Here is a 57,671-nt window from a genome sequence, read left to right as displayed (position 1 = left end):
TCATTTACAATCATTTTACCGCCCTGCTTGAGGTAACCGGTCCATCTTAAAGCCTCCAGCTCTTCAAAGGCAATTACCAGGTCTGCCTCACCCTTTTCTATCAAAGGAGAATAAACCTTCTTTCCGAATTTTACATAGGTAACAACACTGCCGCCTCTCTGGGACATACCGTGAACCTCGGATACCTTTACGTCAAAATCCAATTTCAATGCAACCGTGCCAAGGATTCTGCTGGCTAACAAAGTACCTTGTCCCCCCACTCCCACTATCAAAAGATTTAATTTATCCATAATTATTCACCTGCCCTTTCTATTGCACCAAAGCTGCAAATTTTTGTACAAAGCTTACAGCCAACACACAGAGCAGGATTTATTTCCAGATGATCTCCTTTGTCAACAATGGCAGGACATCCGATTTTCATACAGACTCTGCAGGTCTTGCACTTTTCACGGGATATTTTCTGTGTGCCTTCGAACCTGACATTTTTTAACAGTGCACATGGTCTCTGGGATATGATAACCGATGGCTCGTCCGCATCAATTTCTGCCCTCACCACCTTTTCAAACTCTTTCACATCAAAGGGATCAACGATTGTGACCCTTTCAACTCCAACAGCCTTGCACAGCAATTCCAAATCCACCTGTTTGGTAGGTTCACCCTTTATTGTAAAGCCTGTGGTAGGATTATGCTGATGGCCTGTCATACCTGTTATGGAATTGTCCAGAATCAGAACCGTGGAATTTCCTTTATTATATACAACATCTATCAAGCCTGTAATACCTGAGTGAATAAAGGTGGAATCTCCTATGACGGCTACAGTCTTCTTTCTGAAATCCCTTCCCCGCGCCATTTCCAATCCATGAGCAACACCTATGCTGGCTCCCATGCAGATGCAGGTATCCATACATTCATTGGGAGGAAGTGCTCCTAAGGTATAGCAGCCTATGTCTCCGCTGACGTTCAGCTTGAGCTTCTTAAGCACATAAAACATACCCCTGTGAGGACAGCCCGGGCACATAACCGGCGGTCTTACGGGAATCGGTTGTCCGGCGGCAGGCTGCACAGCCTCGCCCTTTATGTCGAACAGCTTTTCAGAAATCAACTGGGCGCTGAGTTCTCCCATTACAGGCAGCTTTTGCTTTCCTATGACCTTTATACCCATTTTTAAAATCTGGTTTTCAAAGAAAGGTTCCAATTCCTCAACAACATAGAGGGTTTTAACCTTGAATGCAAATTCCGAAATCATTTTCTCGGGAATTGGATGCACCATGCCTATTTTCAGCACCGAAGCGCCGGGAACAGCTTCTTTTACATACTGATAGGAAATGCCGCTGGTTATTATTCCAATGTCTTCACTTCCCATCTCAATTCTATTTAAACCGCTGGTATTTGAGAAATCTCTCAGAGCCGCCATTCTCTTTTCTACTTCAACATGTCTTTTTCTGGCCATGGCAGGCATCATAACATACTTATCAGCGTCCTTTACGTAAGCCTTGAGCTTGATATCCTCTTTTTCTCCTGTCTCAACGGCACTTTGAGAATGGGATACCCTGGTGGTAAGCCTGACAATTACCGGGCAATCAAATTGCTCACTGATTTCAAAGGCATACTTGACAAAATCCTTGCATTCCTGGCTGTCGGACGGCTCCAGCATGGGAACCTTTGAGGACCTTGCATAGAATCTGCTGTCCTGTTCGTTCTGAGAACTGTGCATACCGGGATCATCAGCCACCATAACAACAAGTCCGCCGTTTACACCCGAATAGGAAACAGTAAACAGTGGATCTGCAGCAACATTCAAACCCACGTGCTTCATTGAGCATATAGCCCTTGCACCTCCGATTGATGCACCTATGGCTACCTCCAGAGCAACCTTCTCGTTTGGTGACCATTCGGAATATATTTCGTCATATTTTGCTATGTACTCAGTAATTTCAGTACTGGGTGTACCGGGATAAGCCGCTGCAACCGCACAGCCAGCCTCATATGCCCCTCTTGCTACAGCTTCATTGCCAAGCATGAGCTTCTTCATCTTAACCTCCATCCGCGTGGGTTCTCCACGCTTAATTCAAAATAAAATAATCTAAAATTCTCCATAATTACCGAAAATTTTAGAGAAATTTTAACAAATTATAGTGCTAAACCATAATTATTATTATAATGGATTTTAACATACAGGTTCAACAGGAAAATTTCCGGCTCTGTAAAAAAGTTTTCAAAATTTTAAAAAAGTCAATTACCATCAGCATGGAAAGCCGACGGTAATTGACTTCAGATATGAGGTGTACAGCTATTTCAACTAATCGTCATAGATAATTTCAAGTTTGATTTTGTCGTAAACATCCTTTGAATTTCTTGACAGCATGTAAGGTGACAAGAGAATAATTTCAATCATATTCGCCCTGTACTTCTTACTTTTTTTACCCTCTTTGGGATACAGCTCGTAATCTACCACATTCTTTAAGATAATGGGAACCATTACCCCCCTTTTATCTATAAAATTCAATTCAAGTGTTTCTATCTTTGAATCCTGGCGATTTGTCCAATAGGGTTTGTAACCTATTGCTATGAGCTTTCCCTCTATTCCGAGATCCATACTTCTCAGAGTGCTCTGATTTCTCAGCATATCTGAAAACAGGTTTTTCAGCCTGTCAATATCCATATAGTCCAAGTGCCTTCCCCCCTTAGAAAGCTATAAACGCTCTATGATATATTATGTTGTGTAAACATAATATGTTACCCTCTATTAACAATGTATACTACGTTTTTGAGCGGCGAATTTACCCTTGGGCTACGTTGAAGCCGTTTGTAAGGCACAAAACCTTCCTTCGCGACTTCGCCTTGCCGCAAGCCAAATTCTCTCTCTCAAAGATCTCCGACCTCACACCGAGATATTTTGGCAGTTTTCGAGGCGGATGGACGCAGCCTTGCTGATGCAAGGCAAGGACGACAACAAAGAAAAGTGGCAAAATAGCCGGTGTGAGGCGTGTTATACATTGTCAATAGAGGGTACAGTAGCTTATGCCCGGATACAGGGTCTTGGAAAACATAGTGACTCAAATTGATTTAAGTTAAAAAAGATTGGAGATTATATATGGTATATACAACATTTTGTGATATAATTCTATGATGATAAAATACAAAACTACAAATGAGGTCATTTAATGAACACAAGAAAGTTTACTTATATAACTACCATAATTTTGGGGATGTTTCTTTTTGTACTTGGAACGGTTTTTATGTTTTACATAAATAATGTAGCTCCCGAACCGGGCTCCAGCGCTCCCATACCACAAATCCTCAACGGTCTTACCGGCACGAAAAAGAATGATCCCATGAATTTTCTCATACTTGTAGGCGACAGGTCCAGCGGCAATACCGACTCAATGATGGTTGCAAATTACAACCCGGATTCAAAGCAGATAAGTATCGTCACCATACCAAGAGATACAAACGTAAAATTGATAAACAATATACTGCCCAAGATAAATGCCGCCTATGCAGCAGGCGGCCGCAAGCATGAGGGTGCGGTGTATGCTGCGGAAAAGGTCAGCAACCTTACGGGTATAAACATAAACTATTATGTCCACATAAATATTTCTTCCATTAAGAAAATCACTGATATGCTTGGGGGAGTCAATTTTGATGTCCCTGCCGATTTAAGGTACAGAGACCCGTCTCAGGATTTGAACATAGACCTGAAAAAGGGTTATCAGCTCCTGGACGGAGACAAGGTTGAGCAGTTGCTCAGATTCAGGAAACCCAATGAAAGATTGTATACCAAGAGTGAACTTAAGGAATTGAGACAATTTTACGATGGCAGCGATATAAAGAGAACAGAAATGCAGGTTAAGTTTATCAAGGCATTTATAAGCCAGAAACTTAATATCCAGTATCTCCCCAAGTTCAATTCGGTAATAAACTATGCATTTGAAAACATTATTACCAACCTGACCTTAAGCGATGCCCTGAAACTTGCCTCAGGCGTTATAAATATTTCGGGCAGCAGCTTCAATTCCTTCAGACTGGACGGAGAGGACAGGATTATTAATGGCGGCTGGTTCTATATCTATAACGGCAAAATGATTAATATTGACACAAAAGAATCACTGCCCTCTGAAGAAATAGTTTCTGCGTATTTCAAATCCGTTGGAGGTATAGCTACACCTACGGATTTATACGTACCCAGTGAGCAGGACGAAGACAGCAGTCCTGCCACCAACAGCAAAAACCCGGCAACAGTAAAAAATCCATCTAATGCAGAGACGGATTCCAAAGGTACGGGAAAAGACAAGCCTTAGCTATTAATTATGTCTCGGTGATTTTTTGACGGCAACGGCTGCTTTTGTTATAGATGCTATGACATCAACCTCAAACTGGTTTCTGAGAGAATTGACCTTTGAGTACAGCTCACCTTTTTCAGTTACTATGTATTTGGGCGGCAAGTCATTTAAAGCAAGAGCAGCTACATCCATTACGCAAAGTTCACACTTGCACATGTCCATATCTTCAAGAACACCTCTTAAAAGATTCAGGACCACTTCTTCCATGTAATTTTTTAAAGTAACCATTTCTGGCCCTCCTTTGGAAACTCTACTTGAATCTTAACTCTGTGAATTACCCCGCTGCATAAATTATCCAATATTTGTATTCGTTATTTTTTTTCTAAATCCTCTATTTCGACTATAAGATTTAAAATTTTTGTGGCCTGACTTCTGGCCACGGCCTTTCCCGTCCATATTTCAAAAGCTGAAATACCCTGGTTTATCAGCATCCCAAAGCCATTTCTGATTTTGCAGCCGCATTCCTCCGCCTGTTCCAGGAAGCGGGTCTTCACAGGTGTATAGATTACATCATAAACCAATTGCTGATTTTGAAAGGTAAAATTGCGGTCAAAGGGTGTTTTTGTCTCATATGTACTCATTCCTGCAGGAGTGGTATTGATGATTATGTGGCTTTCCTCAAAGCTCCTTGCGAACCCGGGAGCATCCGGAGTAATACCGTCTATGACATTTCCGTAATTGTTTCTTACCAGTTCAACGATATTCTTTGCGTTTTCAAGGGTCCTGTTTACAATTGTCAATTTCTCCGCTCCCTCGGCGGCAAGTTTTATGGCCAGCGCCCTTGCGGTTCCTCCGGCTCCCAGCAGCACTATCCTTTTGCCTTCAAAACCCGTTTCAAAAGAGTCTTTAAAGTCCCTTGAAAAACCTTCCGCATCAGTATTATACCCCTTCAGCCTGCCGTCGATGTTTTTAACGGTATTCACCGCTCCCATGAGCAGAGCATCATTTGAAACATCATCCAGGTATTTTATGATTTCCTTTTTATAGGGAACAGTAATGTTAAAGCCTGAAAAATTCTGCGCCCTCATGCCTTCCACTGCTTTTTGAAGGTCACCCTGCCCCACGTGGACAGGCACATATATAGCATTTATATTAAATTCATCAAATAGTGTGTTATGGATATAAGGAGATTTCGTATGCTCCACCGGACAGCCAATCAGTCCGAATAATGCGGTTTTGCCGTTGACAGTTTCATTTAGCCTCATGTTGGCTCCTCCTTAATAAATGCAATTACTTTTTATATCCGGTGTACCTGGCTTTTTCCATTGCCAGTCTGTTTCGTTTCCAGAGTTCCCTTCTCTTAAGCTGATGTTCCAGCTTTTTCATAAAACCGGAAAGTATTAGTTTTTCCGGCCATCTTTTCAACCTTACAAACAGAATTTCCTTTTTATCTATAGGTTTTACAAGAATTGTGAGCATATTTGCCTTGTTTCCGCCGTGTATATCGGTAAATATCTGGTCTCCCACAACTGCTATATTTTCAGGCTCAAGTCCAAGTGTCTCCGCAGCCTTCAGAAATGCTTTGCCTGAAGGCTTATACGCCCTGTGGATGGCGGTAACCGCTATGTCCTTGTTAAATCTGACCACTCTTTTTTCAGTGGCATTTGACAATATGCACACTTTAAAACCTCTGGACTTAAGCTCTGAAATCCAGCCTGAGGCATTTTCATCGGCATCCTTGCTGTGCATGGGTACCAGAGTATTATCTATGTCCAGAAGCAAACCTTTTATGCCTTTGTTCTTCAGCATATCCAGGTCTATGTGCCTGATACTGTCATAATAAAAGTCAGGGTAGTACTTTTCAATCATTTGTTATTTTCCTCCATGTCAATTAATTTATAATAACAAAAGAATTGCTGCCACACAAGCTTATATTTCTCTATTTAATATCTATTATCAGTAACTTTGTTCAAATTAATTCCGAGGTTAATGTATATCTTCAAACATAATCATACGGTTTTCAATGCATATCCTCAGGTCGAGAGTCCTTACCTGGCCGTCTTTGAATCTGACCCGTGCGGTCATACTGTTTGGCTCCATTGATACGATGCTGCCCTGCCCGAACTTCTTATGAATTACTCCCGCTCCTTCAGAAAAGCCTTTTTCAAGTTCATTATTGAATAGTCTGCACACCTCGGATATAAATACGGAGGCTTGAAGATTTTCGTGGTTTGAAGCAGAAGGATAAACCAGGTAAAGTTCCTGTCTGGCCCGTGTCATTCCCACATAGAAGAGCCTTCTCTCCTCCTCCAGCACGGACATGTCCTTCAATTCCACCGCCTTTTCCAACAGCTTGTCCCCCGGAAGTTCACTGTTTATAAGGTCTATCATGAATACACAGTCGTATTCCAGGCCCTTTGAGGAATGCAGGGTACTGAGCGTAACAGCCGCACCGCCCCCTGCGCAGGCTGCTGCATTATTCCCCTCAAACAGCCTGTCCAATTCAGCCAGCCTGTCCAGAAACCCGACAATACTGCTACAGTTATAGGCGATTTCCTGCAAGATTTCAAAAAGCCTGTAGTTATATTCACAGGAAATACCCATAAGCCCGCAGTACTCCTTGACACTTTCCAAATATTTAAAGTTGTTTTTAATGTATTCCAGCGCATTCCAGGGTCTTTTTTCTGCCAGTTGTGCAAATTCCAGCTTGACTGCCTGCAAGCCTTCCAACTGAAAGGGCTTCAACTCTATTCCATCCATAATACAGTCTATGACAGGCCGGTTTCCGCTTCCGGACAGCGCACACTCAAGCATGGCTTTTGATATATACCGGTTCATTCTGTAGTATATCTTTGAAAAGGCCTCAACATCCCGAGGGTTCAGTGCAAAGTGCAAAAAGGCGGTTATTTCCTGGACCAGCCAGTGCCTGAAAAAGTGCAGCTTGTTCTGGCGGATTTTGAACCCTATACCGTTTCTTTCAAGCAAATCCGCCACCAGTATGGAGGACAGGTTATTCCTGTATAAAACGGCTGTATGGAAAGGGATATCCCCGGAGCTATTTCCGCCCTCCTCCAGCTTGTCCAGTATGAATTTCAGTTGTTCCCTCTGGCTCCTGGTCTTGACGGTTTCAGGTTCCTTACCGGACGCATTTACCGCAGCATGGTTTTTGTCATACCTGTTCTTGTTCTGCCTGATAAAGCTGCTGCTGAGCCTTACAATATTTCCTGCGGAGCGGTAATTGCGTTCAAGCCTGTAGATGCTGCACTGTCCGAACTGTTTTTCAAAATCCAGAATATATTGGGGCTCGGCACCTCGAAAGCCGTATATGGACTGGTCGTCGTCAGCAACTATGAATACATTGCCGCTCTCTGCCGACAGAAGTCTTATCAGCTCAAACTGTATTTTTGAAAGATCTTGAGCTTCATCTACCTGGATATAGGTATATTTATTCCTGTAATAGGCCAGCAGCCGGGGATATTTGGTCAGTATACTGAAAGCATAGGTCAGCATATCGTCAAAATCAATCAGCAGATTGCTTTTTTTGTAGTCCTCATAAGCCCGGTATACCTGCGGAAACCTTTTTGTGTTGAAGCCCAGTCCTTCAAACTCCTTTATCAGGCTGTTTTTCACCAGACCTATTTCATTTATCAGGTTTTCCAGTTCATCATCATTTATTCTGGAATTGTTGATTTTCAGGTAAATATCTTTCAACAGCTTGTGTTTGCCGGTTTCCTGCTCACTGCCTTCTATCCTTTGGAGCTTTCGTCCTTTCATTCTTTCATATTCCCTGACCACCCTGTTGCAAAAACTGTGGAGCGTTGCAAAGTGAACCTTCTCAGAAATGTCAGAGCCATACAGCCTGCCAAACCTCTTTTCCATCTCCTGCTGGGCAGCTTTGTTAAAGGTCAGGGTAAGTATATTCTGAGGCCTTATTCCTGCTTCTTTTATAAGAAAAGCAGCTCTGGCGGTTATGACCGTTGTCTTTCCAGAGCCCGGCCCCGCCAGTATCAGCGCCGGACCTTCTCCATGTCTTACAGCTTCCCTTTGCTCGGAATTCAACCTAATATTATATTTCCTGTCTAATGTATTAAAAAAGTCCAAGTTAACCTTCCAGTCCTCTTTCAGTTATTTTACCCCATTGTGCACCATCCAGAATTGCTGCAGCTTTTTCTGCAGTTCACGGTTGTTTCTCACATTGCTGCCATGCTCCCAATGCTTTGGAAACAAGCTCCTATAGTTTCTTTGTGAAAAGCGCTCATCCACCAGCAGCACCACACCCCGGTCATTCTCCGAACGTATGACGCGCCCGGCAGCCTGGAGCACCTTGTTCATACCCGGAAACATATAGGCATTTTCATAGCCCATACCATTCTTTTTCTGAAAATATTCCATTATTATATCCTGTTCAATGCTTATCTGGGGAAGCCCCACACCTATGACAATGGCACCTATCAACCTGTCGCCCTTTAAATCTATTCCCTCCGAAAAAATTCCTCCCAATACTCCGAAACAGACCATGGAAGAGGCATTGGAAGGCTGAAATCTGCTAAGGAATACTTCCCTTTCTTCCTCGCTCATTGCACTTTCCTGCACGAAGGTATCCAATTCAGGATATTTTTCCGTAAATCTGCCGTATACCTCATTCATATATTTATAGGAGGGGAAGTAAACAAGGTAATTGCCCACACGAATATCAACAGCCGCCTTTATAATTTCAACAATGGAATCATAGCTGTTCTCGCGGTTTTTGTACTTTGTGGATACGGTGTCCTGCACCAGCAGGCAAAGCCTGTCTGTATCAAAGGGGGAGCAAAGGTTTATATTATAATCCTCCCCATGGCCTCCCAGAATATCCATAAAATAACCAAGGGGTGTCAAAGTCGCAGAAAAGAAGACCGCGGACTTTCCTCTCTTAACGGCTTCCCCCAGCAGATATGAGGGATCCACGCAGAAAAGCTTTACTCTTACCTCGCTGCCGCTTGTCTCAATGAAGGTTACATATCTTTGATCATAAAATTCCGATATTTTCAAAAAGGCTATTGCACTGAAATACACTTCCAACAACTGATCAAAACCTTCTATCCCCTTGTTCTGGTTCTTTACTATCCACTCCTCCGCCTCTGTCACAAAACGGTTCAAAAGCTTGTACAGGTCGCCGGGTTCCTCCCTGTTTATCATATAGCCTGTCTGCCCGCACTGTTTTCTCAGTGAAATCATGCAGGTATTTATATTGCTAAGCGACCGGGCTATTTGGGGCTGATGCTTCTTCATATTCTTTTTAGCCTCATAAAAAGCCGTCTTTGATATTTGTGCAGAAAACATCTCCCTTGCCCTGTCTACAAGATTATGAGCCTCATCTACCAAAAAGGTATAATCCCCTTCGTTGTTCAGGAAAAATCTTTTTAAATAAACTCTTGGGTCAAATACATAGTTGTAATCACATATGACACAATCCGCCCAGAGAGAGATATCCAATGCAAACTCAAAAGGGCATACCCTGTGCTTTTGAGCGTATTCTTCAACTATCTCCCTTGTGAAAACCTGGGATTTTTCCAATATGTCCGTCAAGGCTGCGTTGACCCTGTTATAATGTCCTCTGGCATATTCACAGTGGTCTGGATTGCAGTTTACCTCACTGCAGAAACAAATCTTTTCCTTGGCAGTGAGGGTAAGGGTACGAAATTTCAGTCCGACCTCCCTCATTTTTGAGAAAGCCTCTTCGGCAACCTGCCTTGTTATGGTCTTTGCAGTCAGATAAAAAATCTTTGAGATATGCTGTTCACCAAAGGCTTTTACCGCTGGGAAAAGCGTAGAAATAGTCTTTCCTATTCCTGTAGGGGCCTGCACAAAAAGCTTTCTGTCCTGCATTATTGTTTTGTATGCCGCCACGGCCAGTTCTCTCTGACCCTTGCGATATTTTTCGAAAGGAAATTGAAGAGTCTTGATGGAGCTGTCTCTCACGGAATTCCAGGCATCGGACATCCTGGCCCAAACCAGGTAACTGTCCAGAAGCTGCTTTATGAAGTCCTGCAGTTCATTTATTTCATAAGCCCTGCGGATTATCTTCTTCTCTTCCGTATCTATTTGAAAATAAGTGAGCTGAACGAAAATATCCTTGATTTCATTTTGAACACAATAAATAAAGGCATAACATTTAGCCTGGGCCCAGTGAAGCAGGCTGAATTCTTCATCTATATATTCCAGCGGCCTTGCTGTTGACTTTATTTCGTCTATGACGATTCCTTCAGGTTCTGAAATAATCCCGTCGGCACGGCCCTCAAGCTTTATGCTGAAGCCGTCTGTGAGATAGTCGTAGGATAGATATACTTCTTTTGTATACCTGTCTCCGCTTTCCTTTTGAAGCTTCTGATGAATCTTGGTACCTTCCAGCATCCGGCCGGAGGATACAAGCCTGCTGTCTATATCTCCCGATCTCAATACCAGTTCCACAAGATTTCTGATTGAAATTTTTATCTGAGCTTTTTCCATAGTTTTTCCTTAAAGTTTAATAAAAGGTTTTACGGTAATCCGGGCTGCTTTTCAGTGTTCTTCAGTGCTTTTCAAGGTAACTGCCACAAGCTCGGGAGGATTGAACATCCTGGGCACCGGCGCATTGTTTCCCAGCCCTCTGCTGACAATCATGGTCGTACCCTCGGCGTTCCACCTGCCGTCGGTAAAATCGGGAAACCACCGCTGCTTTTGCTGAGGAGAAACCAGTCCTCCAATAAAGGGAAGCTGTACCTGACCTCCGTGCATATGTCCTGAAAGCACCAATTGAAACCCTTTGCCCTTGATAAGCTCGAACATGTTTGCCCTGTGGTAAAGGAGTATATTAAAGCCCTCTCCCGGCTTGAAAGCCCCCAGCTTTTCCTTCAGGTAAGCCTCAGCCATAAGGTCATTCCAGCTATTGGGGTCCCGGATGCCAAACAGCATAATACCTGCACCGCCCCGCTGGAGAAGAAACTGCCGGTTGTCCAAAAGCTGTACTCCCAGATTCTCCAGCATTTTTTCAAAGTCCTCAAAACCATTATACCAGACATCGTGATTCCCCGACACAAAATACACCGGAGCCACTTTAACAAGTGCTGCTGCCAATTCCTTAACCGGTTGTGTGTTTATCCTGTCTTCATCAATAAGGTCGCCTGTTATGGCAATAATATCAGGCTTTTCCTTCACAGACTTCTGAATAAGTGCCTTTGTTCCTCCATGAAAAGTGCCTGTATGAAAATCAGATATCTGAAGTATTTTAAAACCGTCAAATTCGGCGGGTATGCGCCTGGATTCCAGCATGTAGTGTGAAACGCCTATAACTGTGGAAAAATAAACCAGCGCAAACACAAGGCACAGATTTGACAGCAGAATAATCAATGCAGTAATTCCGGAATTTATTTTCTTTTTGAGTTTGGGCTTTACAGCCTTTGAAAAAATAAAAACTGCGAGATTCCATATAAATGTCAGCAGAAGTAGAGTGCTGGCAGGATTTATCCCCCTCATATTTCACCTTTTTAAATAAAAATACATACTATAATATATTTTGCAGGCTCCGAAGTCATACGAAAAAACATAATAAAGTATATAAATAAAGAAAAATTTCAATAGGCAAAAGCTATACCAGACTGTCCAGTTCCTCAAGGGAAAGGGTAATATCCGCCGCCTTCAGGCAATCCTCAAGCTGTTCCATATTTGTACAGCCTATAATCGCCGACCCGCTTAGCCTGTTATCCATAACATAATTCAACGCAACTGCGGTTTTGCTGTAGCCCTTTTTCTGGCACAGCTTTTGCAGGTTGTTAAACCGGTTGATATTCTCAAGAGTCAAAAATTTCTGCAGCTTGGCGGGAATTAACTCAAGCTCCGCATCAGCTTTTGAATACAAGCCGTTTGCCTGAGAGGAATAGGCCATTACAGGAAGCCCCAGCTCCAGATACTGCCGGTACTCCTCCGGATTCATACATACCATGGTCAGGTCGTTGAAATTATGGGGAAAGCATTCTGCAAGACTCCATTGAATCTGTGAAATCACAAGCCGAGGCCTGTTGTTTTTATCAGCATATTCGTTGGCTTCCTTTATTCTTGCACATGTCCAGTTGGACACTCCCACGGCCCTGGTTTTTCCCTGCCTGACAAGCATATGCAAGGTATCCATCACCTCATCCACAGGTACATTTATATCATCTCTATGCAAAAGAAATATATCAACATAATCAGTCTGAAGGGTTCTCAGGCTTTCGTCCAAATCCCCTGCAAGCTCTTGCCGTGACAGACGTGATTCACCGGTAACTGCAGGATACCCGCCTTTTGTGGCCAGTACGATATCTTTTCTGCAGTTTCTGGATCTCAGCCATTGTCCTATTGTCCTTTCGCTGGCGGAATGGCCATTTTCAAGCCAGTCGCAGTATACCCTGGCGGTATCAAAGGTATTCCCCTCGGCTTCTGCATACTTGTCCATCATTTTAAAGGACTGCCGTTCATCAAGGATTGTGCCGAAAGGTATTCCTCCCAGGATAATTCTGGACATTTTTATTTTATTGTTTTCCACATCATTTATCTCAAAATATTTCATCCGGATAGGCCCCCTGCATATGTAAATTTTCGGTTCCTATTCTTTTTATGTTACTTTATATGTAATAAAAATTCAAGCCTGTTAAGAATTTTCCTAACAGGCTTGTAGGCTTTTTACACTTTAGACGCTTGCGACGGGAGTAAATGTTGAACAGTCGGTATCCTGTGAATTTGAGGCATTTCTTGGATGAACCTCAATCTTGTCAGCAGTGCAGTAGTCGCCTTGCATGTGATAGCTGCAGGTGTTGACAATACATTTGATTCCATGGTTCGGTTGATCCATCTTCTTAGCTTTCATTTTATATTCCTCCAGAATAAATAAATTATTTTTCATAAATATTATCTGGATAAGTGAATTTTTTATTCTTCCTAAATTAACCTGTTGGGATGATTAATTTCATATTTCTATATGCAAGCATTTATTTGAAACTCGTCCGGGAGTAGGTAGCGTCCAGGCTTTTTGCATGTTTAACCCATTCTGACTAACTCAACAGGTTAAATTATGCAAATAACAAAGCTTCTCCTACCTTCTGGCCTTCCCTGTTATGTGCTCTATGGCGATTTTCATAACCTTCGTCTTGTCCATATCCTTTTTTATATATTCAATACCCTGCTGGACAAATCCGCCTGAGTATTTTTCAACAAGAGCCAGCAGAGCTGCTTCCTTTTCTGCTCCTGAAACCTCGGTACAGTTTCCGAAAGCTATTGCACTTATATATCTGTAGCTGAATTTGTCAGGAATCGGCTCGGAATTGCCTATGACACAAAAGGAAACCTTGCTGTTAAAACCTATATTATCAATTTTTTCACCTGCCTGAGCACAGTGAAAATAAATGCCCTTGTCCAATAAAACATGGTTCAGGGGCACTCCATAAGCGTATCCATTTTCCCCGGTTGTGGAAAGCACACCGTATTGTGCTTCCTCCATAAGCTTCAGCGCTTCATCACTGCTGACCTGTCTGTCGTTTCTTCTCATTTCTCTGAACATGACTCCATCCTCCGCTGCAACAAATTTTATATTTAAATTATTTTTTTAAAATACCTTTTTCAATGGAGCTTTCAATCATTTTTCTGGCAAAATTCCAAAGTTCGGGCACATGCTGCTCCAGCAGCCTGTTTCTCTTGAGAACCTTCTCACTGGTTACTCCCGGCTTCTGCCAGGTATGCCCGGCGGTGTTAAAATTCAGCAGCAGAGGCTGAAGCCTGTCCATACATGCAGCAAATCCCGCCTCCGGAGTTTCAAGCTCCTCAAACTCCCTCCAGAACTCAAAAATTTCCTGTGCCTGCTCCTCCGGCAATATGCCAAACAGTCTCTGAGCCGCCTTTTTCTCCCTTTCGGCTTTATCCTCCAGACCCTTTTCATCATAGCAGAAGGTGTCTCCCGCATCAATTTCCACCAGGTCATGAACAAGTATCAGTTTCAGTACTTTGAGCATATCCAGGTTTTTTTCTGTTGAATATTCAGACAGCAGCATTGCCATGACAGCCATATGCCAGGAATGCTCCGCATCGTTTTCATTTTCAGTAGTCCCTATAACTACATTCTGGCGGAAAATCCGCTTCAGCCGGTCAATCTCCGTAATAAACCGCATCTGCCTTTCCAGGCGCTCCTGCCACATTATTATCTCCTTTATCATTCCGTATTATAAAGTACTGCCGCATTCATTCATAAATCTCATTATACTACAAACTATAATAAAATAAATAACCAATAGTGCGATTATGTAGCCTATTCCTATAACAGGGATTAAGGCCATCACCGGTGCCAGGAGAGTTCCCAGTTGGATGAATAAATAATGCCGCCATTGGCTGCCGGCTTTTTCAGCGATGGAACCCAGACCTTTACTGCCAGCAACCTCAATAATGCCCTGGAAAAGGAAATAGGCAAACGCTATGCTCAAGGCTATACTCACAAGAGCCAAGGGTATGGACAACAGCCCAAGGGAACCCAGATTGACCGGGCCAAAATATTCATTTGAAGGCCTTTGATACAGGTCAGATATTGAAATCACCAACAGGGGCAGGTTAAGGTAAAAAGCCTTTCTGAAATGCCCGCTTAAGGCTATTATGGCATAGGTACCGAAGGCAAAGAGAACATAGCCGGCAATATCAGGCAAAATATCAAAGCCCTGTATCCGGAAATCGATAAATAGGAATAAAAAAGCAAAACCGATCATATTAAACGCACTTTTATTCATGTCTGAACCTCACTTATAAACTAATTTGTATTACAAATTTAATATTTATCTTCTGGTTTTGTAATTTCATTGGTAGTAAAATTACATTTGTTATTATATTCTAATTGTGGTACATACTTCAACCATATTTTAAACTTGCGGAGGTAATGCTTTAAATGAAAAAATATGTTTTTACTGTAGTTGCAATAATACTTTTACTGCTTACAACGCCAGCCCGTATTTGTGATGCGGAACCTGCCTCCGAAACCTCCGGGCAGGACAGCACAGCTCCCTCAGGTCAATGGCTGATAGACAAAGATAAGTCTTCAAGCAATCTTAACAGCATAACCTTTTTTAAAAACAAATTATATATTGCCGCAGGCAGCAGAGGAACAGTCAGGACCTCCTATGACGGCATGAGCTGGGAAACCAATACCGGGCTCCTCTCCAGGTGCAGCAGCCAGCTTGCTGATGTGGCCTGTTCAGAAAATATAATAGTTATAGTTGGCGATGAGGGTACTATTCTTTACTCTGCAGATGGTTTCAAATGGACTGTCGTCAAGCCTGTTACCAATAATTCCATCAAAAAAATCATATATGGAAAGAAGCTTTTTATCGCCTTTACCGAGAAGCCGGGTGAAATTCTTTCGTCCAGGGATGGACTTAACTGGAAGGTATCTTCCACCGGAGCCAAAACCACAGTAAATGATGCTGTTTTCAACGGCAAAGTATTTGTAACAACAGGTAGTGCTGGAGAAATCTGTACTTCACTGAATGGTCTCCTCTGGCAGGTAAAAACAGTTAAAAACCACCCGTCTTTCAGCAAAATAGCCTGGAATGGACAGATGTTCATCACTATAGGCATAAACACAGTTAACACCAATGATTCCGTATATATCTCCGGAGTGTATTCGGCAACCTCAAATAACGGCTATAACTGGACTACAAAAAAGCTTTCAGAAAAAAGCATGAAAAAAGCTGAAAATTTCATTGATTTCACCTCCTGTGAGAATATTATCTGGACAGGCAGTGACTTTCTCATTTCCCTGTTGGAATATAAAGGTATTCTCGGTTTTCCCGACTGCAATCTTTCTATCTATAAAACCTCAGATGGCGAAAAAATCATCAAAACCGGCAGTTTGTCAATGGACTCCTATACACAGTCCTGCTTAATGGTACATACAGGCAGCTCATATATCCTGGTCTCCAACAGCTTTTACCGTCCGGGCTATTTTTACGGGCCGTTTATCTACTCCTCCGCCGACGGTACCGCCTGGAAAGAGATTGCTGCTGAAAGTTCCATGGATAATTGCGTAAGGGATATTATATGCAATAAACAAAACATCATCAGCATCGGTGATTGCGGAATTATAAGCAGTTCATACGACGGAGGGACAAACTGGATAAAAACCGGCGGAGCTGTGCATATGCCACAGTTTTGGGATGGAAAGAACTTTATTTCAATTGACGCAGACAACTGTGTACATACCTCAAAGGATGGTTTAAGCTGGGTAAAGCAAAACAAACTGCCGGATGAAATATGGTCATCCAATCTGAGGTGGACGGGTGAAGTATATACCACCTATAATTACAGTTCATTTTCCGTTTCTAAAGACCTTGTGGACTGGGAAACAACGAAAATTGATCCGGCAAGCCGGCTGTACATGGACATTGGAAATATTAATGCCTTCACCGTCCACAAAGACAGGTATATAGTCTCCGGACAATTGGGTACGGCAGTATCTTCAGATAAAAAGAACTGGGTAACCAAAAAGGCTCCAAATGCCTACGGAAAAATAGTGGTTGGACAAAATAACTACATAGCCTGCAATGCGTATGGAGATATTGATTTTTCAAATGACGGGCTGAACTGGAAAAGGATACATATAAACGATTACAAGGGGAAAGCCGCATATGTGCTTTATGACAAGGAGCATTATATTTTTATCGGTGCAGACGGCACAGCCTTCCAATCACCTGACGGTAAAAACTGGACTGAGTTTTCTGAAGGAGCCCTTGAAAATATCCGCTCCATAATTTGGACCGGCAACAGCTTTTTAGCCGGCACTGCCGATAATCTTTACAGCTCCGGAGACGGCGCATCCTGGCAAAAGGAAAGCCTGCCCATAGCTATCTATTATCCTGTCTTTTTTGCCGGCGGAGGCAGAGCCTTTGTATATTGCAACGGGGTTTTCCTTTACAAGGATATAAATTAACCTGTAAGCAGGATAAGTCAATTTTACGGCTGTAATGCCACCCGTGAAACTCTCATCCTGCTGTTGTAAATTACAGGCTGAAATTATCCAGGTATTCCTGCAGTCTTGTATAATACTTTCCAACATGGACACCGTCAACCAGCGCATGGTTGACCTGCACCGAAAAGGGCAGCAGGATTTTGTCATTGAGAGTAAAGTATTTCCCCCAGGACAGCCTTGGCACCGAGTCATTCCTATTCAGGTGGAAGGTATGGGATATATGTGTGAAGGACACCCAGGGAATGCAGGTAATGTACACGAAATCATCCCTGCCTGCATTTTCTTTTACGGGAAAATATTCTGTCTGTGCTCGGGCTTTTTCATCAGCCACTCTTGCAAATTCCCGTATATCCTCCCTCAACTCTGCGGTAACAAGCTTGAAAAGTTCTTCCTTATCCTTTAAATAGGTAAAGGACGGAGTCAGCTTCTCATGCAGCACAACCCTGTCCTCACGTATCCTGTAGCGGAAATTGATTATTTCGTTTGCAGTTTGAGTTGCAGCATGAATCATTGAATAATAAAACGGAAGTCCTTTTTGCTTTACCAGGCTTAAAAAACTCGTTATGTCAATATTGGCACAAATATTATATTGAGCATAATCCGATTTGTGGAAAAAATTAAAATGTTCTTTTCTCGCCCAATTGTCAATATCTATAAATTCCATGCTGGCTATCCCTCCTGAATCCCTTCTGAATTTCTTCTCAATACTTTCTGAATTTCTTCTGAATATCTTAAACATGTTTTACTATTGGTTGAACAGCCTTAAAGCTCTTTCATACAATTCATTTGCTTCCATGAATTCCACCTTCTCAGGAAAATCGCCGCCGCAGGAACAGGCCACCATTTTGAAGCCCGGCTCCACAAAATACTTTTTAAAGAAATAAGCAGCCGCCTGGTATTGTGAATCCAGCCTCACAGACTTCTCCCCTATGTTGACTGAAAAGGAGTCCAGAGGTATTGACAGACCCCTGCCTATTGCCTTGATATAGCTTTCCTTGGAAGCCCAGAGCTCATAGAAAAATTCTTCCCTGTGAGCCTCCTCCTTACTCATAAGACTTGCAAACTCCTCTTTTGAAAAGAATCTTTCCGCAATCCTCAAATCAATTGGCTTTATCTGCTCCACATCTATCCCCACCGGACTGTCAGCCAGGGCACAAACCACCCACCGGCCCGAATGGGAGGTATTATACTGGATACCGTCATAGTTCGCCAGGAATGGTTTACCGTACTCATTTGCACTGAAAAGCAGTTCCTTGTTTTTCACCTTCAGTCTGTCACACACCAGATATCTTACCAGAATATCGGAAATCAAAGTTCTGAGGGCATCCTCATATTTAAAAAACCTGCCCACCCTTTCACGCTTTTCAGCAGCTATACAGGTGAGCAGCTCATCATATTTGTTTTTTTCAAAAGTATAGTCCAGTCTCACAGCATAAATTTCCAGCATATCTACTGCTCATTTCTCTTATTAATTGACAGGACAGAATCCAGCCGCTGCTTGTCTTCTCTTATGGGAAACAGTTTCCGGACTCTGTTGCTTTCCTGTATATCCATTGTCTGAACCACTGCAGCTTCCTGAAAATTGTCCGGAACACCAGACACATTGCCCCAGGGATCAACAATACAGCTATTTCCGGCAAATCGGGTCTTGCCGTCCATTCCGCAGCGGTTTGCGGCAATGACATAGGACTGGTTTTCAATGGCCCTTGCTCTAATGAGGGTATTCCAGTGCTCCTGACGGGCAAAAGGAAAAGCCGAGGCCACCAGCAATGCGTCACAACCCTCCTGGAAATACTTCCTGCCTAATTCCGGAAATCTTATGTCATAACATATCATAACCCCAAATTTAATGCCGTCAATGCTAAAAGTTGTCGTTTCAACACCCGGTTCAAATATTTCTTTCTCCCTGCCCAGCGGAAAAAGGTTTACCTTTCTGTACCTGTCCACCATAGTTCCCTTATTGTCAAATATAAGCGCGGAGTTATGGTATTTATCGTTGAGTTTCTCCAAAACTCCGGCCACTATGTACATGTTCAAATCTTTTGAGAGCCGGGAGATTTCATCAGCAGTCTCATTATAATTGTATTCCAGGCCTTCCAGCGCATCCAAATCATAGCCTACATTAAAAAGCTCAGGCAAAACCGCCAGTTCAGCCCCTGCAGCTTTGGCTTTTTTCAATAAAACTCCGGCCTTTTCAAGATTTGCCTTTACATCACAGCACCGGCAGTCCATTTGAATTGCCGCCGCTTTCATAATATCACCCATGCGTCACCTGCCGTCTTTATAAAATAAGCGTTCCGTAATAAGTAATAGCACCGTTCCTGTAACTACCGTTCCATACCATCACTGTTCCCGCTTCCCTGTTTCCGCCATATCAGCGGTTTAATAAAATATTATTAATTGTATCAGTAACACTTTCCATATCCTCCACAATGAAAAAATGCCCGCTGTCAAAGCCATAGACCTTGCATGCCTTCATGGAAAACCTTTCAAAGCCCTGCATATCCTGTTCCGTCATATCATCCTTTTTACCGTAAAATGCAGAAATATCACAGTTCAGCTTGCTGTCCTTCTGCAAAAAGGAATGGGTTTCAATAATCCTGAAATCATTTCGTATTATAGGCAAAAAAATGTCCATCAGTTTTCTTTGCGCCAATATTTCCTCCGTCATTCCACCATATTTCTTCACTTCATGGAGAAATCCTTCATTGGGCAGCTTGTGATATGCCGTAGCCTCTTTGCAGTCATCAGGCGGTTTCCTCCCTGAAAAGAACAAGTGTATCGGAGGTGGCAGCTTATTTTCATGAATTTTATATGCCAGTTCAAAAGCTATCAGACTGCCCATGCTGTGACCAAAAACCGCATAGGATGTGTCTTCGGTTATTTTATCTTTCAACTGTTCGTAAACATCTCTCACTGCTTCTTCAATATCCCTGTACTGGTCGCTGGCGAACCTTTTTCCCCTTCCGGCCAGCTCCAGCGGTATAATTTCAATAGCCTCGTTCAAGTATGGTTTCCACTTTCCATAAACTGTTGCAGAGCCTCCTGCGTATGGGATACAAAATAATTTTATGTTTTTCATCCAATCACCTGCTAATGTTATTTAAACTAGATTGCATTTAAAAGGTACTAACGCCAAAGTTCTTTATGAAAAATTTTCCGTCTTCAGCATTATATTTCATATAATAACATTTTACCAGAAATTTGTAAAAACTGTTTGTACTTATCTTACAGGTTTCTTTTTAAATTTTATAAGCTCCTTTATGTCATTGATTTCCTCCGGTTTCAGCACCCTGTAATAGAGCCAGCCACCCTCTCCGCAGGGATAGCGTTTTTCCCATATTTCAACGGTTCTTGGCAAAAAGTCCGCCAGCTTTTCAAGCACCCTTGCCACCTCCTGCTTGCCTATCTGAAAAAACACTGTAAATGCTCCATTTTCAGGAAACATGTAGCATAAGGTTTTGCTCCTGTGCCTGTACCGTACACCCCAGCCGTAGCTGTTGCCAAAGGGAAAGCGGATTTCAGCCTCGATGTCATAGGAGCTTCTGAAAAACTCGTCAAGTATTTTCCAGTGCTTTTCTCCCTCCTTGCCAATCGTGCTGAAAATATCCTCCATGGAAGGCTGTACTTCCTTTATCAGCATTCGCTCATACAATTCTTTTCACCTCTTTTTTAAATATACGTATTCATTACCGCAATAGCGGTTAAATTTAAAAATAACAAAAAACAAAAATACAAAATATAAAGATTCAATAAATGCAAATAAAAAATTCAAATAAAAATGCATCGCAATTTATCCACCTATAATTATAGCGCACCAAATATGACAAGTGTGGTCATATATATTTACAATACAGCCATTTTGTGAAAAAATATGAATATCAGATATTGAATTAATGGCTTTATAATTAGTGGCTTTATGAAGAGAAAAGGGGGTTAAGAAGGGGCTTAAAAGGGTTTATAATGCTTTATATTGTTTGGGTTATTATAACAGCAATTTCAGCCATCTGGGGCATTGCGGAGTATTGGCCCTGCTATGGTTATTCAGATATTTCCATGCCGTTATTTACCGACTTTACCACAATAGCTGTTTTCCTGCCCTGTTATTTTATTCTGTGCTGGCTGTGCATTCATTTTATATATTGCTATTTGGGAAATTTCAGGCTGAAAGCAGCTATTGTAGCATACTTTTCAATAATAGCTTTTATTTCTTCTCTTATTTTTCTGGACATTTATTCTTTGCTGATCAGAGTTTTAGTTTCCTTTTCAGCGGCTACAGTAACCTTCATTTATTACTTTGTAACTGTTCTTTTGTATAATAACAGCCCCTTCAGGAAGCCGGGTTAATGTGAATCCGGACTATTTGGGTACTGATTATTTCCCGGTTTCAGTGGAAGTAGCCGCTTCTGCTTTTTCGTCTTTAATATTTTTGATTTCTTTTTTTATTGCATCAACAACAGAGTCTTCTGGCACGCTGTCGTTAATTATCTGAAAGTCATTGCTTTTTCTGGTTTTACCATTCACTATGAGCATACTGCCCTGCTGGGGATTTATTGGAGAGGCAGGAGTCTTATATTTATATTCATCACTATCAAAAGTTTCTAAGAATAGAAGTCTGTTCTCTCCATCCTTAAAAAATTCAATTCCTTTCTCAATACGGAGAAATCCGTTATATAAACCACCAATTTGCTTAACTTTAATAATGTCACCTTTATTTATATTACCTTTTATAACTTTTTCCACGCGGAATTCTGATACAGTATAAATGTCTTTCGTTGAGTCTCCTATTTGAAGTTCCTCGGGAGCATTTACCTTAACAACCCTTCCAATGAATATTAAATCAGCTATTGTTGCAAGCTCTTCACCATTTTTGTAATATGCATATGATGCATAGGACATTATTTTTGTTGGTTCATTATCTGTATTATTGGTGTTGTCAGTTGATGAGGCACGCGAAATATTGCCAGAGGATATGTCTGAAAAAACCTCAATAGGTCTTTGATTAAGAAATATAAAAGCAGATACAAGAATTAATGCTACAGCCAATAAAGAAAGTATTATCCTTTTTTTAATTTTCATATAATTAATTCCTTTCGCTGGCTCAATGCAATGAAGAAGGGTTGCTTTGAGCAATTATTTTGTTATAAGTTATATGGATTCGATACGCAACAAAATACAGAGCGTGAGTGCTCAATCTTTACTCTTTTTTAAACACCTCCAACTAAAATAAATTTACCATGATGGCCAGCCTCTATTTACTGCATCAACATCATACGTTTGAGGTGTAAATTATATCCTACTTATCAAAACCACCCGTCATTCCGGGTCTCATACGCACTTTTCCTCCATGACCTGATAAAAAGCCTGGGATAAAAAAGCAGGTGCAGCAGATAAAAGCGCATTTTAAACTCAAAGGAGCTCATATGCAGAGGCTTTACGGTAATATGCGCCCCATCCATCTTTTTTGAAGGCAGGTGCTTCACCTGTGCCTCATATTCTTCATATGCTGCTGTCCCCTTATAGGGGGTAAAAATTCCGAAAACCACCCATAGGAGCTTCTTCTTCCTTATGAAGCTAACCAGCTCCTTGAAATATTTGCGGTTGGACTCATGGCTGAGGACAAACAGGCCATTGCAGACTATGTTATTCTCTCTTAGTATTTCTATGGCCTCTTCATTTATATTACGGGTGGTTTCCTTGTTGTAGACGTCCAGCAGCTTGTCTGTCACGGCTTCCAGCCCGACCATTATGTCACGTACTCCCGCCCGGTACAAAAGAGGCATTATTTCTTTATTTCTTACGATGCTGTCGGCTCTGCCATAAATCATCAGCTTCTTTTGAATTTCTCCGTCTATGATTTTATTGCAGAAAGCCCTTACCCTCTCTGTATTTATAAGGAAATCGTCATCCATAATCCAAATGTTCTTATGTTCAATCTCCCGTATTTCCTCAAGCAGCTCCTCCATATCCCTCTCGGTGTACTGACCGTTGTTCATTCTGGTACAGTAGCAGAAGCTGCAATTATAGGGACAGGAGAAGGAGCCTCTGACAATTGCATAGCTGCCCTTGCACAGGATGAAGTTTTTTCTGAGCCCTTTGTAAAATTCCCTCCTGTCAGGCTTGACATGATATCTGCAGATTGCAGGAGATTTCTCTCGAAAGACCCATTTGCCCGAGCCCTCCCTGTATGCAATTCCGTTTGCATTTTTGAGAATTTCTATTTTAAAATTTTCCTTATAGCAGCGCTCAAGTGATTCCAATCCGTTGTCATAGCAGACATAGTCCACCTCCTCAATGCAGAAATCCTTGTAGTTCAGCTCCACATGGGGTCCCCCCATAAGTATTTTCAAATGGGGAAGTTTTTTCTTCAGCCTTCTGGCCGTATCCAGACAGTAATCCACAGAATTGGCATTGACATGAAAGCCTATATGTGTAAAGCCCTGGCTTGATATTTTGTGAACCAGCCTCTCAAACAGAAACAGGCTCACCATATTGAATGCGTCAAAAATCTCATAATATATATTTATCCCGTTAAGCATACCGCCTACATATTCCAGACCCAGCGGCTCAAGATTTACAAGTATGGATGAATATTTAGGCCGAACCAGCAGTACTTTCATAAGCTCTCCTTTATGTGGGCCGCCGCTTAAAATAAAGGTCGGCAGCAGACGGTGACACTGACATGTTATTTTCCCTTAGAAAATATTTGGAGGGATTTTACGCTTTATATATGAGCGGTAGTGAAGGTTGACGAAAAACGCGAAAATATAAAGCAGGGGCTTCCTGCGGAAGTTTGGATGAAACAGGGTCCTGCGGATTATGCATGCTATGCTGAAAACCTCATTGTTCAGTTTCCAGTAGGCATCCTCCAGCTCTTCCGGCTCCATATTTGCCGGCTTGTATACAGGCTTTGTGCCGTCGAAATTTGAAATATCCTCCGTCAGCAGCCTGCCCTCCTCCTTAAATTCATTAAATAAAGGAGTAGAGGGTATGGGTGTAAGTATGTAGAACCTTGGAATGGCTATGCGGGCTTTCTCCACAAAACGGGCGGTTTCCTCCAGGCTGCCTGTGGTATCGCTGTCTGTTCCGGCTATCATTTCGCTGGACACAAGAATTCCCGCCTTATGAATCTTTTCTATGAGTGTCAGATGCTCCTCCACTCTCAGCCACGGCTTACCCAGGCGGTCAATACCCTCCTGTGTTATGCTTTCCAGCCCGAAGCTAAGCATGGATACACCGGCATCGGCAGCCAGCTTCAGGAGCTTTTCGTTTTTGGCGATCTGTATTGAGCATTGGCTGCTCCACCGCATTTTCAGAGGCTTTATGGCAAGGCACAGCTCCTCGAAGAAGGCAGGATTTCCAATAATATTGTCGTCAATCATATAAAATTCCTTCATACCCATATCCCGTATGGCTGAAATATCGCGGATTATTTCGGGTATTGGGCGAACCATATACCTTTGCCGGTACAAGCAGGCTATGGAACAAAAAGAACAACTGTGGGGACAGCCGCGGCCTGCCTGAACGGGCAGCATGGAGCCGATGGGCTTTTCCATCAGCAGGTCATATCGCGGAATGGGAAGATTATTCAGATTATCCACGGGGTTTCTATAGATGGGCTTAAGCTCGCCGTTTTCAAAATCCCTCAGCACCTGTGGGAAGGAAATCTCTCCATCCCCGATGGTTATGCTGTCCACCTGCCCGGAGGCATATTCATGGGCCAGGGACACCATATAGCCCCCCATGATGACGGTTTTTCCTCTTTTCTTAAATTCACGGGCTATCTCAAGGCCGTGAAGCGCCGCATATCCCATACTTCCAATTCCTATAATATCGGCGCTGGTATTATAATCAATCTCTTCTATTACCTCGCATTGAATGCGCACCTTCCAGTGTTTCGGCGCATACGCCGCCAGAAAGGGATGGGACAGGCTGGGAAGGTACAGGCGGTCCTGCTTGCATATTTCTCCGCTTCCGGTTATCTGTGTGGGTTGGATAAACAATATCTCAGGCATGTCCCGCCTCCTTCATTTTTTGTCTGTACTGCCTGTAAACCATAGTACTGCCCAAAAGCATTTTCAGCAGCATTTTTATTGGATACGTCCTTATATATCCAAAAATTGTTCCCGGCCGGAACAGAATCCGCCGGTACAATCTTATTATCTCTCCGTAATATTCCCTTTCCGAAAGCTTTTTGGGCCTTACCGTGACATGGGCCAAATCCCACTTGTGGTAATCCTGCCGGGAGACAGTCACCTCACTGTCAGGAATTCTTATATCCGTCCCAGGCAGAGGGGTAAAGGGCTGAAGATTTACATAAGTTATACCCATATCCCTGAGCTGTCTTCCGCACTCCACGAATTCCTCCCGGCCCCAGTCCGGCGACAGTATGACGGTGGCAAAACAGTCTACGCTATTCTCCTTAAGCACCCGTATGGCTTCCCGGTTGATTTCAAGGGAGGTGTTTTTGGAGTAGGCGGCCAGCTCCTGTTCAAAAACCGACTCAATTCCCACTATCACTGTTTTCAGACCAACCTCCCGGAAGCTTTTGATGATATCAGGATTTTTTGCAATAAAATCCGCCCGGCCATAAACAAGAAAGGTCTTTCTTATTTTTCTTTCCCTGAGCGCCTCTATAAAACCCGTAAGCCTTTCCCGGCTAAAAAGAAAGTCATCGTCCACAATATAGATATGTTCCTCGGCAATGCTTTCAATTTCTGCTATTACCTGTTCCAGAGCCCTTTCGGCATACCTGCCTCCCGTTATTTTTCTGCAGAAACAGAAATTGCAGGAGTAGGGACAGCCAAAGGCTGTTTTTAAAAGAGCCACCGGGTGGTGGAAAATATAGAAATATTTATCCCTGTATTTCTCAGTAAGGTCACGCCTTGGGAACACCGGATAAGAAGCCGGGTCAACAGCCGCCAGGGGCAGGCCTGAAGTCTCCTTTATACCCAGCACTCCCTCGGGCTTGGGACCCGAACCCTGAATATGGCCAAAAAGCTTTCTAAAGCTTGTAATTGTTTCTCTGATAACCCTGAAATCCACATAGGGGCTCTCAAGGTCTTCGGGACAAACCTCACAGTGAACACCGCCGCAGATGGTAACAATTCCGGAATTAAAGACCTTTGCAAGCCTGCAGTATTCCAGCATTTCCGGAACATTTGTAATATAGCCCGTCACACACACAACCTGAGGTTTTTCCCTATGTATGATTTCTTCAATTGAGGCCTTCTCCATAATCATGTCCGCAATAACAGGGCAGCAGTTCTCAGGCAGGACCGCGGCAAGAACTTCCAGTTCCAGGGGTTCTACCTTCATAACATATTGAAGACCGATAGTTTCTGCATGGGGCCCGGGCCTTACCAGCAGAACCTTCAGCTCCCTGGCATCAGTGTTAAAAGTCATACGTCAGTTTCCTCCTTGAAAACCCGGTTCCGGGGAAATTTGCACCTGTACTCAAGAATACCTCCTGCCAGCTTGATTACTTTGCTGAAAATCGGGGAGGAATGCTGGGCCAGCATATACTTTTCCACTATGCTTCCTCCGGTTCTGAGCTTGGGAATCTCGGCGGTCTGACCCAGCTCAACATATTCCGCCCCGCTTTCTATCCCCTTCTCAATTATGTCATACAGTATATTAAAGTAGGTCTCATATTCATTGTTAAGGCTGTACTCTATGCCTCCCAGAAAAAAATACATTGTACGCCGGTAAAGAAGAGTAATGTGCCAGCCCAGCAGTTTGCCTTCCGCATAAAAGCGGGTCAGCCTGAAAGCAGGGGGAAGCTTTGAAAAAAACGCGCAGGACAGGGTCTCCAGCTTTCCCTTGCTTCTGTTCAGCACATTCAGGTACAGCCTGTGTTCAGCCTCTCCAAAAGCTCCGCAGCCGGCAACCTCTGTCTTGACATCTCTGAAGACTGACCTTGCCTTTTTATACCGGCGTCTGTATTCGTATCTCATGGCCCTTTCATACTCCTGCATTGCTTTAAAGGGAGTATGAACAACTATTGTAGGAAGCGTATGTCCGGTGGCCTGCCCCGATTCCGGCTTATGGTCCAGGTTGAGGAACAGCTTCAGTCCCCTCTCCCGCTCAAATATGGCAGGCAGCAGCTCCATTGCGCATTTTCCCAAAAGCCCGGAAGCGGAAACCGAGCATGGAATACCGCAAATCCTCATTTTTACCGGGCTTTTTATTTTCAGGTAGGTCAGCAAATCCGGAGCCAGGGTGTAAACCACAGCACCGGCCACTATGACGCCCTCCCTTTTCATAACATAATAGCTCTGTCCGCAGGGATTATATTCCTGGGCGTGTATAAGAAATTCCCTTGTCTGAAAGTACTCCAGAGCAAGCTGATCCCACTCCTGGGGAATATCTCCTGCGCTGTTGAAGATTTCAATCATACTTTTTCCTTTCACAGCAGTTGCCGTTCAAATACGGCATATTCCCTGTAGGGCTCCAGAGCTTTTCTCATGGACCTCAGTCCATACCGAAGGGAAACTGCAATACTGGAGGCATTTTCTTCAAAAATAAATCCGCCTTCCAGCATTTTATATGGGGTTTGTTGGATTATTTCCGAAAGCTTTCTTATCATCTCATCCACCACCCTGGAATTGCGGTACCGGGGATGAACGCCAAACTCGGTAAACCTGAAGGTGTCAATGGGATTAAAAAGCCTGAAGCGAAGCCATTCCAGCGTTCCTATATGCCTGCTGCCCTTTACCAACTGGTTGAAATCAGGATACCAGAGTAAAAACCCCGCAGGATTTCCATCAATCTCGGCAATCAGGAGATTCTCCTCGTCCAGCAGAGGGCCGAAGGGTTTGAAAAGCTCGTAATCCTCCTCTTCGGTTCTGTCCGACCAGTAAATATGGTTCTGGAAGCTGGCATTATTGAGGTATGTGTATATGGCTACCTCCTCCTTCAGCTTCCTTTTCCTCATGGTCCTGACTTTTATATTTTCAGAGGAGGGATGGGGTTTCCTGCGGCTGTAGTATTCAAAAAAGGGCTGGGTAGGGTAGCGGAAGGAAAACATCCTTTTACATTCATAATCCTTGAAATAATCCATATAATACTGCATTGTATAGGGCAAGCCAAAAACCGGCGCTTCATCAAAGCGGGAGCACAAAAAACCTGCTCCATAGTTCAGGTGGGCATTTAAGCCCACTACCAGCCTGCTGCAGCCGGGGAATCGTTTTTTGCTCTCAAGGAAAATCTGCTCACCCAGTCCCGGAATTCCCGGCAGGGCTTCAAAAAAAGCTATCTGAACCATGTCAGGCTGCTGTTGGTCCAATACCATGCAAAAACGTCCAAGTACTCTTTCTCCCGTATCCTCCGTAATCAATACCGGAATAAGGGCAGCATGACGAAAAAATACAGATTTCTTTTCAACCAGCATGGAAACCACATCATGCTCCGTATCCCTGTAATATGCATTGTTTTTATAGAGCTCTGAGGCAACGGAATAAAATGCTTTATACTGACTGGGAGTGGAAACATCGGTGAATATCATACAAATAGCTCCTCCGGCTTCCGGAACCCCAGAAATTCTGTGTAGGAGGAGGCACAATATGAGCCGGCATGTCCAAAAACAATTATGTCCTTTCCTTCCACCCTTCCAAGGTCAATATTTTTTGCAAGCAAATCACGGGAATAGGTTGAACAGCCATGTATCAGGCTTTTTATTTCTCCCACGTCCTTTTGCCCTCCGTTGGAGTCCAGCACAGCCACAGGATGAACGGCCGTATCCGGATAAAACAGAGGCCGCGGAAACTGAGAAACAGAAGCATTGACTCCAATCAACTGCTTTTTCTGCCTTAACTTCACATCAACCACGCTGCAGGCAAAGTATCCGGCTTTGCCCCCAAGAATACGTCCCGGTTCAAGTATTAGATTTACAGGCCGGTTTAGTACGCTGCACAACTCCTCCATATATGAGCTCACCTTTTGCCCATATGTCTTCAAATCAAATTCCTCTGAAAGATTTATATCCTCGATTCCAAAGCCGCCTCCAACATCCAGGTATTCAAGCTCCGGATACCACTTTATAAATTCACCTAATTTACGGTAACATTCTAGAAAATAATCAATTTCCATTATATCGGTGCCAACATATAAATGGAGTCCTTTTACCCGGGGATTTCCTTTGAGTGATTTCATTTCCTGTATGGAAAGACCCAAACGGCTGGTTTTGCCCAGAAAATAACCCGCCCGTGTCTTTCTGGGCTTTACCAGATTTCCTATATTGCAGCGGATACCAAAACCCCTTCCTCCGGACACCTTCTCCCAGTCTGCTATCTGCTTCAGGGAATCCAGATTGACGGAAGCTCCGCACTCCAGAACCGCTTTCATGGCTTCCTCATTCATGGCTGACGCCGTAAAAATTATTTCGCTGCCGGTATAGCCGGCCTCCAGCACCTGTTGCATATGAGGAATGGAATTTACAAACACCTGTATTCCTTCGTCACGAATAATTCTCAGAAATGTGGGGTTTATATTTGCCATGGTAGCAAAGTGAATTGCTTTCGTATGATAGGGGATTTTCATAAAGGAACGGCAATTTGAACGAATTTTCAAAGTGTCATATACATAGATTGGCGCCTGACTTGTGACAAAATGCTCATTTACAGCGTTTATTACAGATTCGGAAATATGTAGCTTCTGCATTATGGAGCTCCTTGAAATATTTTATTAAATTGCTTTTTTATATCTTTTATATATATGGTAAACTACTATAAATAGACAAAAACAAGACAGACTGGTTAAAACCACTCTGTTTTCTGCCTGTTTTATTTGTTCCGGAGCTGCTTTGGCGACTCCTATATGGCAACATTTTTCAACAAAATAAACGAAGCTTTACGGGGCAATTATACCATTTTATCCATAAAACAGTCAAGAAAAGCGGTATTCGGTTTTATTGTTGTGTCAGTGCTTTTTATACAGCCCTAGCTCCCGTAAACTTTCATCTGCTATGAAAGATGAACTTTCTATAGGCCGTTTTCTAATTGTATATTATATATTGCATTTTTGCTAAAAACAAAACCACCCGCAAAATAAGCAAGTGGTTTTGATGTATAAAAATGAGTAAGTCTATAAGCCGGGTTCTGTATTAAATGATCATCTATCTAGGCACTGCATTTCTGCAATGCTCAAGCCACCTCCCCGGGACTGACGGGCAGTCATTGCGTCCCTCCGCGGCGTTGCTCCAGGTGGGGTTTACATAGCCGGCAAGTCGCCATGCCGCTGGTGAGCTCTTACCTCACCTTTCCACCCTTACCATATGGTTTGTCAGTTGTGACAGGTTATGGTCAATATTTCTCCACATCCAGCTACATTCCATAGCCTCTCACAACTGCAAACCACAGGCGGTATATCTCTGTTGCACTTTCCTTAAAGTCACCTTCACCGGGAGTTACCCGGCACCCTTGCCCTGTGGAGCCCGGACTTTCCTCATGTACGCCTTTTCAGGCTGCACCTGCGATCATCTGGCTTACTCATTATTAAATTAAATTTATTTTCTTAAGACCTATAAAATTTATACAATATCATAAATTTTTATCCAAATGTCCTTGGACAACTTATTATAGATGCTGCCTCTTCATATGTCAAGCAAAAATAAATGGGTCGCTTTCCATTTTACTGCATACCGCCTCAACTGCTTCAAATCTCCCGGACAGCTTTTTTCTCAGCTCTTCCAGAATTACATGCTCAGATGCGAAATGCCCTACATCCAAAATACAAATACCCATTTCCCGTGCATCAGCAGCAGTATGATACTTAATATCTCCTGTTATTACCGCATCAAGACCCAGGCCTTTCAAATATTCCAGTTCCACATCAAAGCTGCCGCAAAACACCCCTACCTTCTGCACTTTTTCAGGTTGGGCACCTATTATTCTGAGGCTGCCGATATTCAGCCCCGCCTTCACTGAAGCCAGGAAACTGCTGAATTCCGTTTCGTGCTTGAGGGTTCCAACCTTGCCCAGCCCCAGGTCCACCTTCGAGCCTGACGGACTATACGGTTTAAGAGGCTCCGGATCAACAAGACCTATTGTTTCCGCCAGAGTGTCGTTTACTCCCCCTTCAGCGACATCCAGATTTGTATGTGCACTTATGACACTTATGTTTCTTGTAACCAGTGTCTGAACCTGTCTGCCCTTCATTGTGTCAAAATCCAGCCTGTTCAGCTTGCCGAAGAAAAAGGGATGATGTGATACTATAAGCTCCGCACCACAGTCAACAGCCTCCTTTATCACCTTTGAAGTCACATCCATGGAGAGGAGAATCCTGTTGACCTGACTTTGCCTGCTTCCCAGCATAAGGCCTACATTATCCCAGCTCTCGGCATATCCCCAGGGCGCCAGTTCATTAATATATTCCAGTATTTCACCGACCTTCATCTAATTTCTCCTTATAAATAATATGCCTGCCTCCAGGCTTTATCCAAACCCTGTATTTAATCGCTGCGGCTTAAGGTTTCAGCAGCCCCACAAGCCTGGTATATTCACCCTTGAGTCTCTCATGGAAGTCTCTCAGCCGTTCGTTATCCTCCATGCGGGCCAACTGTGCCAGCACCCTTTCAAGCTGTCTGATTTTCATTTCGCAGTATGGCACCAGCAGAGGGTCACGCTTCTTTATCAAGCATTCTCCCACATGCAGTTGAAAATCCTCATAGTTTTTATTCTGCCCGGTATAGCCAGCAGCCATAACACAATATATTTTATTTCCCTCAGCCGCCAGTTCCTCGTCATATATGTCAAATTTGTGGTCATAAAGCCACTTCCTGACAATGTCCAAATCGTTCATAGGCTGCAGTACAAGCACCGCCCTGCCGCCTATTTTTTCGGCGCCTGCCTCCAGCAGTCCCGCCAGGAGTGTTCCACCCATTCCCGCAATAATTATGGCATCTGCTTCACTTTCTTCCAGAGTTTCAAGACCGCTTCCCAGCCTGGTTTCAATCCTGTGCGAAAGCCTGTATTTTGAAATATTTCTATCCGCAACCCTGACAGGCCCCGGCCTTACATCCGATGCTACGGCCCTTCGGCATCTTTCCTGCTGAACCAGATAAACGGGTATATACGCGTGGTCTGTTCCAATATCTGCAACTGTTCCGCATTGGGGAACCTTATCCGAAATCAGTTTCAACCTTCCCTTAAGCTCCAAGCCCAAAATTTCCTCCAGAATTGATTTTTTCTGCTTTCGATGTATCGACAAGTAAAATTATACACATAATATTAATGGATTATCAATACAAAAGAAAGGAATGAGATAAATGTCACCCTATAAAAGGACAAACAAGGTACATGACATAGAAAAACCCATATCCAGCGGCATTTTCGGCAGAGCTGTCCTGGGAATAAACCCCGAGGTCTCTGCACTGAGCAGCACCTCAGCAGAACTGCAGGAGGAAGAATCCAGCGTGGATTTCACGGGAAAACCCGTCAGGCGGGAAAGAATATAAAGCCATCCACCTGACAGACGACGCTTTCAACCGTAATTGACTTTATGCTGCCTGGTGGCAGCTATGCTTCCGTAAACATATATTTGCTGTAATCCCATAGCAGCTCGCTGAGCTCGGTATCCTTCTCATAGAACAGATCCAGAAAGATGTTCTGAACCTTTACAATCGGCTTCAGCGGGTAAAGCGGGTTAACATGCACAAGTTCACCTATTTCACCGGTATTGAGCATTACATAATCACCTATGTAATGGCAGACTATTCTCTCTATAAACACATTCAGCATAATACGGTCCAGGATATTTGCCATTTCATTCTGCATGTACCTCAGCACTTCAAACACTGATTTCCGTTTCTTGTAAACCTTGTCCGAGGTCATGGCATCGTACACATCCGCAATGGCAAGAACCTTTGCATACTGATGAATCTGATTCTCTCTTGCTCCCAGGGGATAGCCTGTTCCGTCCATTCTCTCGTGATGCATCAGAACAGCCATCTTTATTCCCTTGCTTATGTCAAACATGTTTTCAACCATACGGTAGCCATAGGTAGTATGGTTTTTGATTTCTTCAAATTCCTCCGGCGACAGACTGTCCTTTTTGCTCAGAATAGTTGCATCAATTTTGGCCTTGCCAATATCGTGCAGAAGACCGGCTTTTGCGATTTCTTCAACCCTCTGTTCATCATAGCCCAGCCACTTGGCCAGGGTCATGGCCAGCAGGGATACATTCACACAATGTGCATATGTATATTCGTCCACTGTACGAATGGAATCAATACATTTAAGAACGTCAAAGGAGTCATGCACATTTTTCCTTATGTTAACCAATGCGTGGTCAACATTGCGGCTGTCCAGACTTTTACCGGAGTTTATGGCATCAAGCACTTCCTTTACCTCTTGTTTCACCTCTGCATAAGAGGTAGTCAGTTCAGCCGACATTTGTCTTTTATCAATATTTCTATCATAGCCCCTGATTTCTTCCACAGAAATACTGTCATCATAAATTTCCACCTGAATGGGTTTCAACCGGAACCGTTTGACCTTTTTTTCAAGGTCTTCAGTAATCAATGTACCTTTTGGAATCAGACAGGCACCGGCCTGGGTACATATATCTTCAGTCAAAAGCATACCTGCAACACAACTTTGAGCCGTAATATAAATATGCCTCATGAATAATTCCTCCGAAGTGTAATTAGAAGAACATTTACTATTGATTTTTATTATACTACAGCACGGTAAAAAATTCTATTTTTTATATATTATTATATCTCTTTTATTACAATAAACACTTCGCGTTTCTGAGCACCCTCCTTAAACCGGCGAGGAGGCTTCCCCTCTGCACACCCCAGTGGGCCTTCAGACGAAAGCGTCAGCAAAAAATGCCGGTGCGCATTCTTTGTAGCTTGAGAGTCCCTGTTGGGTTTGATTCAAACCCTATCCGAGCGGCAGCGAGGAAAGGCCCGACAAATCAGTACCCAATTTGCCTTCGCTAGGGAACCCCAGGTTCCCTTTGCACCCTCCTTAAACCGGCGAGGGGAATCCCCTCTGCACACCCTGTGGGCCTTCAGACGAAAGCGTCAGCAAAGAATGCCGGTGCGCATTCTTTGTAGCTTGAGAGTCCCTGTTGGGTTTGATTCAAACCCTATCCGAGCGGCAGCGAGGAAAGGCCCACCAATAAAAAAAGAACACTCAAAAGAGTGTTCTTTTTTATTGGTGGGCCTTCAGGGACTCGAACCCCGGACCAACCGGTTATGAGCCGGTTGCTCTAACCAACTGAGCTAAAGGCCCGTTGTGGCTCCTCAAGTAGGACTTGAACCTACGACCCTGCGGTTAACAGCCGCATGCTCTACCGACTGAGCTATTGAGGAATATATTAATTTCCGGCTGAATGCTTTTTACAAGCTTTTCTGCCGGTGCGCCGGTCTTTTTAATAGCCCTGTTGCTCTATACATTAGGGTTTCAAGGCACTGCGTCCTGAGCACAAATAATATTATACTTACGAACCGTCACCTGGTCAACATCAAAATACCTATTTTTTTACCGTTTAGAGGGTTTATCACCTGTTTTCATTGATTCTTTTAACAATGCTACGTGTTGCTAACATTTACATAATAAAAATGCAGCCTTCCTGCCTGAGAGTTCAGCCAATAAAAAACAATATCTGGACAGTACTTAAAACAAAAAGACCCGTTGTCGAGTCTCTCATTTTTCCTATACTTGTTTATGGTTTTAATTCTAATCCAGGTAATCCTTTAGTTTTTTACTCCTGCTAGGGTGTCTCAGTTTACGTAACGCCTTAGCTTCAATCTGACGGATACGCTCTCTGGTAACATTGAATTCCTTTCCGACTTCCTCAAGAGTTCTGGCACGCCCATCGTCCAAACCGAATCTCAGCCTGAGTACCTTTTCTTCACGGGCAGTCAAGGTATCCAAAACATCTATAAGCTGTTCCTTAAGCAGAGTAAAGGCGGCAGCTTCAGCAGGTGCGGGAGCATCATCATCAGGAATAAAATCTCCCAGGTGGCTGTCTTCCTCTTCACCAATAGGCGTTTCCAGGGAAACCGGCTCCTGTGATATTTTCATTATTTCTCTGACCTTGTCAACGGACATACCTATTTCCTTGGCTATTTCATCGGGCTGCGGCTCTCTTCCAAGTTCCTGCAGCAATTGTCTTGAAACTCTGATCAGTTTGTTTATGGTTTCAACCATATGAACAGGAATACGTATGGTTCTGGCCTGGTCGGCAATAGCTCTGGTTATGGCCTGTCTAATCCACCAGGTAGCATAAGTACTGAATTTGAAGCCCCTTCTGTAGTCAAACTTCTCAACAGCCTTAATCAAACCCAAATTTCCTTCCTGTATCAAATCAAGGAACTGCATACCTCTTCCCACATATCTTTTTGCAATACTTACAACCAATCTGAGATTTGCTTCGGCAAGTCTTCTTTTTGCTTCGATATCTCCATTTTCCATGCGGTGTGCAAGATCAATTTCTTCGTCTGCTGTCAAAAGGGGTACTTTACCTATTTCCTTAAGGTACATTCTTACAGGGTCATCAATACTTATTCCTTCCGGAATACTGATGTCAAGTTCTTCATCAGCCATCTGGATTTCTTCCATCTCGGCCTCTATGTCCCCGATAACATCAATGCCCATATTCTCAAGAGTTTCATAAATTTTTTCTATATGTTCCGGCTCAAGTTCTATTTCCTCGAAAGCGTCGATTATTTCCTTGTAAGTGAGCATTCCCTTAGACTTGCCTTTGTCGATCAAATCCTTAAGTATTGCCTTTCTGGTTTCCTGATTATGCTTCATAAGTTCCCCTCCCTTCATTAGTTTTTATTAATTTTTCTTCATTAAAGCTATATTCAATACAATACTGCTTAATTCCCGATTTAATAACTCAACATCTCCTTCTGTCAGATCAGATCTCTTTTTTAATTCAATAATCTCATTTTTTCTGGCTTCCAATCTCAGCAAACCTATTCTTTTGAGAATATCCAAAGCTGCTTTCCTATTGTCCTCAAATACACTCTGAGATTGAACAATATTTGCAAAACTTTCTGCAAGAGCTGGTGAAAGCTTATTTAATATTTCTCCGGTCAGAATACCGGACTTGTTTTCAACTCTTTCCACTGCAAAACTGAAGGCTTGTCTTATTTCATCGGATTTTATATTGTTAATACCTATAGAATCCTTAATAAGAAAATACACATTATTTTCCAGACAAATTGTGGACAGCAGCATCAGTTCCAGCTTGTTCAGCCGTTCTTCGATAGTTTCGACTACCCGTTCCTTTTTTACAGTGTTCTTTTTAATTATATTAGTGTCTTTTGCCTGCCTTACGTTGCTTTTGTCCTTTTGATGCTGTTTCCTGGCAAGCTCGGAATATATGGCCTGCTCACTGACTCCGTAGTCCTTGGACAACTGCTTGACGTAAAGTTCTCTTTCTACATTATTGTCAATTTTATCTAATATAACCATTGCATTATCAATAAACTTGACTTTTCCGTCATTTGTGGTAGTGTCAATCCTGTTGTCCAGGATTTCAAGCTTAAAGTCCACAAGATTCCTGGCTTTACTTACAAGCCGTTTGAACTCGTCAACACCACGGGTTTTAATAAACTCATCCGGATCTTTTCCGGAGGGTATCGTCAAAACCTTGACATTGCAGCCAATCTCATTGAGCAAATCCAGGCTTCTCATTGCTGCAGCTTGTCCTGCATTGTCAGAATCAAAGGAAAGTACAATCTCCTCAGTATACTTTTTCAGCAGCTTGCCTTGATTCTCAGTCAATGCCGTACCTAAAGGTGCAACTGCATTTATTATTCCACTTTGATGTAAGGATATAACATCCATATAGCCTTCAGCTAAAATAATCTGCTTTGCACATGCATTCTTGGCAAAATTCATAGCATATAAATGTTTACCTTTGTGGTATACTTCAGTTTCAGGAGAATTCATATATTTGGGCTGTGACGAATCCATAACTCTCCCGCCAAAGGCAATGACATTTCCCCTTATATCAAATATGGGAAACATTATCCTGCCCCTGAACCTGTCATAAACCTTTTTTGTCTCTTCCTTAAATATAACAAGGCCGCTGCTTATTATTGCCTTTTCACTGTGACCCTTGTTCCTCAAATGTTTGTAAAGTGCCTCATAACTGTCTGCCGCATAACCCAGCCCGAACTTGATGACTGTTTGCCTTTCAAGCCGTCGGTTCAGCAGATATGTCAATGGTGCCTTATCTTTACCGTTTATAAGGTTGTTGTGAAAAAAACGTGCAGCTTCTATGTTAATTTCAAGAAGTTCTTTTTTTAATCTTGCCAGTGCATCATCCTGAACACCCGAACTATTGTCAGGCAAAGATATTTTGGCTCTGTCAGCAAGCAATTTCAATGCTTCCGGGAAATCGAGGTTTTCAATTCCCATGATAAAATGTATGACATTCCCGCCCTTGCCGCACCCGAAACAGTTAAATATCTGCTTCACAGGCTCAACTGAAAAGGATGCTGTCTTTTCATTGTGAAAAGGACACCTGCCGAAATAATTCTTTCCCTTTTTATCCAACTTAACGTATTCGGAGATTACTTCAACTATATCATTATTTACTCGAATTTCCTCAATCAGATCCTCAGGAAACAAATAAGCCATTATGCACTACATTCCAATCTGGTTTGATAAATCATTTATCAAATATTATAAACATTTATACTGCTAATTATTTTGTAATTGCAAAAATACTGCCAATTACAGTCAGAGTCAGACTTTTAGGGAATTATTGATAATATCCGATAGTAATTGACTTAATAATTGTTCGACATTATTATTAATATTCCTTCTTTTTTGATAAAAAAAAGTATACACAAAGGAATAATTCTTCATTAAACCTTTGGTATACCCGTTATTTCATAATATAAATGGTTTAGAATTTGCTTGCCGTACCAGCCCGTTTCTGATTGCACCGGCTAATTTCCGGCGTAAGTCTATGCTATGCAATCATAAATAATATCTCTGGCACTTACCGGAGTAACAGAATTTTTGTACATCAGGTCGATAAGATCTATCATGCCTGATTTAGTAGGTAATACATCCTTTATAACAGCCGTTTCGGAAGTACCGCTGTCCTTGGTCATGCTTATCTGAATACCGTATGTACATGAATTATCAGACTCACAGGATACTAAATAATACTCTAAATTAATCTCTTTGCAATCGTATACTACTGATTCATTGATTTCAAGTTTTTTTGAGCAGATCAGTTCCATCACATTACCTCCCATTTATCCTTACCTGTTTACAATTACTCTACTATTTACAGTGTAATTATATTATATTGCCTGCCTTTCAATCTACACAAAAGTTTTTAGCTAATTCGACCACTTTACATAAATTTATTCCAATCCCTGTAAGTCTCATGTCGAAGAATGCAATTTTATCAATAATTTACATTGAACTTCCTCCTTATTGGTGTTAATATTTACGTGAAGTTAATCTTTTTTATACAAAATTTATAATTTCTACAGAATACGTCATTTTTTTCAGTATTCTATTTTTTAATATATAAGTTTACAATCAGGGGGGTATTCCATGGAAAGCAAGCAGAATAACAGTTCAACAAAGTTAAATGTTTTAAAGCTCCTTAATTCCGCAGTCTGTGAAATGGCAGAATTTCCGAAAAAAATGTTGAAATATGCGACTCCGGTTACTTTAACCTTGTTAGCAGTAGCAACAGCTTTGTTTGTGGCCAACAAAACCAGCAATAATTTCAGCAGTGTTTTTGAATTTACAACTACAACCCTAATAACCAACTGTATATTTGTTATGGCCGAGTTTATAATAGCCTCTCTGGCTATTGATATCTTTATAAGAAAGAGGTCACAATAAGCAGGTTCTTTTCAATTTTATGAAAAAACCCAAAAAGCACCGGGGGCGTCGAAGGCCCCCGGTGCTTTTTGGGTTTTTCTACTTTGCTATATATTATACTTTAACAGCTTTGGTTTTTTTCTGACTTTCCTTCCACATAACATACAGCGGGCTTGTTACAAATATTGATGAATAACAGCCGGCAGCCATACCGACGATAAGTGGGAAACTGAACTCTTCAATTGATACTATGCCGTTAACCTTGGCAAAGATATATACAGTTGTAATAGCTATCAAGGCAGTTACCACCGTATTTATGGATCTGTTCAAGGTCTGGATTATACTCTGGTTAACCAGTTCGGGCAATGGTATCTTTCTCAATAATCTGCTGTTTTCTCTGATACGGTCATAGATTATTATGGTATCATTCATCGAATACCCTATAACCGTAAGTATTGCAGCTATAAAAGATTCGTTCAAAGGAATCTGGAATATGGAGTAAACTGCAATCATGATTATACTGTCATGGATAACACCTACTACGGCAAAAACACCGGCAGACAAACCCGACATGGTTCTGAATCTTATCCAGACATAAACTATAATCAAAATGAAGGCAATAGTAACCGCCTTAATTCCGTTTTGCATTATTTCCTTACCTATAAAGGGTTCAACGCTTTCTTCATTTATAACAGGATCTTCTGCTGTCAGCTTGAACTCTTTTATAACTGCTTCCTCAACCTTGGTTATTTCATCATTTGTGAGGGTATTCTGACTGCCTATGCTTATTTTGATAACGTCATAGCTGGAATTATTTCCACTTATATCAAAAGCAGATGATTTTTGAACAATAGCAGGCTTGTCTATAGTCTTTGTTACAAAATCAGCAATACTTGATTGCAGCTCCTGTGTATTGGACTCCTTAAACATACCGTCGTTTGCTCTCAACTCTATAACAGTACCGCCTTCAAACTGGATATCCAGCTTAAATCCACCGTGTATAAAGTATGAAGCTATACCGACTATTATAATTATTACTGAAAGTATAAAGAAATAATATCTTTTTGAATATAAATTAACCATTTGTCTTGCCTCCCTTCAGTCTAGCACTTACACCATAAAGAACAGGGTGTTTTGCAATATCCAAGTCATGCACTGCATTGAGCATAACTCTTGTTGCTGTAACAGCGGTCAGGAAGCTTAAAATAACTCCTATACCCAATGTGTAAGCAAAACTCTGGATAGGGCCTGTACCAAACTTCAATAATACGAGGGCTGAGATAAGCGTAGTAACGTTACCGTCAAGAACTGCTGCAAATGCTCTCTTAAATCCTATATCAATAGCGGCTCTCAAAGTTTTGCCGTTTCTGATTTCTTCTTTTATTCTTTCAAAGATAATTACATTGGCATCAACGGCCATACCTATTGTCAGGATAAGACCCGCAATACCCGGCAATGTAATTGTAATGTTCATCCAGGATAACGCCAGCAGTTCCAGTACCGTATGCAGGAAAAGAGCGATACAGGCTATTAATCCCGGAAGTCTGTAATATCCAATCATAAATAAGCAAATCAGAATAAAGGCTACAACAAATGCATCCAAGCTTACAGCCAACGCATTTGAACCAAGTGTCGGGCTTATGTTGTTTACCTGCTTTGCTTCAAGCTTGAAGGGCAGAGCACCTGATTTGATAAGTCCGGCAAGTCTCTTTGCCTCTGCCTGCTGCTGATCAAGGGGAGTACCATTAAGGGAAATCCTTGCAACACCGTTAGGGATAGGCTCGTTTACAACCGGAGCACTGATCTGCTTATTATCCATGTAGATAGCTATAGGCTGATTTACAAGTCTTGCAGTAGCTTCGGCAAACTTCTTCTTACCCGCATCGGATAACTGAAGTGATATCTGGAAACCGCCGCCTTCCTGAGATGGCTCTGCAGTGGCATCCACAATATCATTACCCTGCAGGATTATTCTTTTCTTTTCGTCCTCTTTTGTGGGATCGGCAGGTACGTAAGTACCGTCTTCATTCAGCTTTGTCTTGTCGACTTCCTGGAAGGTCATTAATGCTGTTTGCCCTATTTCTTCTATAGACTTCTGCGGGTCAAAAGCTTCACCTTTTTTATGAGGAATTTGAACAAGGACGTAACCCTTCTGGTAATCAACAGTTACAACCCTGTCAAAAATATTTTTTTCATCCAATCTTCTTTCAATAGTAAATCTTGCCGCATCCAAATCCTTTTCGGACGGCAGCTTGCCTGTATCCGTTATTGCATACAGCTTTGCGTCTACTCCTCCCTGAATATCAATACCAGGCCTCATATCCTTCGCACCTTTGATATCAAAACCGGCCAAAGATCCGAAAGCTGCTATCCAGGTTAAAATTCCGGTGATAATCAATATCGAGAAAAATTTAACCGCGTTGCTTCCTCTCATTTGTAGAATTCCCCCTTATTTTTAATAATGAATCCTTAATTTTTTATGCAAACCGGGTGAGCTTTATCGACCAACCTGTCTTGCAAAGATTCATACCACATACGCCATTATATAACTAAGAAAAATGCTAGTCAATAAATATGTTGCATTCTTCACTAGAAATTTACAACTTTTTACCTTTTTGTACTAAAAATGGTTCATCTGTCAATTGAAAAAACATTAAATATAACAATTAATTTAACCTGTCGTGCCGGTTAAAAAGCTTGGATGCGCATTTCTTTAAAGTCATCCTCGCGTAACTTGCAAATTTATCTGCTAAACTTTATTGACCGGCACCACGAGTTAATCAACAATTAAACACAATAATTATAGAATATACAATCCTGAAAATATTATTACTCCTGTTCAACATTCACTCTTTTGCTATTTGTAATATTTAAGCAGGTTGATATATTCATTGGCATTGAGTTTGATTTCTTCAATCTCCTGTTGGGACAAAACTCGTTTGACAACTGCAGGACTTCCGGCAATCAGGCTTCCGTCAGGAATTTGTGTCCTGGGCGTAACCACACTGCCTGCAGCAACAAGACAATTATTGCCTATAACGGAGTCGTCCAGCACTATTGCGCCCATTCCTATAAGTGTATTGTCTCCCACGTGGCAGCTATGGAGTATAGCCCCATGTCCAACAGTTACACGTGAACCGATTCTTATGTCCGCACCCTTTTTGCAGTGCAGTATGCAGCCTTCCTGGATGTTGGTGTTGTCACCAACTACAATTCTGTCAATATCACCTCTTAAAACGGCATTGTACCAGACAGTTGTGCTTTCACCCAGCACCACATCTCCAATAACCGTACTGTTGGGGGCGACAAAAGCAGTTTCATGAATTCTGGGTGTAATATTGTTAAAATCACTAATCACAATGTTTACCTCTTCTATTCTTGAGTTTTAATCCAGATTGCGCATTCAACTCTCTTCTTTTCAAGTTCGCAACCTATTTTATAAGGAATATCAATATCATTATTGAACTGGTATGCATTTGCTGCACAACCCCCGCTGCAATAGAATTTAGCCCAGCATTGGGAACAATCCTTTTTAGTATAAACATTTGACTTCTGGAAATCCTTCTGGAAGCTTGTGTCAAAATCCCCCTGGTGAATGTTTCCCATTTTGAATTTCTCGTCTCCTACAAACTGATGGCAGGGGTACAGGTCTCCCTCGGGAGTAACTGCCAGATATTCGTGGCCTGAACCGCAGCCCCCCAGCCTTTTTATGACACAGGGCCCCTGCTGCAGGTCTATCATGAAGTGGAAAAAGTTAAAGCCCTTTCCTTCCCGGTCTCTTTTCACATATTCATAAGCAAGTTTTTCATATTCTGAAAAAAGCTTGTCCAAATCCTGTTCCCGGATATCATAGCCGGAATCCCTGGCAGCCACAACAGGCTCTACAGAAACCTGCTTGAAGCCCTGGTCGGCCAGATGCAGCACATCTTCCGAAAAATCAAGATTTTCCCTGGTAAAGGTTCCTCTTACATAATAATTATCCTGATTCCTTGCCTCTGCCATATCCATTATCTTGGGAAGTATGCTGCTGTAAGTCCCCGAACCATCCATCCTGGGCCTCATCCTGTCATTGGTTTCACTTCTCCCGTCAATACTGAGAACAACATTATGCATGTTTTTATTTATGAAAGCTTTATTATCTTCATTTAACAATAAGGCATTGGTGGTAAGTGTAAAACGGAAATTCTTACCCGCTTCCTTTTCCCTGATTCTCGCATACTCAACTATTTCCTTTACCACGCCGAAGTTCATCAGAGGTTCTCCTCCGAAGAAATCCACCTCCAGGTTTCGTCTTCCTGCCGACTTTTCTATAAGAAAGTCAATTGCCCTTTTGCCTGTTTCCGCATCCATCATGGTTCTCTGACCGCCAAAGCTGCCGGTGGAGGCAAAGCAGTACTTGCAGCGCAAATTGCAGTCATGGCAGATATGTAAGCATAAAGCCTTGACCACAGGTTTTCTCTCCCATTTGGCTAAAGCATCGGAATATGAATCCTCACTAAAGAGCAGTCCCTGTGACTTAAGGTCTGAAACCTCATCATATGCATCTGAAATGTCCTGCCCGCTGAACTTTGTCTTTAAGGCTTCTATTATCTGCTCTTTAGATTCAGTCCCGTACATGTCCACAACCTCATATGCGGCATCATCAAAAACATGAACCGCCCCGCTGTTAATATCCAGGACTATATTTGTATCATACATTTTGTACTTGTGAATCATTTAAACCCTTTCTGCGTGCATGGTACGCAAATAATTAGTGATAAAAGCCCACGCTTTGCGTTTGAGCCATAAAAAAGTGAAAAGTGTTTAAGAAAACACCTTTCACCTTTATTTTCAATATGCAAATATAAACTTATGTTTATTACTTCTTTTCGCAGCTTTGGTTTGCTACAGTACATGATGTCTTGCACGCAGACTGACATGAAGTCTGGCATTCGCCGCATCCGCCGTGAGAAAGGCTTTCCTTTAAAGTAGCGCTGTTTAATGTCTTGATGTGTTTCATCCTTTTGGTCCCTCCTGTATAATTTTCTTAGCAGATTATAGCACATTTCAAAAAGTTTGAAAAGGCATATTTTATATAGCCATGAAACCGTCAATATTGCTGCAGCCTGTACGCTATCAATATCAACGGAGATTGATTCCGAAAATTCCGCCAAGGCAGCCCACAATGGCACCTATTACAACTGTCAGAAGCACTTGCACGTCAACGGCAAAATTCATGAAAATTATACTGCTTGCCAGATAAAGTACAGCTACGTATAAAACTCCGACAGCGCAGCCATTCATCCAGCCTTTGCTTCTCACATTCCTGGTGGAGTAAGCTGATGCGGTCAGAACACTTATGACGGTAGTTATAAGAACCGCAATGAAAGTATATTTTTCAGGGAAATCCGTATAAGTCAAAAATAAAGCAAAGGCAAGAAAACATGGAAGAGTTATGAGAAATGACAAAAGCAGTCCTTTTAATACTCTCAGCAAATTTACATGTTCATCAAGCTGCTTTTTTAAACCTGGTATCTGTCCGGCCATATTGTACCTCCAAAATAAAATATAGAAACGCTCTCCCTATATCTTATTTTTATGGCCGGCTGCTTAGAACAAGCTGTAGCTAATTTGCGTGAAATTTATCAGCCTTCTACAGGCTTGACAACATCCTTTATTGCCCAGCGCTTGACAACTACCTTTGTCTTCTCTACACTTGACTCGACAGTTACTTCATCGTCCTTTATATTAACTATCTTGCCGCAGATACCTCCGATTGTAGTAACAGACCAGCCAACCTGAAGTGAATTGAGCAGTTCCTTTGTCTTCTTTTCTTTTCTCTTCTGGGGAAGAATCAGCATAACGTACATAAGTCCGAATACTAATGCCATTGGTATGACAAACCCGACCAATATTTGTTCCATAAATTTATAAACCTCCGTTTGATTATATATTTAACACAGCAGCACTGTATTAACCGATATTATTTTTTTGAGTAGCCGTATTTATAATAGAATTCATCCCTGAAGCTACCCAATCTATCATCAATTATAGCTTGTCTTACCTGTTTCATCAAGTTAATTAAGAAATATAAGTTGTGCCAGGTTGTCAATCTCAGGCCCAGAAGCTCACCGCACTTAAGCAGGTGCCGAATGTACGCCCTGGAATAGTTTCTGCAGACATAGCAGTCACATTCCGGGTCCAGCTTTGAAAAATCTTTTGCGTATTTGGCATCTCTGATTATCACCCTGCCCTGGCTGGTCATTACAGTGCCGTTTCGTCCTATTCTGGTGGGAAGCACGCAGTCGAACATATCAATTCCTCTGATAGCACCTTCTATCAAATAGTCAGGCGAACCCACCCCCATCAGATACCGCGGTTTATCCTCCGGCATCAGCGGAGCTGTGTAGTCCAGAACTTCATACATGAGCTCGGCAGGCTCTCCCACACTCAGTCCCCCTATGGCATACCCGGGAAATTCCAGTTCCTTCAACTGCTTTGCACTTTCAATTCTCAAATCCTTATACATACCGCCCTGAATAATGCCGAACAAGGACTGCTGCTCGGTATTTTCGTGAGCATCCCTGCAACGTTTTGCCCAGCGGGTAGTTCTTTCCATTGATTTTTTTACATAGTCGTATTCCGCCGGGTAAGGAGCGCATTCATCAAAAGCCATTATTATATCTGCACCCAGGTCATTTTCGATTTTCATAACCGCTTCAGGCGTAAAGACATGTTTTGAACCATCCAGATGTGATCTGAAGGTAACACCCTCCTCAGTGATTTTTCTGAGCCCGCTCAGGCTGAATACCTGAAACCCTCCGCTATCGGTGAGTATCGGCCGGTCCCAGTTCATAAAGCCGTGCAGGCCTCCGGCCTGTCTGACAATGTCCTGTCCGGGTCTTAAATAGCAGTGGTAGGTGTTGCTCAGTATTATTCTTGCATCTATTTCCTTCAATTCTTCCGGTGACATACCTTTTACGGTAGCCAGCGTACCTACCGGCATAAACACCGGGGTGTCAATGGAGCCGTGAGGTGTGTGCACCCTTCCCAGCCTTGCTCCCGTCTGTTTACAGGTTTTGATCAATTCATATGTTACTGCAGCCATTTAAAAATCCTTCCGTTGTTAATGTGGTTAATATAGTAACTTTGCAATTGTAAAGCATTATAAACAAGTTTTCAATTTAATTCAACTCATAGCCTGTTACAAAGCCTTGCTATTTTATGAGCATGGCGTCACCAAAGCTGAAAAACCTGTATTTCTCCCGTACAGCAACGGAATAGGCGTTGAGCACCTTTTCCCTGCCTGCCAGCGAACTGACCAGCATTATGAGAGTTGATTCGGGCAGGTGAAAATTTGTGATAAGCCTGTCCACGATTTTAAATTCATAGCCCGGATAAATAAAGATGTCCGTCCAGCCTTCTCCGGCTCTGAGAATCCCGTTATTTCCGCCGCCCACGGTTTCCAGCACCCTGCAGCTTGTGGTACCCACAGCTATGACTTTCTTGCCGCTGGCTTTAGCGGCATTTATGGTATCACAGGCTTCCTTATCTATGGAATAAAACTCCGAGTGCATTTTATGCTGTGTTATGTCATCAACCTTGACAGGCCTGAAAGTCCCAAGACCTACATGAAGCATCACATAAGCAAGCCTTACTCCTTTTTTTTCAAGTGTGTCCAGCAGTTCCCGGGTAAAATGCAGACCGGCAGTAGGTGCCGCCGCCGAACCGTTGTATTTCGCATATACGGTCTGATAGCGCTCCGGGTCCTCAAGCTTCTGGGTAATATACGGCGGCAGAGGCATTATGCCCACCTTGTCCAGTATTTCTTCAAAAACACCCTCATATATAAATCTTACCAACCTGTTGCCTTCTTCAAGAACCTGGAGGATTTCAGCCTTCAGCTCTCCATTGCCAAAAACAAATCTGGCACCCGGCTTTGCCTTTTTTCCAGGCCTCAGTATTACTTCCCAGGTGTCACCGTCTATTCTTTTGAGCAGCACAAATTCTATTTTTCCGCCGCTGCCTTCCTTCTCGCCCAGGAGCCTTGCCGGAATGACCCTGGTATTATTTAAAACCAGGCAGTCGCCTTCATTTAAATAATTTACAATGTCCATAAACGATTTATGTTCAATTTCTCCGGTCTCCCTGTCCAGCACCAGCAGTCTGGACAAGTCCCTTTTTTGCAGCGGATGCTGTGCAATCAGCTCTTCCGGCAAATAGTAGTCAAACTCCTTTAAATCCACAAGAAATCCTCCAAAGGCAAATAAAAATTAATCTTATATAATCTTATATATATATGTAATTATTATATGTAAAAGCAAAGACCTTAAAACCTGTGTCAAAGAAACAATAAATATCATACATTATAATTACTTATATTACAAATACTTATTGCCATATATACTGTTTTTTTGTATAATTTATGAGATATAAGCCCCAAGAAAATACTGGGAGATATCTCATAACAGTGCAAGGAAAGCTGAATTTTGATGAAAGCCACCAAGCCGGCCTTTGGCCGGCTGCTTGTTATCTGCTTCCCGCTGTTTTTAAGGTAACTCCTGTCAAGTATAAAAAACTATAAGTTATTATGGATGGAGGATGCAACTCATGAAAGTAGCAAAATTTGGCGGAACCTCACTGGCTAATGCCGAACAAATAAAAAAGGTTTGCGATATTATTCTATCAGATAGTGACAGAAGAGTTATTGTAGTGTCTGCTCCCGGTAAAAGAGATAAAGAAGATACAAAGGTCACCGATTTATTGATTGCCTGTGCAAACAGGCAGCTTCAGTCCGGCAGCTCGGCAGCCGAGCTGGAAGCAGTTGTCAAGAGATTCAAGGATATTGCAGACGAGCTTAAGCTTGATAACACTATTGTGGAAGAGATAAGAAGAGACCTGGAAGAAAGAGTGAAGCTGGATACCAGCCATCAGGGAATGTTTATGGATGCCATGAAGGCTGCCGGCGAAGACAACAGCGCCAAACTTGTTGCAGCCTATCTCAACAGCATCGGAAAGAAAGCCCACTATGTAAGTCCCAGGCAAGCCGGACTGCTCATGAGCAGCGAATTCGGAAATGCCCAGGTTTTGCCCGAGTCCTTTGATAACCTGAAAATGCTCAACAATTATGATGGAATTATAATTTTCCCCGGTTTCTTCGGGTATACCATAGAAGGCAAGGTAGCTACCTTCCCCCGCGGCGGTTCCGACATTACCGGTTCAATACTTGCCGCCGCTCTCAAGGTGGATCTGTATGAAAACTTTACAGATGTAGACGCAGTTTATGCCGCACATCCCGGCCTGGTCCACAATCCCGCAGCCATATCGGAGCTTACCTACATGGAAATGCGTGAACTTTCCTATGCGGGCTTCTCAGTGCTGCACGAGGATACTCTGGTGCCGGTATTTATGGCAGGGGTGCCGGTATGTATCAAAAACACCAATAATCCTGCTGCACCGGGAACCAGAATCGTACTTGCAAGAGAACTGACTCCCCACCATGTTGTAGGTATTGCCAGCGATTCCGGCTTCTGCTGCATATATGTCAGCAAGTTTATGATGAACAGGGAAATAGGCTTTGGAAGAAAACTTCTCCAGATACTTGAAGAAGAAGGTATTTCCTATGAACATACCCCTTCGGGAATCGATAACATATCTATAATATTGAAGCAGAGCCAGTTTAAAAACAAGGAAACCGAGTCAAAGGTGCTCTCCCGTATAAAGAATGAGCTGGAATGCGACGATGTATCCATTGACCACAATCTTGCCATAGTTATAATTGTGGGAGAAGGCATGAAAAATACGGTAGGTACTGCTGCAAGGGCAACTTCGGCTCTGGCTAAAGCCTCAATCAGTCTTGAAATGATAAATCAGGGTTCTTCAGAAATAAACATGATGTTTGCCGTTAAGGAAAATGAATCCAACAAGGCTGTCATATCCCTGTACAATGAGTTCTTTAACAAGTAAATAGCATGTAGTAATTTGAAAGGTCTGCTGCAGGACATATGTTTTGCAGCAGACCTTTAACTATATGACAGTGCTGCTTATTTCCACTCCAGCACTATTCCTCCATGTGTGAGGCCTCCGCCAAAGCCATACAGCACCAGCTTCTGACCCGGTTTGATTTTGCCCTCCTCAATTGCCTTCCACAGAGAAAGCGGAATTGTTACCGAGGAAGTATTTCCATAGTATTCATTGCTGGTCAGGGTTTTTTCCATGGGATATTCCAGTCTTTTGACAAGCGCTTCTATCATCCGCATATTTGCGCTATGCGGTACAAACCAGTCAACCTCTGAAAGGCTGAGTCCCGCTTTCTCCAAAAGCCTGTTAACTCCCTCTGGAATATTCCTTACCACATACTCATACAAAAATTTCCCTTCCTGCTGGAACTGACCCTTTTTTTCAAGCCTCCGCCCGTTTACACTGTCTGACAGTGCACTGCAGGCTACATTTTCAGCCATTTTGCCGTCGGAGGTAAAATGTGATGCCAGTATGCAGCCTTTGTCCTCCGCCTTCTCCACTACCACCGCTACAGCCGCATCACCAAAAAGTATGCAGGTGTTTCTATCGGTATAGTCCACAATTTTGGACAGTACCTCGGAAGATACAATCAACACTTTTTTAAAGCTTCCGGCAGTAATCAGGGAATCTGCAACGCATACGGCATAGGCAAATCCCGTACAAGCTGAGTTTATATCCATTGTTCCGGTGTTCTTTATGTCAAAATGACCTTGAACAAGAGCCGAAACCGAAGGTGTCAGGTGATCGGGCGTGAAGGTTGTGACAATTATCATATCAACGCCCTCAACAGCCGTGCTTTGCATTTTTAAAAGGTTTTCTACTGCGTTAATGGCCAAATCACTGGCAAATTCATCTTTTTGGGCTATCCTTCTTTCTCTGACCCCTGTACGCCTTAATATCCATTCGTCATTTGTGTCCACCATCTTCTCCAGATCGTGGTTCGATAGAATTGCCTGTGGCAAGTATGCACCTATACCTGTAATTTTCGAGCTTGAGTTGTATTGCATATTTACCTCCTTAAGATTCATTTATTACCTGATACTAGCACCTAATAACAACATTTTACCATATATTGTTATTTGCAGTCAATATTTCTCAAGAAATAAAAAGCTGCAACAAAGCCATTTAACAGGTAGCTTCATTGCAGTCCGACATTTCATAGGTCCACATTCAATTTAACATTATGTCTACTTCATTTTCATTTCTATTTTTTTATATCTATCATAGTCCCGGTATAATAGTGGGTAAGTATTTCATCAAACTTAAAGCCGGCATTTGCCATGCCTTTTGCACCCTCCTGGCTCATACCTACGGCATGCCCGTATCCTCTGCCTGTAAAGGTGTATTCTGTGGGAACAGCAGACAACAACGAAGCTTTGCCGTTGGCATCAATGACCGTAAGGCTCTGCCCCGGTTCAACGCTTTTAGTCTTACCGTCTGCCGATATAATGGTAAGCTGGCCAAGCTGCTTCTTTTCTTCCTTTCCGTCTACCAGTACTGTAACATCAGCATTGCTTGTGATTGTATACCACTGGCTGTAAAGGCTCATGAAGGTCCTGCAGCCGTCCTTTGTAAACTTGATCCCTTCAGGCTTTAATGTACCTTTTACAATAAGCTCGATAGGTCTGCCCGCCTCCGAAAGCCTGGTAACCTCTATACTTGTTACATCACCTATATTGTAGTTTTTGAGCTTCTGGCTGATTTCATCGGCAGTGAAAGTCAAGGTCCAGTTATACTTCGGAGAATTTCCCGATTCATATTTATCTTCCACACTTTTCAAATACGGAGCGCCGGTCCATACGTTGGAGCCATCCTCAGTCCTCCCGCCGCTGGAAGCAGAATAAACCGCCTCAATCAACTGACCGTTGTATGTAATGACCATGTCCTTGGTCTGATCCACCGCCGTATTGGTATTGGCGTTTTCAGAGCCCATGCCCCTGTATACCTGGCAATGGATGTCACTGCAGAGATTAAAACCGTAGTTCAGATGTGTATTTGACTTTGAAGTCTTTGTAAGGTTCAGGTATGCGTAAGTTCTTGCCGCCACAGCCTGAGCCTTAAGTGCTTCTACGTTTGAGTAGCTTTCTATTTCGTTTGGAACCACACCATATAAATATTGCTCCATGGGCAAAACATTGATGACCGTCATGTCACTGCCTGTCACCCTGAAAAACTCAACCTGTCCTCTGTATGTATTCAGCTTGGCCGTTCCGATTTTTACAGGGCCGTTTTCATCCAGGGACTTCCCTCTCAAAAGCTTCTGGGCCGCCGCAAACATAAATACTACCTCTCCGGTGGAGCTGTCTGCCCCGCATATCCTGGTATCAACCTTGTCAACCACCGTACACTCCACCTGGCCCAGTTTTCCCTTGACTTCGGAAATTGCCGCCTGCGCCGAGGCATTATCCACATAGAACCCGGTCCATATGTTCCAGCCCGAATCGGTAAATACGGGATAGGCTACTATTCCCTTCTGTTTATAGGAGTTGACCACGGGAACCGTGTCATTGTAGGAATTATATGTACTCTGAAGTTTTAAATGATACGGCCCGACTGTTGAGTTTGCCGCGGCTGCGGCTGCCGTCAGCTTGGCACCGCTTCCTGTAAAATAGCTGTCTTTTCGTATGTTGAGGGCTTGCCCCGGACTTGACTCGTATACCTTTGTATTTGTGTTTGCAGACGCATCGTATGCGTTATACTCCACTCCCTTGTCGCTGCTGATGAGAATCTGGCTTTGTGCCGTAGAGCCGAAGTACAGACCGATTTTAACCGCGGGGTTGGACGCCGCATAGGCCAAAGGACTGCTGATTCCTGAAAACATAGCTGTAAAAAAAACCATGCTTAATAATAAGCAAATCTTCTTCATTAGTAATAAGCTCCTTGTCTATTTGTCTATTTTTTAGCTTGTTTCGACATGCAATATTCTACATCCTGCCTTGGGCTGAAATTGTAACAGAATTGAAATATCACGCATAAACTGAAATATATATAAAATAGCATAAAAAAATTGACACATTAATTTACCAATGATATGATTAAAAAAATGAATAGTGGATTTTAGATAGAGGTGCGTTTTTTATAAGTAACTGCATTGAGGATTTTGGGATTCTATGATATGCAGCAAAAGGAAAAAACGCCGAAGGTTATTACTTCCCAATAACATGTAATACCTGGTTTCAATGTTAAGAGCCTTGAGACTGTCATCATGACGAAGTGGTGGAGCGCTATCTGTTTATTATAATTCAAGGATTAAAGGGTTATAAAAGTATTAAACAGACGTTGGCTCGGGCCGGCGTTTTTTATTTGTGTTGAAACCAATAATAAACATCAGATCTATTCACAATATAGAAACAGACAACAGCGTGTATACGCAGACGGAGGTTATTATGAGGAAACCGATTTTTACAGGGTCAGGCGTTGCTATAGTCACCCCTTTCACAAACGAAGGAACCGACTACAATAAGCTGTCCGAATTAATTGAGTATCAGATCAGGGAAGGCACCGATGCAATAATCATTGCAGGGACTACCGGTGAGGCTTCCACAATGTACGATGATGAACATAAGGCAGCAATCAAATTTACGGTGGAAAAGGTCAACGGAAGAATACCGGTAATCGCCGGAACAGGAAGCAATCATACCGTGCACGCCATAGAACTGAGCAAATATGCCCAGGAGGTTGGTGCAGATGCCATATTGACCGTTACCCCCTACTATAATAAAACCACACAGAAGGGACTGTATGAGCATTTCAAGCATATAGCCAACAGTATCAGCATACCCAGCATACTTTACAATGTTCCTTCCAGAACCAACCTGAACATGGCACCTGAAACCATAAAGGCCTTGTCCGAAATTGAAAATATCGTAGCCATAAAGGAGTGCAACCTGTCACAGGCCGGAGATATAGTAAACCTCTGCGGCGAGGACTTCACCGTGTATTCGGGAGAAGACGGCTTTGTTGTTCCCTTCCTTTCAATGGGTGCAAAGGGTGTCATTTCAGTAATGGCAAATATTATTCCAAAGGATACTCACGATATGGTTGCGAAGTATCTCTCGGGAGATGTTGAAGGCAGCAGAAAGCTCCAGTTGGATACTCTTTCTCTTATCAAGGCCCTGTTTATTGAAGTAAGCCCTATTCCCATAAAGGCTGCCATGAATCTTCTGGGAATGAATGTGGGCAAGTGCAGATTGCCGTTGGTGGATATATCCGACAATAATCTGGAAATACTTAAGAAGGAATTAAGGAATTACGGTCTGCTTACCTGACCTTTCTTAATTGACCATAAGAATAATATAAATAATATACTAATACTATAGATTAGGATGTGAAAAGCAAATGATTAATGTTTTGCTAAGCGGATGCAATGGAAAAATGGGTCAGGTGATAACAAGGCTGGCACAAAATTTTAACGGCTTAAAAATAGCTGCGGGCTATGACATAAATGACAATACCGCCAACCCCTACCCTGTTTTTACTTCACTTAACCAGTGTGATGCAAGGATAGATGTTATTATTGATTTCTCAAACCCCAAAGCCTTCGGAGGACTTATAGAATTTGCCCAGGATAGAAATATCCCCCTTATCATGGCTACAACAGGGCTTTCCAGCGAGCAGACCCAGGTGCTGAAAACTGAAGTATCGGAAAACATACCGGTATTTTTCTCCGCCAATATGTCCCTTGGAGTAAACCTGCTCATAGACCTTGTGAAAAAGGCTGCAAAAGTGCTGGAGGGACAGTTTGATATTGAAATAGTTGAGAAGCACCACAACCAGAAAATCGATGCGCCAAGCGGTACGGCTCTTGCCATAGCCGACGCCATAAATGAAACTCTTCTGGAAAAATGCGAGTATACCTATGACAGGCATTCCAGAATGAAAAAGCGCGGCAAGCAGGAAATCGGAATACATGCAGTCCGCGGAGGCACCATTGTGGGCGATCACTCGGTAATTTTTGCAGGAACTGATGAAATTATTGAGATAAACCATACTGCCACCTCAAAGGAAATATTCGCCGTAGGTGCTTTAAAGGCAGCGCTGTTCCTTGCGGGCAAAAATCCGGGTCTGTACTCAATGACCGACCTGATTGCTGAAATCAACTAGCTTTTGGTTAATATAAGATTTAAAGTAACTGCAGTGCCAGTTACTTTGACAGATAAGCTTGCAAGTCCCCGGGTACGACTTTAAAGAAATATAAAATTATTCAAAAATAATACTTACAGGAGGGAATTTATTATGTCCAATAATTCAGTTACAAGTATGAGCACGCTTTATAATGTGGCAATGGTGACAGTAGATAATCTTCCAAACGATATGCTGATCATATCCGACATTTTCAGTAAAATTGCAGAAATGCATATAAATATCGATATGATTACTCAATCCCCTCCTTATCAGGGAAAGCTCAATGTCTCCTTCAGCATGCCTCAGGAGAATATAGCAAAGGTCATAGGACTGCTGAATACATATAAAGGCACTGTTCCAAATCTTCGTATAAGTATTGATTCGGAAAGTACAAAAATAAGCATTTTCGGAGAGGCCATGAAGGAGGTGCCCGGCGTTGCAGCCCGGCTGTTCAGGCTGTTGGCGGTCAATGACGCAGAAGTCAAGCTGGTTACCACCTCCGAAGTTGATATATCCTTTCTGATTTATGACAAGGATACCGACAGAGTGGCCTCAGCTATTAAGAAGGAATTTTTGATATAAATTTGTGGCAACCCAGAAATATTGCAAATTTTTTAAATATTACTTTACAATAATTTAGATGGTTATTAATAATAAACCATCTAAATTATTGTAAAAATCAAGGTATAAATAAGATACATAAGTCATACCTCATTAGAAAAGAAATCCACAAGCTCACTGGAGTCTTTATATATAAAAATTTTTTTTGATATTCCCATTAAAGTATTTGAAATTTCAGAACCTTCCTGTGCAATTGTAATAATTGGAACTCCTTTGGCAAAAGCATATCCAGATTCAATTCCTAAACCTATGCCCTTTTCAGTAAATTCTATTATGACAATATCACATGAATCTATTTCGCTAAGGGCATTTTCCATTAATTCCTTTGGCTCATACTCAACTTTACCCCACTTTTCCATATCTCTAACTACACACGAAGTAGTAATGGAGTTCTTTTCAAGGGCTTCTGATATTTTTTCTATAAGTTCCCTGTTCCTATAATCTTGATAAAACTTAATTCCGATATATGCCTTCATTATTAGTCCTCCGATTAGTATTTTGTAACGTACAAGTGACTTCTAAAAAGCTCTTTCAAAATTTCTACATGCACCTACCTAACCAGGCATACAATAAAACTGACACCGTAAGTAAAACGATGCCAGTCCTTATCAATCTATCATTTTTCAATTCTCTGCTTCCTATTCCTCGTCAGAGGCTTCTGCTTCCCCGTCCGCTTCATTTTTCCTGTAGTCCTTTTTGTAAAAGCTTTCGCCTTCTTCTTCGTCGTCTTCCTCTTCCGGCTCCGCAGGAGTTGCATTTTCAGTCAAAACATATTTTTTAATGATGGGGTTGACATAAAAATTGTTCATTAATCCCATAAATCCCGGCAGTATTAAAACATAAATTAAAAGACCTGCTACTATGTTATAGAACGCCGCATAGGCTATGATCATATTCAGTGCAAGAAACAGCACATTTGGCAGCAGCTTCAATATTGAAAAAATAAATGCATTCCTGTATATGTCTTTAATGCTCAAATGTACCGTAACCAGCATTGGATAAATATATAAATGCATTATCATGAATACTATAAGGGACAAAAATATAAAGGACGTTGCCGCAACATAAATGAGCCCGCTCTGGCTGGTATAGAAGTTGATGGCTATGCCCAGAATGTACATTACAACAATATCAATTACCGTAATAATCATTCCCTGCTTGAAGTTCTTTATAAAGTTCTCCTTGAAATCCCACCATATAAAAGAGTGCTCTTCCCTTGAGTAGTTCCGCAGAATATAAGTGATTCCCGCCTGGACAGGGCCTATGGTTATCACAGGTATCAAAGTCATTATTGCCGCCAAAAAAAACCTGACATAGAAATCTCCCAGCCCTTCATCTATTTTAAGCTTTTGCAAAAAATTTGAAGCCACGATAAATGCTACGAACAGAGCCGGTAAATTGAACAAAACAAACATAAGGTTGATTTTGATTATATGCCAGAACTTACGCTTTAAAACATCGAAAAAAATGAAAAATCTGGGCTTTGGAGGAACATCCTTCTCTACTCCAGGACCCGGTTTATTATAATTTGCACTGAATAACCCCACAAGTAATTCTCCTTTTCTGTCACAGTCATATGTACTATGCTGATGTATTAATAAGTATTTTATCAATAGTACTGCTTTCCTTCAACATATTTTTTAAAATTACCAAAGTCAATTACGGTTCAAACTTTCCCTACCGGGCAAATTATGCTTTAAAAACCGGCTTCAAACCCAACTGTCGGCTTTCAGCCGATATAGTAATCGACTTTATATTTTGCATAAAAAGTTACCGTAAAGCGGGACCGCAGTTGCCAATCCAATCATAATCCGTATTTTGAAACTTTTAAAGATACTTTTAAAATATTTTGTACAAAAAACGTATTTTTTATAATTTTTTTATTGACACTCTCAAAATATCCTAGTATAATCATACTTGCTGATGCGGGAACGCATCAAAACAGTACAAATGCGATCGTGGCGGAACTGGCAGACGCGCACGTTTGAGGGGCGTGTGGGAGACCGTATGGGTTCAAGTCCCATCGATCGCACCAAAAAGAAAAACTCCATTTTTTAAATGGAGTTTTTCTTTTGCCGTAAAATAACATATCAATATTATTGGAGGAATTTCTATAATGGATCAGAAACCGCAAGAAATAAAAACCCTTTTCGCAGACCCTTCCGCTCTCGGTCTATTTGGATTGGCTATGGTAACACTTGTTGCCTCTTCTCAAAAGCTGGGCTGGACGGACGGCCTATCTCTCGTCATACCCTGGGCCCTGTTCCTGGGAGGCTTTGCACAGCTATTTGCCTGTATCGGTGATGCCAAACGCAACAATGTTTTTGGAACCACCGCCTTTGGAGGCTATGCCTTCTTCTGGTTTGGTGTTGCCTTCTCCTGGCTTGTAAAACTTGGCTTTTTCGGTGAGAAGCTTGTTTCTGCGGCGGACAGCAGGCAGTTGGGCTTTGCTTTTGTGGGCTATCTGATTTTTACCTTCTTTATGACCATATTGGCAACGGAAACCAACAAAGTACTGTTCATAATATTTGTTCTCATTGATTTTTTGTTTATAGGACTTTCCCTGAGCACCTTTGGAATTGCAGAAGAATTCACACACAGGCTGGCAGCCTGGGCAGAACTGGCAATTGCGCTGTTCTCCTTTTACGGTTCGGCGGCAGCAGTATTTAACGGACACCTTGGGAAGGTAGTTCTTCCTGTGGGGTACTGTCAAGTACTTTGCGCAAATTTAATTTTGCCGCATGGTTTCTGGCAGTTACCCTGCTAGATTTTCAGATTCTGTTTCCTCTGTACTGTAGTTTTCAAGGTGTTTCATGTTCATATACCTCT

General features: G+C 42.3%; 55 protein-coding genes, 3 tRNA genes, 1 other RNA gene and 1 riboswitch (1 of these 60 running past the window's edge). Of the genes, 11 read left to right on the top strand and 48 right to left on the bottom strand.

Annotated features, from left to right (window positions below):
* The 3 genes from CLHUN_RS14685 to CLHUN_RS14675 all read right to left on the bottom strand — a co-directional run.
* Window positions 1-290, bottom strand: the 5' portion of a protein-coding gene (locus tag CLHUN_RS14685; RefSeq protein WP_080065387.1) for an indolepyruvate oxidoreductase subunit beta. Its footprint begins 286 nt before the window's first position; the window shows 290 of its 576 coding nt (coding positions 1-290); it begins with the start codon at window positions 288-290; its stop codon lies beyond the left edge, outside the window.
* 2 nt (window positions 291-292) lie between these two features.
* Window positions 293-2,032, bottom strand: a complete 1,740-nt coding sequence (iorA, locus tag CLHUN_RS14680; protein ID WP_080065386.1) for an indolepyruvate ferredoxin oxidoreductase subunit alpha — start codon at window positions 2,030-2,032, stop codon at window positions 293-295.
* Between the two features lie 267 nt (window positions 2,033-2,299).
* On the bottom strand, window positions 2,300-2,671 hold the full coding sequence (locus CLHUN_RS14675) for a hypothetical protein (protein ID WP_080065385.1): 372 nt from the start codon (window positions 2,669-2,671) through the stop codon (window positions 2,300-2,302).
* A 493-nt stretch (window positions 2,672-3,164) separates the two neighbouring features.
* Here CLHUN_RS14675 and CLHUN_RS14665 point away from each other — a divergent pair, with 493 nt between their 5' ends.
* Window positions 3,165-4,301: an LCP family protein gene (locus tag CLHUN_RS14665; protein ID WP_080065383.1), complete on the top strand. Its 1,137-nt coding sequence runs from the start codon at window positions 3,165-3,167 to the stop codon at window positions 4,299-4,301.
* A 3-nt stretch (window positions 4,302-4,304) separates the two neighbouring features.
* Here CLHUN_RS14665 and CLHUN_RS14660 read toward each other — a convergent pair whose 3' ends face one another.
* From CLHUN_RS14660 to CLHUN_RS14610, 11 genes are all read right to left on the bottom strand, one after another.
* The gene (locus CLHUN_RS14660) at window positions 4,305-4,571 is read right to left on the bottom strand and encodes a late competence development ComFB family protein (protein ID WP_080065382.1); all 267 of its coding nucleotides are present in this window, start codon (window positions 4,569-4,571) and stop codon (window positions 4,305-4,307) included.
* Between the two features lie 83 nt (window positions 4,572-4,654).
* Window positions 4,655-5,548, bottom strand: coding sequence for a shikimate dehydrogenase (gene aroE / locus CLHUN_RS14655; RefSeq protein WP_080065381.1), 894 nt, complete (start codon window positions 5,546-5,548; stop codon window positions 4,655-4,657).
* A gap of 25 nt (window positions 5,549-5,573) precedes the next feature.
* Entirely contained in the window at window positions 5,574-6,152 is a 579-nt protein-coding gene (locus CLHUN_RS14650) for a YqeG family HAD IIIA-type phosphatase (protein ID WP_080065380.1), read from the bottom strand.
* Window positions 6,153-6,269: 117 nt separating this feature from the next.
* Window positions 6,270-8,384, bottom strand: a complete 2,115-nt coding sequence (locus CLHUN_RS14645; RefSeq protein WP_080065379.1) for an ATP-dependent helicase — start codon at window positions 8,382-8,384, stop codon at window positions 6,270-6,272.
* Between the two features lie 24 nt (window positions 8,385-8,408).
* Window positions 8,409-10,772, bottom strand: coding sequence for a helicase C-terminal domain-containing protein (locus CLHUN_RS14640; RefSeq protein ID WP_080065378.1), 2,364 nt, complete (start codon window positions 10,770-10,772; stop codon window positions 8,409-8,411).
* Between the two features lie 51 nt (window positions 10,773-10,823).
* Window positions 10,824-11,777: a metallophosphoesterase gene (locus CLHUN_RS14635; protein WP_080065377.1), complete on the bottom strand. Its 954-nt coding sequence runs from the start codon at window positions 11,775-11,777 to the stop codon at window positions 10,824-10,826.
* A 112-nt stretch (window positions 11,778-11,889) separates the two neighbouring features.
* Window positions 11,890-12,846: an aldo/keto reductase gene (locus CLHUN_RS14630; RefSeq protein ID WP_080065376.1), complete on the bottom strand. Its 957-nt coding sequence runs from the start codon at window positions 12,844-12,846 to the stop codon at window positions 11,890-11,892.
* 120 nt (window positions 12,847-12,966) lie between these two features.
* Window positions 12,967-13,143, bottom strand: coding sequence for a DUF1540 domain-containing protein (locus tag CLHUN_RS14625; RefSeq protein ID WP_080065375.1), 177 nt, complete (start codon window positions 13,141-13,143; stop codon window positions 12,967-12,969).
* Between the two features lie 225 nt (window positions 13,144-13,368).
* On the bottom strand, window positions 13,369-13,833 hold the full coding sequence (locus CLHUN_RS14620) for a pyridoxamine 5'-phosphate oxidase family protein (RefSeq protein WP_080065374.1): 465 nt from the start codon (window positions 13,831-13,833) through the stop codon (window positions 13,369-13,371).
* 37 nt (window positions 13,834-13,870) lie between these two features.
* Window positions 13,871-14,464, bottom strand: coding sequence for an HD domain-containing protein (locus tag CLHUN_RS14615; protein WP_080065373.1), 594 nt, complete (start codon window positions 14,462-14,464; stop codon window positions 13,871-13,873).
* A gap of 24 nt (window positions 14,465-14,488) precedes the next feature.
* Window positions 14,489-15,043 (bottom strand): hypothetical protein, encoded by a 555-nt coding sequence (locus CLHUN_RS14610; RefSeq protein ID WP_080065372.1) that lies wholly within the window; start codon window positions 15,041-15,043, stop codon window positions 14,489-14,491.
* Window positions 15,044-15,198: 155 nt separating this feature from the next.
* Here CLHUN_RS14610 and CLHUN_RS14605 point away from each other — a divergent pair, with 155 nt between their 5' ends.
* A complete protein-coding gene (locus tag CLHUN_RS14605) occupies window positions 15,199-17,238 on the top strand; it encodes a beta propeller repeat protein (protein ID WP_080065371.1) in 2,040 nt (679 codons plus the stop codon).
* Window positions 17,239-17,308: 70 nt separating this feature from the next.
* Here CLHUN_RS14605 and CLHUN_RS14600 read toward each other — a convergent pair whose 3' ends face one another.
* From CLHUN_RS14600 to CLHUN_RS14580, 5 genes are all read right to left on the bottom strand, one after another.
* The gene (locus CLHUN_RS14600) at window positions 17,309-17,941 is read right to left on the bottom strand and encodes a chloramphenicol acetyltransferase (RefSeq protein ID WP_080065420.1); all 633 of its coding nucleotides are present in this window, start codon (window positions 17,939-17,941) and stop codon (window positions 17,309-17,311) included.
* An 81-nt stretch (window positions 17,942-18,022) separates the two neighbouring features.
* Entirely contained in the window at window positions 18,023-18,724 is a 702-nt protein-coding gene (locus tag CLHUN_RS14595) for a 4'-phosphopantetheinyl transferase family protein (protein WP_080065370.1), read from the bottom strand.
* A gap of 2 nt (window positions 18,725-18,726) precedes the next feature.
* Window positions 18,727-19,542 (bottom strand): nitrilase-related carbon-nitrogen hydrolase, encoded by an 816-nt coding sequence (locus CLHUN_RS14590; protein WP_080065369.1) that lies wholly within the window; start codon window positions 19,540-19,542, stop codon window positions 18,727-18,729.
* Between the two features lie 109 nt (window positions 19,543-19,651).
* Window positions 19,652-20,359 (bottom strand): thioesterase II family protein, encoded by a 708-nt coding sequence (locus CLHUN_RS14585; RefSeq protein WP_080065368.1) that lies wholly within the window; start codon window positions 20,357-20,359, stop codon window positions 19,652-19,654.
* Window positions 20,360-20,500: 141 nt separating this feature from the next.
* Entirely contained in the window at window positions 20,501-20,932 is a 432-nt protein-coding gene (locus CLHUN_RS14580; protein ID WP_080065367.1) for a DUF3788 domain-containing protein, read from the bottom strand.
* Between the two features lie 308 nt (window positions 20,933-21,240).
* On the opposite strand from CLHUN_RS14580, the gene CLHUN_RS14575 reads away from it, so the two are divergent.
* A complete protein-coding gene (locus CLHUN_RS14575; protein ID WP_080065366.1) occupies window positions 21,241-21,624 on the top strand; it encodes a hypothetical protein in 384 nt (127 codons plus the stop codon).
* Between the two features lie 27 nt (window positions 21,625-21,651).
* Here the strand turns inward: CLHUN_RS14575 and CLHUN_RS14570 are convergent, their stop codons facing one another.
* The 10 genes from CLHUN_RS14570 to CLHUN_RS14525 all read right to left on the bottom strand — a co-directional run bounded on the left by CLHUN_RS14570 (window position 21,652) and on the right by CLHUN_RS14525 (window position 32,439).
* Window positions 21,652-22,356: a hypothetical protein gene (locus CLHUN_RS14570; RefSeq protein WP_080065365.1), complete on the bottom strand. Its 705-nt coding sequence runs from the start codon at window positions 22,354-22,356 to the stop codon at window positions 21,652-21,654.
* Window positions 22,357-22,580: 224 nt separating this feature from the next.
* Entirely contained in the window at window positions 22,581-23,897 is a 1,317-nt protein-coding gene (locus tag CLHUN_RS14565; protein ID WP_080065364.1) for a B12-binding domain-containing radical SAM protein, read from the bottom strand.
* A 75-nt stretch (window positions 23,898-23,972) separates the two neighbouring features.
* Window positions 23,973-25,292 carry a B12-binding domain-containing radical SAM protein gene (locus tag CLHUN_RS14560; protein WP_080065363.1) on the bottom strand — a complete coding sequence of 440 codons (1,320 nt, stop codon included), beginning with the start codon at window positions 25,290-25,292 and terminating at the stop codon, window positions 23,973-23,975.
* A complete protein-coding gene (locus CLHUN_RS14555) occupies window positions 25,285-26,682 on the bottom strand; it encodes a B12-binding domain-containing radical SAM protein (protein ID WP_080065362.1) in 1,398 nt (465 codons plus the stop codon). The genes CLHUN_RS14560 and CLHUN_RS14555 overlap by 8 nt, the downstream gene beginning before the upstream one ends.
* Entirely contained in the window at window positions 26,679-27,674 is a 996-nt protein-coding gene (locus tag CLHUN_RS14550) for a GNAT family N-acetyltransferase (RefSeq protein ID WP_080065361.1), read from the bottom strand. The genes CLHUN_RS14555 and CLHUN_RS14550 overlap by 4 nt, the downstream gene beginning before the upstream one ends.
* Before the next feature lie 11 nt (window positions 27,675-27,685).
* Entirely contained in the window at window positions 27,686-28,783 is a 1,098-nt protein-coding gene (locus tag CLHUN_RS14545; RefSeq protein ID WP_080065360.1) for a hypothetical protein, read from the bottom strand.
* Window positions 28,780-29,937 (bottom strand): diaminopimelate decarboxylase family protein, encoded by a 1,158-nt coding sequence (locus CLHUN_RS14540; RefSeq protein WP_080065359.1) that lies wholly within the window; start codon window positions 29,935-29,937, stop codon window positions 28,780-28,782. Before CLHUN_RS14540 ends, CLHUN_RS14545 begins: the two co-directional genes overlap by 4 nt.
* 410 nt (window positions 29,938-30,347) lie before the next feature.
* Window positions 30,348-30,767: RNase P RNA component class A (rnpB, locus tag CLHUN_RS14535), an RNA gene on the bottom strand.
* Window positions 30,768-30,875: 108 nt separating this feature from the next.
* On the bottom strand, window positions 30,876-31,670 hold the full coding sequence (locus CLHUN_RS14530; RefSeq protein WP_080065358.1) for a Nif3-like dinuclear metal center hexameric protein: 795 nt from the start codon (window positions 31,668-31,670) through the stop codon (window positions 30,876-30,878).
* A 70-nt stretch (window positions 31,671-31,740) separates the two neighbouring features.
* Window positions 31,741-32,439, bottom strand: coding sequence for a tRNA (adenine(22)-N(1))-methyltransferase (locus CLHUN_RS14525; RefSeq protein WP_080065357.1), 699 nt, complete (start codon window positions 32,437-32,439; stop codon window positions 31,741-31,743).
* 103 nt (window positions 32,440-32,542) lie between these two features.
* Between CLHUN_RS14525 and CLHUN_RS14520 the strand changes: the two genes are divergently transcribed.
* On the top strand, window positions 32,543-32,731 hold the full coding sequence (locus CLHUN_RS14520; protein WP_080065356.1) for a hypothetical protein: 189 nt from the start codon (window positions 32,543-32,545) through the stop codon (window positions 32,729-32,731).
* 61 nt (window positions 32,732-32,792) lie between these two features.
* Here CLHUN_RS14520 and CLHUN_RS14515 read toward each other — a convergent pair whose 3' ends face one another.
* The 6 genes from CLHUN_RS14515 to CLHUN_RS14490 form a co-directional block, all read right to left on the bottom strand.
* A complete protein-coding gene (locus tag CLHUN_RS14515) occupies window positions 32,793-33,899 on the bottom strand; it encodes an HD-GYP domain-containing protein (protein WP_080065355.1) in 1,107 nt (368 codons plus the stop codon).
* Window positions 33,900-34,440: 541 nt separating this feature from the next.
* Window positions 34,441-34,517, bottom strand: a tRNA-Ile gene (locus CLHUN_RS14510).
* Window positions 34,518-34,521: 4 nt separating this feature from the next.
* A tRNA-Asn gene (locus CLHUN_RS14505) sits at window positions 34,522-34,597 on the bottom strand.
* A gap of 367 nt (window positions 34,598-34,964) precedes the next feature.
* Window positions 34,965-36,044 (bottom strand): RNA polymerase sigma factor RpoD, encoded by a 1,080-nt coding sequence (rpoD, locus tag CLHUN_RS14500; protein WP_080065354.1) that lies wholly within the window; start codon window positions 36,042-36,044, stop codon window positions 34,965-34,967.
* Window positions 36,045-36,071: 27 nt separating this feature from the next.
* A complete protein-coding gene (dnaG, locus tag CLHUN_RS14495; protein WP_080065353.1) occupies window positions 36,072-37,886 on the bottom strand; it encodes a DNA primase in 1,815 nt (604 codons plus the stop codon).
* Window positions 37,887-38,218: 332 nt separating this feature from the next.
* Entirely contained in the window at window positions 38,219-38,500 is a 282-nt protein-coding gene (locus tag CLHUN_RS14490) for a DUF6514 family protein (protein ID WP_242656526.1), read from the bottom strand.
* Window positions 38,501-38,822: 322 nt separating this feature from the next.
* Here CLHUN_RS14490 and CLHUN_RS14485 point away from each other — a divergent pair, with 322 nt between their 5' ends.
* Complete coding sequence (locus CLHUN_RS14485; RefSeq protein WP_080065351.1) at window positions 38,823-39,119, top strand: hypothetical protein; 297 nt, start codon at window positions 38,823-38,825, stop codon at window positions 39,117-39,119.
* A 93-nt stretch (window positions 39,120-39,212) separates the two neighbouring features.
* Here the strand turns inward: CLHUN_RS14485 and secF are convergent, their stop codons facing one another.
* The 9 genes from secF to queA form a co-directional block, all read right to left on the bottom strand.
* The gene (gene secF, locus CLHUN_RS14480; RefSeq protein ID WP_080065350.1) at window positions 39,213-40,181 is read right to left on the bottom strand and encodes a protein translocase subunit SecF; all 969 of its coding nucleotides are present in this window, start codon (window positions 40,179-40,181) and stop codon (window positions 39,213-39,215) included.
* The gene (gene secD / locus CLHUN_RS14475) at window positions 40,174-41,532 is read right to left on the bottom strand and encodes a protein translocase subunit SecD (RefSeq protein WP_080065349.1); all 1,359 of its coding nucleotides are present in this window, start codon (window positions 41,530-41,532) and stop codon (window positions 40,174-40,176) included. The genes secF and secD overlap by 8 nt, the downstream gene beginning before the upstream one ends.
* A gap of 423 nt (window positions 41,533-41,955) precedes the next feature.
* Window positions 41,956-42,456: a gamma carbonic anhydrase family protein gene (locus tag CLHUN_RS14470; RefSeq protein ID WP_080065348.1), complete on the bottom strand. Its 501-nt coding sequence runs from the start codon at window positions 42,454-42,456 to the stop codon at window positions 41,956-41,958.
* Between the two features lie 14 nt (window positions 42,457-42,470).
* Complete coding sequence (gene scfB, locus CLHUN_RS14465; RefSeq protein ID WP_080065347.1) at window positions 42,471-43,814, bottom strand: thioether cross-link-forming SCIFF peptide maturase; 1,344 nt, start codon at window positions 43,812-43,814, stop codon at window positions 42,471-42,473.
* Window positions 43,815-43,956: 142 nt separating this feature from the next.
* Complete coding sequence (gene scfA, locus CLHUN_RS14460) at window positions 43,957-44,097, bottom strand: six-cysteine ranthipeptide SCIFF (protein ID WP_080065346.1); 141 nt, start codon at window positions 44,095-44,097, stop codon at window positions 43,957-43,959.
* A 122-nt stretch (window positions 44,098-44,219) separates the two neighbouring features.
* Window positions 44,220-44,624: a TIGR04086 family membrane protein gene (locus CLHUN_RS14455; RefSeq protein ID WP_080065345.1), complete on the bottom strand. Its 405-nt coding sequence runs from the start codon at window positions 44,622-44,624 to the stop codon at window positions 44,220-44,222.
* Between the two features lie 98 nt (window positions 44,625-44,722).
* The gene (gene yajC / locus CLHUN_RS14450) at window positions 44,723-45,001 is read right to left on the bottom strand and encodes a preprotein translocase subunit YajC (RefSeq protein ID WP_080065344.1); all 279 of its coding nucleotides are present in this window, start codon (window positions 44,999-45,001) and stop codon (window positions 44,723-44,725) included.
* Window positions 45,002-45,060: 59 nt separating this feature from the next.
* On the bottom strand, window positions 45,061-46,185 hold the full coding sequence (tgt, locus tag CLHUN_RS14445) for a tRNA guanosine(34) transglycosylase Tgt (RefSeq protein ID WP_080065343.1): 1,125 nt from the start codon (window positions 46,183-46,185) through the stop codon (window positions 45,061-45,063).
* A gap of 109 nt (window positions 46,186-46,294) precedes the next feature.
* Entirely contained in the window at window positions 46,295-47,323 is a 1,029-nt protein-coding gene (queA, locus tag CLHUN_RS14440) for a tRNA preQ1(34) S-adenosylmethionine ribosyltransferase-isomerase QueA (RefSeq protein WP_080065342.1), read from the bottom strand.
* Window positions 47,324-47,687: 364 nt separating this feature from the next.
* On the opposite strand from queA, the gene CLHUN_RS14435 reads away from it, so the two are divergent.
* Window positions 47,688-49,043: an aspartate kinase gene (locus CLHUN_RS14435; RefSeq protein ID WP_080065341.1), complete on the top strand. Its 1,356-nt coding sequence runs from the start codon at window positions 47,688-47,690 to the stop codon at window positions 49,041-49,043.
* 77 nt (window positions 49,044-49,120) lie between these two features.
* On the opposite strand, the gene CLHUN_RS14430 is transcribed toward CLHUN_RS14435, so the two are convergent.
* Both CLHUN_RS14430 and CLHUN_RS14425 read right to left on the bottom strand, forming a co-directional pair.
* On the bottom strand, window positions 49,121-50,104 hold the full coding sequence (locus CLHUN_RS14430) for a ketoacyl-ACP synthase III (protein WP_080065340.1): 984 nt from the start codon (window positions 50,102-50,104) through the stop codon (window positions 49,121-49,123).
* A gap of 197 nt (window positions 50,105-50,301) precedes the next feature.
* On the bottom strand, window positions 50,302-51,963 hold the full coding sequence (locus CLHUN_RS14425; protein ID WP_080065339.1) for a SpoIID/LytB domain-containing protein: 1,662 nt from the start codon (window positions 51,961-51,963) through the stop codon (window positions 50,302-50,304).
* 188 nt (window positions 51,964-52,151) lie between these two features.
* A riboswitch (Lysine riboswitch) is annotated at window positions 52,152-52,332 on the top strand.
* A 151-nt stretch (window positions 52,333-52,483) separates the two neighbouring features.
* Between CLHUN_RS14425 and dapA the strand changes: the two genes are divergently transcribed.
* The 3 genes from dapA to CLHUN_RS14410 all read left to right on the top strand — a co-directional run bounded on the left by dapA (window position 52,484) and on the right by CLHUN_RS14410 (window position 54,803).
* Window positions 52,484-53,365, top strand: a complete 882-nt coding sequence (gene dapA / locus CLHUN_RS14420) for a 4-hydroxy-tetrahydrodipicolinate synthase (protein WP_080065338.1) — start codon at window positions 52,484-52,486, stop codon at window positions 53,363-53,365.
* A 70-nt stretch (window positions 53,366-53,435) separates the two neighbouring features.
* A complete protein-coding gene (dapB, locus tag CLHUN_RS14415; RefSeq protein WP_080065337.1) occupies window positions 53,436-54,200 on the top strand; it encodes a 4-hydroxy-tetrahydrodipicolinate reductase in 765 nt (254 codons plus the stop codon).
* 132 nt (window positions 54,201-54,332) lie between these two features.
* Window positions 54,333-54,803 (top strand): ACT domain-containing protein, encoded by a 471-nt coding sequence (locus tag CLHUN_RS14410; protein ID WP_080065336.1) that lies wholly within the window; start codon window positions 54,333-54,335, stop codon window positions 54,801-54,803.
* A 122-nt stretch (window positions 54,804-54,925) separates the two neighbouring features.
* Here the strand turns inward: CLHUN_RS14410 and CLHUN_RS14405 are convergent, their stop codons facing one another.
* Entirely contained in the window at window positions 54,926-55,318 is a 393-nt protein-coding gene (locus CLHUN_RS14405; protein WP_080065335.1) for a nucleoside 2-deoxyribosyltransferase, read from the bottom strand.
* A 162-nt stretch (window positions 55,319-55,480) separates the two neighbouring features.
* Complete coding sequence (locus CLHUN_RS14400) at window positions 55,481-56,389, bottom strand: YesL family protein (RefSeq protein ID WP_080065334.1); 909 nt, start codon at window positions 56,387-56,389, stop codon at window positions 55,481-55,483.
* Between the two features lie 405 nt (window positions 56,390-56,794).
* Between CLHUN_RS14400 and CLHUN_RS14395 the strand changes: the two genes are divergently transcribed.
* Both CLHUN_RS14395 and CLHUN_RS14390 read left to right on the top strand, forming a co-directional pair.
* Window positions 56,795-56,877 (top strand) — tRNA-Leu (locus CLHUN_RS14395).
* A gap of 81 nt (window positions 56,878-56,958) precedes the next feature.
* Entirely contained in the window at window positions 56,959-57,609 is a 651-nt protein-coding gene (locus tag CLHUN_RS14390) for an acetate uptake transporter (RefSeq protein ID WP_080065333.1), read from the top strand.
* Window positions 57,610-57,671: the final 62 nt, after the last annotated feature.

Origin of the sequence: Ruminiclostridium hungatei (assembly GCF_002051585.1) — a bacterium.
Lineage (GTDB): Bacteria > Bacillota > Clostridia > Acetivibrionales > DSM-1351 > Ruminiclostridium > Ruminiclostridium hungatei.
This window is presented reverse-complemented; position numbering and strand designations above follow the sequence as displayed.

What these genes read in the sequence shown, in the direction of transcription:
- iorA (WP_080065386.1), bottom strand. Translation starts at nt 2,032, where the DNA reads ATGAAGAAGCTCATGCTTGGCAATGAAGCTGTAGCAAGAGGGGCATAT.
- CLHUN_RS14665 (WP_080065383.1), top strand. Translation starts at nt 3,165, where the DNA reads ATGAACACAAGAAAGTTTACTTATATAACTACCATAATTTTGGGGATG.
- CLHUN_RS14660 (WP_080065382.1), bottom strand. Translation starts at nt 4,571, where the DNA reads ATGGTTACTTTAAAAAATTACATGGAAGAAGTGGTCCTGAATCTTTTA.
- aroE (WP_080065381.1), bottom strand. Translation starts at nt 5,548, where the DNA reads ATGAGGCTAAATGAAACTGTCAACGGCAAAACCGCATTATTCGGACTG.
- CLHUN_RS14650 (WP_080065380.1), bottom strand. Translation starts at nt 6,152, where the DNA reads ATGATTGAAAAGTACTACCCTGACTTTTATTATGACAGTATCAGGCAC.
- CLHUN_RS14640 (WP_080065378.1), bottom strand. Translation starts at nt 10,772, where the DNA reads ATGGAAAAAGCTCAGATAAAAATTTCAATCAGAAATCTTGTGGAACTG.
- CLHUN_RS14635 (WP_080065377.1), bottom strand. Translation starts at nt 11,777, where the DNA reads ATGAGGGGGATAAATCCTGCCAGCACTCTACTTCTGCTGACATTTATA.
- CLHUN_RS14630 (WP_080065376.1), bottom strand. Translation starts at nt 12,846, where the DNA reads ATGAAATATTTTGAGATAAATGATGTGGAAAACAATAAAATAAAAATG.
- CLHUN_RS14625 (WP_080065375.1), bottom strand. Translation starts at nt 13,143, where the DNA reads ATGAAAGCTAAGAAGATGGATCAACCGAACCATGGAATCAAATGTATT.
- CLHUN_RS14620 (WP_080065374.1), bottom strand. Translation starts at nt 13,833, where the DNA reads ATGTTCAGAGAAATGAGAAGAAACGACAGACAGGTCAGCAGTGATGAA.
- CLHUN_RS14615 (WP_080065373.1), bottom strand. Translation starts at nt 14,464, where the DNA reads ATGTGGCAGGAGCGCCTGGAAAGGCAGATGCGGTTTATTACGGAGATT.
- CLHUN_RS14610 (WP_080065372.1), bottom strand. Translation starts at nt 15,043, where the DNA reads ATGAATAAAAGTGCGTTTAATATGATCGGTTTTGCTTTTTTATTCCTA.
- CLHUN_RS14605 (WP_080065371.1), top strand. Translation starts at nt 15,199, where the DNA reads ATGAAAAAATATGTTTTTACTGTAGTTGCAATAATACTTTTACTGCTT.
- CLHUN_RS14600 (WP_080065420.1), bottom strand. Translation starts at nt 17,941, where the DNA reads ATGGAATTTATAGATATTGACAATTGGGCGAGAAAAGAACATTTTAAT.
- CLHUN_RS14595 (WP_080065370.1), bottom strand. Translation starts at nt 18,724, where the DNA reads ATGCTGGAAATTTATGCTGTGAGACTGGACTATACTTTTGAAAAAAAC.
- CLHUN_RS14590 (WP_080065369.1), bottom strand. Translation starts at nt 19,542, where the DNA reads ATGGGTGATATTATGAAAGCGGCGGCAATTCAAATGGACTGCCGGTGC.
- CLHUN_RS14585 (WP_080065368.1), bottom strand. Translation starts at nt 20,359, where the DNA reads ATGAAAAACATAAAATTATTTTGTATCCCATACGCAGGAGGCTCTGCA.
- CLHUN_RS14575 (WP_080065366.1), top strand. Translation starts at nt 21,241, where the DNA reads ATGCTTTATATTGTTTGGGTTATTATAACAGCAATTTCAGCCATCTGG.
- CLHUN_RS14570 (WP_080065365.1), bottom strand. Translation starts at nt 22,356, where the DNA reads ATGAAAATTAAAAAAAGGATAATACTTTCTTTATTGGCTGTAGCATTA.
- CLHUN_RS14565 (WP_080065364.1), bottom strand. Translation starts at nt 23,897, where the DNA reads ATGAAAGTACTGCTGGTTCGGCCTAAATATTCATCCATACTTGTAAAT.
- CLHUN_RS14560 (WP_080065363.1), bottom strand. Translation starts at nt 25,292, where the DNA reads ATGCCTGAGATATTGTTTATCCAACCCACACAGATAACCGGAAGCGGA.
- CLHUN_RS14555 (WP_080065362.1), bottom strand. Translation starts at nt 26,682, where the DNA reads ATGACTTTTAACACTGATGCCAGGGAGCTGAAGGTTCTGCTGGTAAGG.
- CLHUN_RS14550 (WP_080065361.1), bottom strand. Translation starts at nt 27,674, where the DNA reads ATGATTGAAATCTTCAACAGCGCAGGAGATATTCCCCAGGAGTGGGAT.
- CLHUN_RS14545 (WP_080065360.1), bottom strand. Translation starts at nt 28,783, where the DNA reads ATGATATTCACCGATGTTTCCACTCCCAGTCAGTATAAAGCATTTTAT.
- CLHUN_RS14540 (WP_080065359.1), bottom strand. Translation starts at nt 29,937, where the DNA reads ATGCAGAAGCTACATATTTCCGAATCTGTAATAAACGCTGTAAATGAG.
- CLHUN_RS14530 (WP_080065358.1), bottom strand. Translation starts at nt 31,670, where the DNA reads ATGAAGGTCGGTGAAATACTGGAATATATTAATGAACTGGCGCCCTGG.
- CLHUN_RS14520 (WP_080065356.1), top strand. Translation starts at nt 32,543, where the DNA reads ATGTCACCCTATAAAAGGACAAACAAGGTACATGACATAGAAAAACCC.
- CLHUN_RS14515 (WP_080065355.1), bottom strand. Translation starts at nt 33,899, where the DNA reads ATGAGGCATATTTATATTACGGCTCAAAGTTGTGTTGCAGGTATGCTT.
- rpoD (WP_080065354.1), bottom strand. Translation starts at nt 36,044, where the DNA reads ATGAAGCATAATCAGGAAACCAGAAAGGCAATACTTAAGGATTTGATC.
- dnaG (WP_080065353.1), bottom strand. Translation starts at nt 37,886, where the DNA reads ATGGCTTATTTGTTTCCTGAGGATCTGATTGAGGAAATTCGAGTAAAT.
- CLHUN_RS14490 (WP_242656526.1), bottom strand. Translation starts at nt 38,500, where the DNA reads ATGGAACTGATCTGCTCAAAAAAACTTGAAATCAATGAATCAGTAGTA.
- CLHUN_RS14485 (WP_080065351.1), top strand. Translation starts at nt 38,823, where the DNA reads ATGGAAAGCAAGCAGAATAACAGTTCAACAAAGTTAAATGTTTTAAAG.
- secF (WP_080065350.1), bottom strand. Translation starts at nt 40,181, where the DNA reads ATGGTTAATTTATATTCAAAAAGATATTATTTCTTTATACTTTCAGTA.
- secD (WP_080065349.1), bottom strand. Translation starts at nt 41,532, where the DNA reads ATGAGAGGAAGCAACGCGGTTAAATTTTTCTCGATATTGATTATCACC.
- scfB (WP_080065347.1), bottom strand. Translation starts at nt 43,814, where the DNA reads ATGATTCACAAGTACAAAATGTATGATACAAATATAGTCCTGGATATT.
- scfA (WP_080065346.1), bottom strand. Translation starts at nt 44,097, where the DNA reads ATGAAACACATCAAGACATTAAACAGCGCTACTTTAAAGGAAAGCCTT.
- CLHUN_RS14455 (WP_080065345.1), bottom strand. Translation starts at nt 44,624, where the DNA reads ATGGCCGGACAGATACCAGGTTTAAAAAAGCAGCTTGATGAACATGTA.
- yajC (WP_080065344.1), bottom strand. Translation starts at nt 45,001, where the DNA reads ATGGAACAAATATTGGTCGGGTTTGTCATACCAATGGCATTAGTATTC.
- tgt (WP_080065343.1), bottom strand. Translation starts at nt 46,185, where the DNA reads ATGGCTGCAGTAACATATGAATTGATCAAAACCTGTAAACAGACGGGA.
- CLHUN_RS14435 (WP_080065341.1), top strand. Translation starts at nt 47,688, where the DNA reads ATGAAAGTAGCAAAATTTGGCGGAACCTCACTGGCTAATGCCGAACAA.
- CLHUN_RS14430 (WP_080065340.1), bottom strand. Translation starts at nt 50,104, where the DNA reads ATGCAATACAACTCAAGCTCGAAAATTACAGGTATAGGTGCATACTTG.
- CLHUN_RS14425 (WP_080065339.1), bottom strand. Translation starts at nt 51,963, where the DNA reads ATGAAGAAGATTTGCTTATTATTAAGCATGGTTTTTTTTACAGCTATG.
- dapA (WP_080065338.1), top strand. Translation starts at nt 52,484, where the DNA reads ATGAGGAAACCGATTTTTACAGGGTCAGGCGTTGCTATAGTCACCCCT.
- dapB (WP_080065337.1), top strand. Translation starts at nt 53,436, where the DNA reads ATGATTAATGTTTTGCTAAGCGGATGCAATGGAAAAATGGGTCAGGTG.
- CLHUN_RS14410 (WP_080065336.1), top strand. Translation starts at nt 54,333, where the DNA reads ATGTCCAATAATTCAGTTACAAGTATGAGCACGCTTTATAATGTGGCA.
- CLHUN_RS14405 (WP_080065335.1), bottom strand. Translation starts at nt 55,318, where the DNA reads ATGAAGGCATATATCGGAATTAAGTTTTATCAAGATTATAGGAACAGG.
- CLHUN_RS14390 (WP_080065333.1), top strand. Translation starts at nt 56,959, where the DNA reads ATGGATCAGAAACCGCAAGAAATAAAAACCCTTTTCGCAGACCCTTCC.